Origin of the sequence: Candidatus Walczuchella monophlebidarum (genome assembly GCF_000709555.1) — a bacterium.
Lineage (GTDB): Bacteria > Bacteroidota > Bacteroidia > Flavobacteriales > Blattabacteriaceae > Walczuchella > Walczuchella monophlebidarum.
Window position 1 is genome coordinate 172,895 of sequence record NZ_CP006873.1, and the last position, 57,671, is coordinate 230,565.

Sequence of the window (57,671 nt, forward strand, 5' to 3'; positions counted from 1 at the left end):
CGCCTTATTTATTTTATTTCGATTATGGAAATTATAAAATATTCGGGTCTTCTCCTGAATCTCAAATAGTTATTAGTAATAATACAGCTTCTATTTATCCAATAGCTGGAACTATGCATCGTTCTGGAGATTATACAACTGACAAAAATGCAGCTGAAATCTTAGCAAAAAGTCCGAAGGAAAATTCAGAACATGTTATGTTAGTAGATTTAGCTCGTAATGATCTCAGCAAGACTTCTGAAGAAGTAAAAGTGAATCGTTATAAAGAAATACAATACTTTTCGCATGTTATGCATCTGATTTCACAAGTTTCAGGAAAATTAAAATCTGGAATTTCTTCTATCAAAGTCTTTGGAGAAAGTTTTCCTTCCGGAACTTTATCTGGTGCTCCAAAGTATAAAGCTATGGAACTAATAGACCATTTTGAAAATCAATCACGTGGGATCTATGGAGGAGCAATAGGTTTTTTTGGTCTTAACGGTGAAGTGAATACAGCTATTATTATTCGTTCCTTTCTAAGTAAAAATAATATGCTATTTCTGCAAGCAGGAGCAGGAATTATAGCAGATTCTAAAGAAGAAAATGAACTCCAAGAAGTAAATAATAAACTTGAAGCACTAAAACAAGCTATTTTATGTGCGGAAAATATTTAATAAATGGGTATAATAAAAATATTAGTCCTTGATAATTACGATTCTTTTACCTACAATTTAGTGTCTTTGATTAAAGAAATTACAAATAGTCCTGTCTCCGTTTTTAGAAATGATTCTATTCCCTTAGAAGAAGTTGATAATTACGATAAAATACTCTTGTCGCCAGGACCAGGAATTCCAGAGGAATCTAATATTCTCAACCCTTTGATCCAGAATTATGCCCCGACAAAAAGTTTATTCGGAATTTGTTTAGGTCTGCAAGCTATCGCAGAGGTTTTTGGAGGAGAATTACTTAACACAAAAAAAGTATATCATGGAATTACCAGTAAGGTCAAAATAATTGATTCTACGGAACAAATTTTCAAAGGCTTGCCTGATATTATTGAAGTAGGCCGTTATCATTCATGGATTGTTTCGGCCCAACAATTTCCTAAAGAATTAAAAATTACGGCAAGAGGACCCAAATGGGAAATCATGGCTATACGTCATAAAAAGTATGATGTAGTAGGTGTTCAATTTCATCCTGAATCTATATTAACTCCTTATGGAAAAAAAATAGTGTATAACTGGTTACATGTCTAATGTAAAAATTCCGGATATACTAAACTATCTTTTTGAAGAGAAAATTCTTAATCAGCAAGAGGCAAAATCTCTCATGATTAATATAGCAAATAATAAATTCACTCCTGCTCAAATATCAGCATTAGTAAGTATTTATAACATGAGAACTCCTAAATTGGAGGAAATAAAAGGCTTTTATGAAGCATTGCTTGACTTTCATCTTCATCTAAATTTTAATACAGTTGATGCAATAGATCTTTCTGGAACCGGAGGAGATGGGAAAAATACTTTTAACATTTCCACTTTAGCTGCTTTTATAGTGGCTGGTTCCGGTGGAAAAGTCATAAAACATAGTAATTATAGCGCAACGTCTATTACTGGATCTTCCAATTTGCTAGAATCATTGGGATACAAGTTTACTAATGAAGAAGGACGCTTACAAAAAGAATTGGAAAAATCTGGAATATGTTTCTTACATGCTCCACTATTCCATCCAGTTATGAAAAACGTCTACTGGGTAAGAAGAGAAATAGGGATAATGACTTTCTTCAATATTCTAGGACCTTTGTTAAACCCTAGTGAACCACACTATCAACTATTGGGAGCAAATAATCTAGAAATCGCAAGATTATACTATTATTTTTTTAAAAATGAAAAAAAAAATTATGCGATTATTCATAGTCTAGATGGGTATGATGAGATTTCATTGACTAGTCCATTTAAATGTTACGATTCAAAAGGTGAATCTATTTATACTCCACAAGAATTAGGTCGATTAAAACTTCTTCCTAAAACTATTACAGGAGGTCAAAATCCAGAAGAAAATAAACGTATATTCGTTAGGATCCTTTCTGGAGAAGGAAGTAAAAGCCAAAATGAAGTAGTATTGACAAATGCGGCATTCTCTTTATGTTTACTGAATAACAAAGATTTTAAAAGTAATTATCTGATAGCAAAAGAAAGTTTAGAAAGTCAAAAGGCTAAAAAAGTGTTAGAAACATTATTAAACATTTAATGAACATTTTAGAACAAATTATTACTATAAAACATAAGGAAGTTTCCAGAAATAGGCATCTTGTTACTATAAAAACCCTGGAAAAAAGTCCTTATTTAGAAAGAAATTGTCATTATTTATCTAATAATTTAAAAAAAAAACATCCCAATATTATTGCAGAGTTCAAGCGGAAATCTCCTTATAAGGGGATTATTAATAATCGGGTTTCTGTAAAAGAAGTAGTGAAAGCTTACGAAAATGCGGTAGCTTCTGGAATATCTATATTAACAGATTCTTTTTTTTTTCTGGTAAAAATGAAGATATTACAGAGGCTAGAGAAATCGTTTCTTTACCTCTCTTGTGTAAAGATTTTATAATTGACGAATATCAAATTATTGCTGCGAAATCGCTTGGAACAGATATCATTTTACTAATTGCTGAGGTACTCTCCAAAGAGAAAATACAGTCTTTGACCCATGTCGCTAAAATACTAGGTTTAGAAGTACTTCTGGAAATGCATTCTGAAAACGAATTATACAAAATTAATGAATATATCGATATTATAGGAATCAATAATAGAAATCTTAGCACTTTTTTTGTCGATATACAACGTTCTGTCGAATTATTTAAAATAATACCTAATAATTTTATAACAATCTCAGAAAGTGGTCTATCTGATCCTATTAAAGTGAGTTTTTTAACCCAAATGGGCTTTGCCGGCTTCCTTATTGGTGAAATATTTATGCGTTCTTCTCATCCTGGAAAACAAATGGAAGAGTATATTAAACAAGTTAACCTAAAGACATAACAGATCATGTTTAAAATTAAAGTTTGTGGGTTGAAAGATCCTAGTAATATAATGGAAATTTTTATTCTGAAACCTGATTTTCTAGGATTTATTTTTTACCCTTTCTCTCCTCGATTTATAAAAAAATATTTTCCAATTCCCAATTTCTGCGAAGTAAAAAAAATCGGGGTCTTTGTCAATTCAGATGAAAAATACGTTTTACAAAAAATTGAAAATTATAGATTAGATTTAATTCAACTTCATGGAAATGAAGATGTGAAATTTTGTTATAGTTTATACAGTTTAGACAAAAAAAATATTAAAATTATTAAAGCGTTTAATGTAGATCAAAATTTTTCTTTTGACCAAATTAAAAAATATAGGAATTGTGTTGATTATTTTCTTTTTGATACAAAAACCTCAAAATATGGAGGCAGTGGTAAAAAATTTTTCTGGAAGAAACTTGATGAATATTATTTTGATATTCCCTTTTTTCTAAGTGGAGGTATTACTATAAATGATACTGATGAAATTCTGAAACTTTCACATCCGAAATTATTTTGTCTAGATATTAATAGTCATTTTGAAATTACTCCTGGGTTCAAAAATAGGAATTTAATTAGTAATTTTATAACAAAAATACGTTGATGAATTCTTATTTAGATGATAAGAATGGATTTTATGGCGATTTTGGAGGTACATTTATTCCCGAAATTTTATGGATTAATTTCAAAGAATTAAAAGACTCTTATGAAAGTATAATTTTGGACCCTAGTTTTAACAAAAAATTTGAATCATTGCTTAATAACTATGTAGGACGTCCTACTCCTTTATTTTATTGTAATGAACTTTCTAAAAAATATAAAACTAATATTTATTTAAAACGTGAAGATCTTAATCATACTGGATCACATAAAATTAATAACACAATCGGACAAGCTTTATTTGCAAAACAACTTGGTAAAAAAAAAATTATTGCTGAAACCGGGGCCGGACAACACGGAATTGCTACAGCTACTGTTTGTTCTCTTCTTTCTTTAGAATGTATTATTTTTATGGGTGAAACTGATATTTTACGACAAGCAATTAATGTATCTAAAATGAAAATGTTAGGAGCTAAAATTATTCCTGCTACTACTGGAAATAAAACTCTTAAAGATGCGATTAATGAAGCTTTACGTTATTGGATAAATCATCCTGAATGTTATTATTTAATAGGATCAGTAGTAGGACCACATCCATATCCAAAAATCGTCGCTTATTTTCAATCTATTATAAGTAAAGAAATTAAAAAACAATTACAAGAAAAGAAAGGAATAACACAACCTAATTATATTATTACTTGTATCGGAGGAGGTAGTAATTCAATAGGTGCTTTTTATCATTTTTTAGAGAATGCATCAGTAAAATTAATTGCTGTGGAATCAGCAGGATTAGGAATATATACTAATAAAACAGCAGCTACTACTATTCAAGGATCAAAAGGGGTTATCCATGGAAGTCTTACTTTTGTTATGCAAGATAAATATGGCCAAATTATAGATCCTTATTCAATATCTGCTGGAATGGATTATCCAGGAATAGGTCCCATGCACGCTAATTTATTTCATACACAACGTGTAAAATTTTTTAATGTTACTGATAATGATGTGTTACAAGCAGCTTATGAAATAAGCCAAATTGAAGGAATAATACCAGCGTTAGAAAGTGCTCATGCTTTAGCTATTTTGCCTAAAATTTCTTTTAAAAAAGAAGATATAGTAGTAATTAATCTTTCAGGGAGAGGAGATAAAGATCTAAAAAATTATATTAGACATTTAAATCAATTTTTAAAATAATGAATAATAATGAATATTATAGATCATCTCTTTAAGAAAGGAAAAAACAAATTAAGTATTTATTTTACAGCTGGTTATCCCAAATTAAATAGTACTAAAAAAATTATTCAAATTTTACAACAATCTAAAGTCAATCTGATTGAAATTGGGTTGCCTTATTCAGATCCTATGGCAGATGGTTTAATCATTCAAAAAAGTAATAAAAAAGCTCTTAAAAATGGAATGAATCCTGATCAATTATTTTCTCAACTCCAATTAATACAAAATGAAATTCAAGTTCCATTAATCTTAATGGGGTATTATAATCAATTTTTGAAATTTGGAGAAGAATCTTTTTTAAATTGTTGTAAAAAATCAGGAATATCAGGTCTGATTTTTCCGGATTTACCTCTAGAAATTTATAAAGAAAAATATCAAAAGTTATTTGAGAAATATGAATTATATTTTATTTGTTTAGTAACGTCACAAACTCCAGATAACCGAATTCTTTTGCTTAGTAATATTAGCAAAGGATTTTTATATGTAGTTTCTTCAATATCTACTACAGGTCAAAACAAAGACTTTGAAACAGATCCCCTGATTTTTTTAAATAGGATTAATAATTTGAATTTATCTATTCCTACCCTAGTTGGTTTCGGTATCGCCAACAAGAATTCATTTAATTTGGCTTGTCAATATGCTAACGGAGGGATTATAGGAAGCGCATTTATACAATCTCTAGATGAGAATGACCTCGAAGGAAGTATTCATCGTTTCATAGCATCTATTTTGTATTAAAAATTTCCCCACCTAGAGTTTTTAGCCTAATTTAAACCTGACCTAATCCCATAAACAATGCGTATAAAAAAGTAATTATAGCCATGTTTTTAATCTCTTTATCGAAATTTGTCCTCGAAAATACTTTCTTTATGTTAAAGAAAATTGGAAATAATAAAATTAAAAAGGCCCATCTATAAAATTGGGTCTGCTTATTTAGCATTACAAAAAAACTTCCTAATACAAAAGGAGTTAAAACTAGGAAAATATGATATAGTTTGGCTATCTGAAGTCCTATTTTCACTACAAAAGTATATTTACCATTTTGTCTATCTCCATTTATGTCTCTCATATTATTAAGATTAAGTACTGATGTACTTAAAAGACCTATGGATATAGCCAATAAAAATATATCCCATTCAACCCGATGAGTATATAAAAAATAGCTTCCTAGAACAGAGGTTAGTCCAAAGAATAAAAATACAGATACATCCCCCATTCCCTTGTAACCATAAGCATTTTTTCCAACTGTGTATTTAATAGATGCATATAAACAAGTAAATATCCCTATGATAAAAAATATAGGAGCAATTCCTTTATAATTTTTAAACGAAATCCAAATTAATATTGTAGAAGAAATCAGATAGACGATTGTTATAAATCCGATAGCTTTTTTCATGCATTCTCTTGAAATATAGCCAGACGATATCACCCGGGGTGGACCCATCCGAAAAAAACTATCAGTTCCTTTCACAGCATCTCCGTAATCATTAGAAAAATTAGCTAAAATCTGTAGAAGCAAAGAAGTTATACAAGACATAAAAAATATCCCGACATCATAATGATCTCTGGAGTACGCTATAAGAGCAGACAGTAAAATTCCTGATAAAGCAATAGGTAAAGTATGTACACGAGCAGCATCAACCCAAAATTTAATATACAATGTGGAGAATATTTTTTATAGAGAACATTCGTGCTGTTTTTAATTTTGAATTTTGAATTTTTAATTTTGAATTTTTAATTTTGAATCCAAGGAAAGACAATTCATTTTCTGAATTCTTCCTAACGTTTTTCAAGAAAAGCTTTCTTCCCTTCTTGAGATTCCTCTGTTAAATAATACATTAACGTTGCGTCGCCAGCTAGCTGCATTATACCGTGTTGACCGTCTAGTTCTGCATTTAGACAACGTTTAATCATTCTCAAAGCCATGGGACTGTGCTGTTGAATAATTTTACACCATTCCATAGTAGCCTCTTCAAGATCTTCTTGAGGGACTACTTTATTAACTAGTCCCATATCTAGAGCTTCCTTTGCACTGTATTGCTGGCATAGAAACCAAATTTCTCTTGATTTTTTTTGTCCTACATGACGAGCTAAATAAGAGGATCCAAATCCTCCATCAAAAGAACCGATTTTTGGACCAGTTTGTCCAAAACGGGCATTTTCTGAGGCAATAGTAAGATCACAAACTACATGAAGTACATGTCCCCCTCCTATTGCATAACCGTTAACCATAGCTATAACAGGTTTAGGGAGTTCTCGGATTTTCTTATGTAGATCTAAGACATTAAGACGGGGTACTCCGTCTTCTCCAATGTATCCTCCAATCCCCTTTACTCTTTGATCTCCCCCACTACAAAAAGCTTTTTTCCCTGCACCTGTCAGAATGACTACGTCAATAGTCGAACACTCACGAACTATATCCATAGATTGAATCATTTCATCAATAGTTTCTGGACGAAAAGCATTATGAACTTCTGTCCGATTTATAGTAATTTTAGCAACTCCTTTGCACACTTCAAAGGTTATGTCTTTATACTTGCAAAGAGACTTCCAAACTATGGTTGACATGGATAACAAAATTTAACCCTTGGTTCTTCATGCTTACTTTTTCTTCTAATAACTTATCCAGTTCTTTTATAGATAGACGTTCTTGTTTCATAGTATCTCTGTATCGTACTGTCAAAGTGTTCGTCCTCAAACTTTCATAGTCTATTGTGAAACAGAATGGGGTTCCAATAGCATCTTGACGACGATAACGTTTCCCTATAGATTCTTTATCTTCATAAACTAGAGAATATTTCCATTTCAATTCATCAAAAATTTTTTAAGCTAATTCTGGTAACCCATCTTTTTTTTTGTTTGTTTTGTTGTTTTTTTTTAGCAAGGGTAATATAGCTGCCTTGATAGGAGAAATTGGTTCTGGTAATTTTAACACGAAACGGGAAGTTCCATCTTACAAAATTTCTTTGTGAAGAGAAGAAGAAAATATTACAAGAAACAACCGATCAAGACCTAATGAAGTTTCTATTACATACGGAATGTAACTTTTATTTTTTTCTGCATCAAATCAAAATCAGTACGTGAATGAATACCTTCAATTTCTCTAAATCCAAAAGGAAAACGAAATTCTATATCAGCATAATGTGCTAATTTAGTATGCTTACTCACACGATAGTTCTCCGATGATAATCCTAGCCATCGGATTTCCTTCCAATATTCATACCATTTTATTTCCTCGCCTACTCAAGTTCTCGCGCATTCTAAAAATAAATTGTCTAGCTATAATTTCATTACGAAAAACTTTCGTGTACTTTTTTGCACAGTCATAAAATTTACAAAAACCCCCTGAGCTGTTTCAGGCCGTAAATAAAGTGTAGTAGATTCTTTTGGTGGTTTGAAACATCAAGTTAAATTTCCGTACATCTGTCCAATTTTTTTAGATCATATAAATTATTTGCTTCCATCGCATGGACTATACGTTCTGATATTTTCTTTTTTAAAATTTGTTGCAATTTTTCACAATAATCTTCTAGGAGAACATCTACACGATAACGATATCCACTATCTTTATTTTCAATTAAAAGATCATTAAAAGACTCCACATGTCCTGAAGATTTCCAAGTGATGCCTCCGAATGGAGATTTACCACCAATAATCTTTCAGATTGTTCTTAAGAGCTACTCCATATGGCCCGTAATCGTATATGGCACTTAATCCATCATAAATATGACTTGAAGGAAAAATAAAACCATAAGATTTTGCGTGAGAAACGACAAGTTTTAGGAGACTGACTTTTATTTTTCTATGTTACCCTCCCTTAATATCATATTTCCTGAGATATTCTTCAATAGTATTATTGTTAATAGCTTTCTTATTTTTTCGAACGCTGCTTTAATATCTCCTGGAATTTTTTTTTATTATATTTAGTAGATAATTCAGCATATCCATTAGGGATCAGATAGTTTCTAGCGAACCCAGGCTTTACAACTATTTCTTCATATTTCAACCCAAGATTATCTATATCTTTTTTTAGGATAATTCGCATCTTTATTAAGGTTTATTTCAAATCGTCAGTTATAAAAGGTAGAATCGCTAAATGTCTTGCTCTTTTTATCGCCTTACTGACTTTCCCCTGATACTTAACAGAAGTCCCTGTTATCCTACGTGGTAAAATTTTCCCCTGAGGATTGAGAAATTTTAATAAAAAGTTAGGATTTTTGTAATCTACATGTTTTAGACCGTATCTCTTAAAAAGGCAATATTTCTTACGAGGTTTTTCATAGATTTCTATCGGAGATAGATAACGTATTTCTCCTTCTTTTCCTTGCTTAGCTTGTTTTTCTAGGTTGTCCATTATTGTTTTTTTTATAATATTCAAATGAATGTTGATTCAGCCTTATGATCAGAAAACGGAGCACGCGTTCGTCTCTATTAAAGAAGAGTTCAAGTTCTGATATTATGTTTTTCGATGGTATTTCTCCATCGAGAGAAAATAAAAATAGTTCGTAGTATCCTGTTTTTTTTTTCTTTATCGGATAAGCCAATTTTTTTAGTCCCCAGGATTCGTGTTTCTCTATTACAACCTTATTTTTTTGAAGTAAACTATTAACGTTTTCTATTGTTTCTTCTACCTTCTTTTTTGATAGAACTGGAGTTAATATAAAAACAGTCTCATAATATTTTGACATGAACTATATGTTTAGATCTTTATAATGAATTTGAGGTATTAATACATTCCTTTAAAGCAATAATTAGGGCGTCTATATCCTTCTTTGTATTAGTTCTTCCTAAAGAAATACGTAACGTAGTTTTATTTTTAATATTTTCTTGTTCCGAAATCGTGTGTATAACATGAGACGAGAGTCCAATACCTGATAAACAAGAACTACCTTGTGCTACAGCAATCCCTTTCAGATCTAGACAAAAATGTAACACATCATCTTGGATAGGCAAAGAAATACTTAATATAGTATAAATACTTTGTTGAAGATTATCAGAAAGACCATTGAATTGAACCTCTGGGATAGCCTTTTTCAGCTCAAAAATAGCATATTTTTTCAGATCTTCTATAACCGAGTGTTCTTTATCAAGATATTGCATAGAACATTCTAGAGCTTTAGCCATGGCTACAATCCCATATAAGTTTTCTGTCCCTGCACGTATACCAAGTTCTTGAACTCCTCCATGTATAAAACCTTTTTGTAAGGAACCCTTTCGTATAAAAGCAAAACCTACTCCCAAAGGGCCATAAAATTTATGAGCTCCAGCTGAGGCAAAATCTACTCCAATTTGTTGCATATTTAATTTATAATGACCAATAGTTTGAACTGTATCAGAGTGAAACCAAGCCTTATATTTTTTACATATAGCAGAGACTTTTTTCAATGGTAGAATATTTCCTATTTCATTGTTAGCATGCATTAAGCTTACTAACGTAGTAAAAGAAAAATTTTGTAATCGATTTTCTAGATCCTCAAGATCAACTCTTCCATGAGATTTAAGTTTAACAAATTCTAATATTATCCCCTGATTTTTAAATAATTGAGAAGAGGTCTCCAGAACCGATTTATGTTCAATAGGTGAAGTAATAATCCGTTTAACTTTAAGTTGTTGAATAACAGTTGTTAAAATAAGATTATTCACTTCAGTACCTCCAGAAGTAAAAATAATTTCCGCAGATCGTACATTTAAAAGTTTTGCAATAGTTCTTCTTGAATTTTCTATAGCAAAACGTGCTGATCTTCCCAATTTATGAGAAGAAGAAGGATTCCCAAAAAAAACTTGTAAAGTCTTAGTCATAGTTTTGATAACTTCTGGTCGCATGGGAGTCGTAGCAGCATTATCCAAGTATATATTCAACTATTCAACAATAAATTTCCTATATATGTAAAAATTTTTCTCTATAGATGATTAAAAAAATTGAACAAATCCATTGGGATCTAAAGAAGTTTATTGCTAATGGTCAAGAAGATATAGAAACTTTTAAAGTAAAATATTTGGGTAAAAAAGGAAAGATTACAGAGCTATTTAAAGAGTTCAAAACATTACCATCTAGAGAAAAGAAATATGTAGGGGCAGAACTGAACCGGTTAAAAAACGAGTGTTCCGAAATTATTTTCCAAAATAAATATAAACTCTCAAAAAATGAAGAATCTCTAGAGGATTTAACTAAATCTGGAAAACCCTATATATTTGGAGCACGTCATCCGATTTCTCTAGTAAAAAATAAGATCATAAACATCTTCAATCAAATAGGGTTTACCTCTTATGAAAGTCCAGAAATTGAAGATGATTGGCATAATTTTACTGCTTTAAATATTCCGTATTATCATCCTGCAAGAAATATGCAAGATACATTCTTTATAGAGAAAGATCCTGATATATTACTCCGGACACACACTTCTTCTGTCCAAATTCGTTATATGGAAAAACATAGTCCTCCTATTCGGATTTTATCTTCTGGAAGAGTGTATCGAAATGAAGCGATTTCTCCTAGATCTCACCAGATGTTTCATCAAATAGAAGGTTTGTATGTAGATACAAAAGTTTCTTTTTCCGATTTAAAGCAAATGATTCAATATTTCACTAATTCTCTTTTTGGAAGCTCTAGAATTAGATTACGTCCTTCGTATTTTCCTTTTACCGTGCCTAGTGCTGAAGTAGATGTTTATTGTGAGTTAAAAACTAAAACAGGTTGGTTAGAAATTATGGGTTGCGGAATGGTAAATACCCAAGTGTTCAGAAATGTCGATATTGATCCTGATAAATTTTCAGGATTTGCTTTTGGTATGGGGATTGAACGAATTGCTTTGTTTCTCTATAAAATTGGAGATCTTCGACTTTTTTTTGAAAATGATATTAGATTTTTGAGGCAATTTGAGAGTATTCATTAAAATCGAATAATATTTTTATGGTGATAACCCCTTTCTCAAACTCCATATATGGATTTCACCCATTGATAGAAGCTATCAAATCAGGAAAAATTATATCTAAAATTTTTTTACAAAAAGGATTACTAGGTAACAATTACTATACCTTATATGAATTGATTAAAAAACATAGGATACCCTTCCAAAATGTTTCACTAGAAACACTTAATCGTCTTACAAAGAAAAATCATCAAGGAGTTTTTGCTTTTATTTCTTCTATAGATTTTCATTGTATTGAAAATTTACTGCCTAAAGTTTCTGAATTAGGAAATATTCCGTTATTCCTTGTATTGGATGGCATTACAGATGTCCGAAATTTTGGTGCTATTATTCGGACATCCGAATGTTTTGGTGTCAACGCAATAATTATCCCCTCAAAAGGATCAGCACCAGTAAATTCTGACACTATCAAGACTTCTTCAGGAGCTATTTTTAAAATCCCTATTTGTAAAGAAAATAACCTTCTAAGGTCGTTAATATTTTTGAAAAAATCTGGGTTACACATTATAGCAGCCACAGAAAAAGCCGATACTATTTTTTATGAGGCTAATCTCTCTGTCCCTTTGGCTATTATTTTAGGAAATGAAGAAAAAGGAATTTCCAAATCTTGTTTGTCTATCTCTGATGAGAGATTAAAATTACCAATGTTGGGAACAATTTCTTCATTGAATGTTTCTGTGGTTTGCGGAGTTCTTCTATACGAAATATTGCGTCAACGTGTTGCAAAATTATAACGAAAAATAGGAGCACGCATTTATATATACTTGGACAAATGTAGAAAATTTAGTTAATTTTATAACCGTACATTTTTAACATCAAAACAAATCATACTTCTGAAAGAAATTACTTTTCGTGAGGGAATTGCTGCAGCGAAGAAATGAGAAAAGATCCTAGCATCTATTTAATGGTAGAGCTTGATGAATTCGGGATTTTCTGGTATCTGCTATGCAGACCGATGAGTGGAGGACAATGGAGTATTCCTATTGTATAGGGCCTTACGCAGGTCAATTAGGAGCTACACATTCACAACTGGTATTGTCCTGGATTGAAAGTAGTCATTCCTTCTAATCCTTACGATGCTAAAGGACTATTAAAATCAGCGGTCCTCCAGTGATTTTTATGGAATCTGAACAAATGTACGGGGATAAAATGATGATTCCAGAAGAGGAATATGTCATACCCATAGGGGTAACGGATATTAAAAGAATAGGAAAAGATCTAACGTTAGTTTCGTTCGGGAAAATTCTGAAAGTAGCTTTGTCATCTGCCTCGCTTCTTTCAAAAGAAGGTATTGATATAGAAGTTATTGATTTACGAACTATACGCCCATTAGATTATGAACCAATTGTAAAATCGGTAAAAAAAACTAACAGACTAGTGATTCTTGAAGAATCCTGTCCTTTTGCATCTATTGCCTCTGAAATTGCTTCAAAAAACAATATTTGATTATTTAGATGCTCCTATTATAAAGATCAATGTTCCAGCGCACCTAATCTGATAAATAAATGGGATCCGAATTCAGATAAAGTAATTGAAGTGATAAAAAATCTTTTATCCTGCAGAAGCTAAAGATGTGTATGATCTCATGAGATGGAACCCTCCAATTTATTTCTTCACAAGTGTTTTTAACATTAGTTCTACAACTACTTTCCCTCTATAGTAAAGCTTATTATTGTTCCAATAAGCACGATGATTTAAGTGTGTTTTTCCTGTCGTAGAACAATAAGTAAGCTGAGGTAACATCGCTTTGCAATGAGTTCTCCTTTTATTCCTCCTGGATTTAGATTGTCTTCTTTTAGGATTAGGCATACTTGTTTTTTTTTAAATTTTGGACATTGAAAGGAATACAACAACATACTTCATGTACTCCAGCGTAAGGTTAAACCAACTTGAAGACAGGAAGGTACGTAATGTTTATTTTTTTTTATCATTTAATATTTTGAATAATTTATTTATCATCCCATTGACAAATATTCGACTTTTTTCAGTTGAATACATTTTTGTAATTTCTATATATTCGTTCATTGTTACTCGTGGTGGGATACTTGGGAAATGGAGAAATTCGCAGATAGACATTTGCAAAATAATCAAATCTAAAATGGCTATTCTTTCAAGGTTCCAATTTTTAGAAGTTTGACGAATCAATGTATTGAATTCATTTTTGTATCTAAAAGTTTTATGAAAAAGCTTATGTACAAAATATTTGTTCTCTCTATAGAGATTGTAGAGATGAAAGTTATTAGGTGTGCTTGGGTTTATAAATTTTAACGTCTTATATACCATTATATTAGCTGGATATAAATCATCAACCCATGTGATGTAGTCTTCTTCTAAACATTCATAAAGTTTATCATGATTAGCGAAATTTTCTTCATAATAATGCAAAATAAAATTTTGATCTTCTTCAAACGAACTTTTGACAGTTGAACAATAATCGTGATAAAGTGGAAGTGTATATAATTCTTTAAAAAGAATCAATAAATAATCGTCATAATTATTCCAACTCAGTTGCTTATTATCATTAATATATTGGCATAGTTTCTTATTCTTTGAAAGAATGATTAACAGCTTATTATAAGCTAATTTATCTCCTGGGAATCTTTTTTTTTCAGATCTAAATTTTTCATGTAATCCTAGAAGAAGACTAAGTAAATATATGTATAGATCAAAAATTTTTTCTATACTATGAAACATATTGTATTCGACGATTTTAGTATCTTCATTTGATATGTGTTGGGCGTACAAAAATTGCATTACTTTAGTTCTAAAATTATTTCTTCCCAACATTGATTAATAATTATTTGACGTCATCTGATAACCGTTAACTGGTCAAGATAGGATTGGAGAATGTTTATTTGTGAGCTATGACGAAGTTTTCTACATGCCTTATCTTTTATCTGTCTCACTCTCTCTCTAGTAAGGTCATGTTCTTTTCCTATTTCCTCTAGAGTCCTAGGAGGGTGACCATCTAGCCCGAAACATTTTTTAGTAATCTCGCGTTCACGTGGCGTGAGATCATTCATTAAACTTACAATATCAATTCGTAAAGATTCTTGAATAAGATGTTCATCCGGAAACGGGGATTCATTGGAATGAATTATATCATATAAATTATAGTCTTCCCCTTCGGATAAAGGGGCATCCATAGAAACAGATCTGACAGAATTTTTTATAGATTCTTTTACATCGTCTTCATGGATATCAAGTACTTCTCCAATTTCTCTAGTTGAGGGTAAACGTTCATACTTTTGTTCTAACTGTGCTAAAGTTTTATTAATCTTGCTGATTAATGCACATTTATTCATAGGCAAACGCACCAGACGTGAACATTCAGCAATAGCTTGCATAATAGATTGACGACACCACCATACAGCATAAGAGATGAATTTAAATCCTTTCGTAGGGTCGAATCTCTTAGCAGCCTTTATAAGGCCCAAATTTCCCTCATTGATAAGATCTCCTAAACTTAGTCCTTGATTTTGATACTGTTTACTTACAGATACCACAAATCGTAAATTTGCCTTCACAAGTTTATTAAGAGCTACTTCATCTCCTTTTTGAATACGCAGTGCTAATTTTACCTCTTCTTCAGGAGTAAGTAAAGATTCTTTTCCTATTTCATGTAAATACTTATCAAGAGAAGGCATTTCCCGATTAGTTACTTGCTTAGTAATTTTAAGTTGTCTCATAATATTATCGTGTCAGTATACTATTTTATTTTCTACCTTTAGGTAAAAGAACTTTTCTAGAAATTCTAATTTTTCCATTACTATCATCAATTCCCATGAGTTTTACCTGTATTTGATCTCCTATTTTTAGAACATCTTCGACTTTATCCAATCGCTCCCAATTAATCTCCGATATGTTAAGGAGATATTCTTTACCAGGAATTATCTCTACAAAAGCCCCGAATTTTTTAATTGATTTAACCTTAGCATCGTATATACCCTTTCTTTTTGGAACAAAAGAAATCGCTTTAATTCTTTGTACCGCTTTAGAAATTTTGTCTTGATGCTTTCCAACAATTTCTACAAATCCAATTTTTCCTTTTTCTTCTATAGAAATTACAGTATTAGTTTCGTCCTGAATTTCTTGAATAATTTTTCCCCCTGTACCAATAACTGATCCTATAAACTCTTTAGGAATTTCTAAAACAGATATCTTAGGAGCATGGGGTTTTATAGATTTTCTGGGGAGAGATAATGTTTTTAGCATTTCATTTAAAATATATATACGTCCTTCATAGGCTTGTTTTAGAGCTTTTTCAAGAATTTTGAAAGAAATCCCTTCTTCTATTTTAATATCCATTTGACAAGCAGTAATTCCTTTTGCCGTACCAGCTACTTTAAGATCCATATCCCCAATATGATCCTCTTCACCTAAAATATCGTAAAGTATTACTTCTTTACCATGCTCTATTATTAATCCAATAGAAATCCCTGAAACAGGTAGTTTAATAGGTATTCCGGCGTCCATAAGAGCAAGGGTTCCTGCACAAATAGTCGCCATAGAAGAGGATCCATTAGATTCAAAAATCTCAGATACCATACGAATAGTGTAAGGATTTCCTGAAGGAATAACATTTTTTAGGGCCCTTTGCGCCAAATTTCCATGTCCTATTTCACGACGTGATATTCCTCGTATAGTTCGTACATCTCCAGTAGAAAAAGGAGGAAAATTATAATGGATGTAAAATTTTTCTTTTTCAAGGGCATTATCTATACGGTTGGCATCACCCGATGATCCAAGTGTTACGGTAGTTAACGATTGAGTCTCTCCGCGAGAGAATATCGCAGAACCATGCACGCTAGGAAGATAGTCTACCCAGCATTGTATAGGTCTAATTTCTTTTGAAGAACGTCCATCTATGCGATGATTTTCAGATAGTACCAACGTCCGTATAACTTTTCTCTTTATTTCTTCGTAATAATAATGTGCTAAACTTTCCTTTTCTTTCCACATTTTTTCTGTAAAGTGCAACTTTACTTCATTGAATATTTTCCTGTATTTTTCAATAAGTTGTTTCTTATCATAAGAATATTTTGAAGCTTTATATGTTTTATCATAAGTTATCTTATGAATTTTCTCATCAAGTTCTTTATCCTGTACTTCATAAAATCTTTTAGTCCTAAATTTTTCTAGTTTATAGGCTAGACGTATCTGTGCATTTACCTGATCTTTTATAACTTCCTGTGCAAAAGCAATCGCGGATAATATTTCTTTTTCTGATATTTCTTTCATCTCCCCTTCTATCATAATAAGGGCTTCTTTAGAAGCTCCAACAATCAGATCGATCTCATATTTTAAAATTTCTTCTATATTGGGATGAATAATGAATTTTTTATTCCAACGGACAATGCTGACCTCGGAAATAGGTCCGTTAAAGGGTATATCCGAAACCGCTAATGCTGAAGAAGCTGCTAATCCTGCTAATCCATCTGGGAAGACTGAGTTATCATAAGAAAGCAGTGAAATCATAATCTGGATTTCAGCATGTAATTTTTTGGGAAAAAAAGGTCTTAATACACGATCTACAATCCTAGTGATTAAAATTTCTCTATACGTCGTACGCCCTTCTCTCTTGAAAAAGACCCCAGGAATTTTACCGGTCGCATAATATTTTTCTTTATAGTCTACAGTAAGAAGTAAAAAACCTGGATTTTTCTTTATAGTTTCTTTGGAAGCTACAACAGTAGCCAAAATCATAGTATTTCCCATTTTTACAACAACGGAACCATCAGACTGTTTAGCTAGAAACACCGTTTCTATATGAATCCTCCTACCGTCTGTTATAGATATTTTTTCTGAAATAATACTTGATTTTTTCATCTAAAATTTTTTGTCTCAGTATTATTTTCTGAGGTTCAATTCTTTTATTATTATACGATATCGATTAATATCAAAATTTTTTATGTACTTAAGTAGTTTTCTGCGTTTTCCTACTAGATTAATGAGAGATTTTTGAGTATGAAAATCTTTTCTATGTTTTTTAAGATGTTCAGTCATATGCTTTATTCTCTGAGTAAGAAGAGCAATTTGACCTTCTGAAGAACCCGTATTAGTAACTAATGTACCGAATTTTTCGAAAATTTCTTTTTTTTTTTCAGTGGTTAAATACATAATTATATATAGACTAATAAATGAAAATTTTTGTAATGCGATGGAGCAGTTTTTTTCTTTTCCTTAAATTTATTTGATATAGATTATGAAAAAAACATTTTATTATGAAAAAAGGAATTCATCCCAAAAACTATAGATTGGTAGCTTTTAAAGATATGAGTAGTGAGGAAATATTCCTATGCCGTTCTACAGCTGAAACTAAAGATCAAATAGAAATAGATAATGTAAAATATCCACTAATAAAAATAGAAATATCTAGTAGTTCACATCCTTTTTATATTGGTAAAATGAGATTTGTAGATTCCGCTGGTAGAGTGGATAAATTTCTAACAAAATACAAGAATTACGGAAAAATCTAAATATTATCCCAATCACAAATTGCTGTCGGAGTGATATTGATATTATCGAATATTCCTTTAATGTATTTGATTTTAGCAGTCATAGCAATCATAGCCGCGTTATCAGTAGTATATTCTAATGGTAGGAGATGCAATTTCCAATTTTTTTCATTTGAAGCTTGTAAAAATTTTCTCCGTAATCCCGAATTAGCTGAAACACCTCCTGATAAGGCAATTCTAAAAATCCCTGTTTTATAAATAGCCTGGGAGACTTTATCGAATAATATATTGACTAAAGTGGACTGTACTGATGCACAAATATCGTGTATATTATTTCTAATAAAATTTGAATCATATTGTAACTTTTTTCGAATGAAGTATAAAAATTGCGTTTTAAATCCACTAAAGCTAAAATCTAGATTTTTTATTTGTGGTTTTGAAAAAAGGAATTTTTGATATTTCCCTTTCTGTGCATAACGATCTATCCAGATCCCTCCAGGGTATCCGAGACCAAGAATTTTAGCTGCCTTATCAAAGGCTTCTCCCACGGAATCATCAATGGTTTTCCCAAGTAAAGTCATTTTAAAATAATCGTCTACTTGTACTATTTGTGTATGTCCTCCGCTGACAGTAAGGCATAAAAATGGAAATTTAGGAGTGGAATTAAGTTCATTTCTTATAAAGTGAGCTAGAATGTGTGCTTGTATATGATGTACGCTGATAATTGGAATATCCCATGCTATAGCCAAAGACTTAGCAAATGAACTTCCTACTAGTAAGGATCCTATAAGACCTGGTCCACGGGTAAAAGCTATAGCATCAATTTTATTTATGTTCGATAACATAATAGCTTGATGAATTAATGGTACAATCTCTTTTTGGTGAGATCTAGAAGCAAGTTCAGGAACTACTCCTCCATAATAGTTATGTACTTGTTGAATTCCAATAATATTGGAAAGTACTACATCACCTTTCATAATAGACACCGCTGTGTCATCACAAGAAGATTCTATAGCAAGTATAACAGGATATTTTTTCAGGGATAACACTATGAAAGATTATTTAAAAGTAAAACATTTAATATGTATCAATTCTTGCTTCCTTTTTAGATATTTTTATTTTAACTTTCGTTACAGAGATCTGACGGTTATTTTAATCCCGATAACAACTATTCGCACTCTCCTTAGCAGGAGTCACAAAGAAATACGTAGGGAGGGTTGCCAGAGTGGTTAATGGAGCAATTTGCTAAATTGCCGGCGAGAAATCGTCGCGTGGGTTCAAATCCCACACTCTCCGCGAAAAACGGAGTGTGGCGTAGTCTGGTATCGCGCCTGGTTTGGGACCAGGAGGTCGCAGGTTCAAATCCTGTCACTCCGACGAATATTTAATTATTAATCATTTTAAAGGTCACGTAGTCACGTAGCTCAGATGGATAGAGCAACTGCCTTCTAAGCAGTTGGTCGCAGGTTCGAGACCTGCCGTGATTACTACATATTTTATTCGTGTCCATGACTGGATTCGAACCAGCACATTCTTTCGAATACTACCCCCTTAAAGTAGCGTGTCTACCCATTCCACCACATGGACTTAATAGGTTTTATAGCGATAAAGTCAGTATCAAGGTTGTAATGACACCCCAAATATCTGAAACGCTCCGAATAGCAAAAATACCAATTTGTCTTTGGTCCTATACTTGAAGCCCTCAATCCTTTTATTATCTTAGTAAAACAATACTGTGTATATGAATATTGCTTTGATAGGATACGGTAAGATGGGAAAAGCTGTAGAAAAAATAGCAAGAAATCGGAACCATAAAATTGTCTTAATCAGCACGTGTACTCCTGATCTTACAAACCTTAAAGAGGTAAATATAGCTATAGAATTTAGTATACCAGAAGCAGCTTTTAAAAATGTAAAAATTTGTTTAGAAAACAATATTCCTGTAGTGTGTGGCACGACTGGTTGGTTAGATAAACTTTCAGAAATAAAATCCTTGTGTCAAGAAAAAAACGGAACTTTTTTATATTCTTCTAATTTTAGTATAGGAGTTAATTTATTTTTTGAGATTAATCGTATATTTGCACATATAATAGCGCCTTATAAGGAATATGAAGTCTCTATAGAAGAAAAACATCATACAGAAAAAAAAGACACTCCTAGTGGAACTGCGATTACTTTGGCTAAAGCAATATTAAATGAAGGAAACCAATTAGTGATTACTTCTCAACGGATAGAGCATGTAATCGGGATACATACAATACGTTATCATTCCACTATAGACGATATTAGTTTACAGCATAGAGCTAATAATCGTGAAGGTTTTGCTCTTGGAGCTGTTGTAGCTGCTGAATGGGTATCAAAAAAAAAAGGGATTTTTTCTATGAAAGATGTTTTAGGAATAGGAGAATAATATATAATAAATAACAATAACTATGATCTGTATTCTCATTTTGATTCTTTTGCAAGTAGGTCATTTTTTAGGAACTTGTAAACTTTATCAAAAAGCTGGACGAAATATCTGGGAAGCAGCTATCCCAATTTATAGCTTTTGGGTAATGTTAAAAATTACTCAGAGACCAAAATGGTGGATCATCTTATTTTTTGTGCCCATAATTGGTGGAATGATGTATCCAATTATGTTGGTAGATTTCGTTTGTTGTTTCGATAAAAACAAAATTAAAACTATTTTTTTAGTTTTAATAACTTTTGGCTTTTATATATTTTATATAAATTATTTTTCTAAAAAAAAATTCATCATATTAGAAAAACGTACGGAAACAGTACTTTCATCATTTTTGTTTGCAATAGTATTTTCTTCTTTTGTGCATACTTATCTTATTCAGCCTTTTATCATCCCGACTTCGTCTATGGAACGAACTTTAATGATAGGGGACTGTATTTTTGTAAGTAAACTTCATTATGGTTTACGAATTCCTATTACCCCTATCGGATTCCCCTTTATACATAATACAATTCCCGTAATGGGAATCCCATCATATATAAATAACCTACGACTTCCTTATATTAGGTTCCCAGCCATCACTCCTATTAGAAAAGGAGACCTTGTAGTATTTAATTTTCCAAACGATGATACACACGCAACAGATAGAAAAGATCATTATATTAAACGTTGCGTGGCTATTTCTGGAGAGACATTGGAAATTCAAGCTCGTAAACTGAAAGTGAATGGTGAAAAAGAAATATTGCCAAAAAATTCTGAAAAAGAATATGCTTATATCGTGCAAACCAAAGATCAGCCTTTCAATGAGAATTTTTTAAAAGATCAGTTTGAAATTACAGATATCCAACTTATAGAAAATAGGAATAATGAAAAATTCCTATATCAAATAATGCTAACTGATACTTATTCCAAAATATGCCGAAAAATTGACAACGTTAACTCAGTCAAAAAATATTTATACCCAAGAAGACTAAAAGAATTAGATATTTTTCCTCAAAATTCTGGATGGAATTCTGATTTTTATGGTCCTCTATATGTCCCTAAAAAAGGAGATGTGATACACCTTACAAAAAAAAATATCGAGATATATCGAGATATCATCACAAATTATGAAGGGCATAAATTAAAAGAGACTAAAAACAGATTTGTTATTGATGGAAAAATAGTAACTCACTACAATATAGAGAAGAATTATTATTTTATGATGGGAGATAATCGTAATAATTCATTTGATTCACGATATTGGGGTTTTGTCCCCGAAGACCATATAATAGGTAAACCTATTTTAACTTGGTTGAGTCTCTCACTAAATATTTTTAAATGGAAAATTAGATGGGACCGTATTAAGACTCTTTAGAAGTTTCTTTCTACTAGTAATTCTCGTTCTATATTTTCTATATAGTCTAATGTATCCTCAATACGAAAATTTAGTTCGGGAATTTTTCTAATTTGATTTCGAATACGTTGTCCTAAAAGGTGTTTATAATATAGGTGTTTATCTATTATTTCTTGTAAAATTTTTCTGTTTTCCTTTTTTTGGGAAAAAATACTTAAATAGATCTTAGCTGAACTCAGATCGGAACTAAGATGTACTCTTATTACACTAATCAACAATCCATTATTTCCGGTTTCATAACGAAATATACTTGCTAACTCTTTTTGAATGAGTCCTGTAATTTTTTTATTTCGGATGCTTCCCATATATTTCAACTTTTTCGTCTGTCCCCTGTTTGCAAAACAATAAAATTTTTTGTAAAATTATGTAGTGGGTCCCATAGCTCAGTTGGTTAGAGCACCTGACTCATAATTAGGTGGTCGCTGGTTCGATCCCAGCTGGGACCACCAGACCGGACCACCAGACCGGACCACCAGACCGGACCACCAGACCCCTATATAGTTATATTTCCATTGAACACGTAACCGGTTAGCCATCATATCCTTTCTGGATGATAAGCAGTTACGCAGGGAAACCATCTTAGCGTTGTCCAGCCTATGATTCACGTGCCTCTATCACCTGGACAACTTGATATTGTCTACTATTTTTTATCATGAATAATCCGTAATCTTTTCTTTAATAAGCACACTCCTGATTAATATCATCGAAATAATATCCTGGAACTGTATTCCAAGTCCTAAAATCTAAATAAATGACACTAAACTATCATACACCAATACTTATCAATCAAATTTTAGATTCCCTTATTATCGATCCAAAAGGGACTTATATAGATGCCACATTTGGTGGAGGAGGACATAGCAGAGCTTTGTTAAACCGACTTGAAAAACAAGGAAAAATACTAGCTTTCGACCAAGATGAAGAAGCTATTCAAAATAACATTGTTCAAGATCATAGGCTCGAGCTTTTTCATCAAAATTTTCGACATCTTGAAAAGATTTTACGTTTCAAGGGGATTTCTAAAGTGTCTGGAATTTTAGCTGATTTAGGGGTGTCTTCTCATCAGTTAGATACCGCAGAACGAGGATTTTCTATCCGTTTTGATCATGATATAGATATGCGAATGAATAAAAAAGCTAAACAATCTGCTCAAACTATCATCAATACTTATTCCGAAGAAAAATTAGACCGTATTTTTTCAGAATTTGGAGAATTGAAAAACTCTAGAAAATTGGCTAAAGCAATTGTTGTTAAAACCCGGGAAAAGCCTATAGAAACTACTTTTGAATTGATCAAAAGTATTGAAAATGAATTTGATTATAAAAAAATAAAGTTTTTAGCACGAGTATTCCAAGCATTAAGAATGGAAGTCAACGGAGAAATAAAGGCGTTAAAACAATTGTTAATTAGTATCCGAAGTATACTTAAAAAAGGTGGGCACGTAGCTATTATATCTTATCATTCATTAGAAGATAGATTAGTGAAACAATTCTTTAAGAACGGAAGGTTTGATAAAACCCCTGAAGAAGACTTTTATGGCAAAAAATTACTACCTTTTCTGGTATTATCAAATAAACCTATTTTTCCTGATGACGAAGAAATTCGTAAAAATCCACGTGCGAAAAGTGCTCGTCTAAGAGTTGCAGAAAAAATCTAGTAAAAAAAAATACGGAACTTCATTACTTTTTGGTGGATGTAGCTCAGTTGGTTAGAGCATTAGATTGTGGTTCTAAGGGTCGCGGGTTCGATACCCGTCGTCCACCCTACATCATGTTTTTAACGTTAATTTATGATACGGCGAGAGCAAAAGCTTCCTTCAGATTTTCTTCATCTCCAAAAGGTACTCCTACAACAGTAGCCACAAGAGCATGATTTAGTAGATACATAGCTAAGTCATCAGAATTATAAATTCTTACCCCAGAAAAAGTTTTTAGGAAGGGAATATTAGATATTTCTTCCTCTCCCTCCGTTTTTTAAACGTCTTAACTAATTTTTTGTGCTTGCCCCACCGTCCGTTTTCTGGAAATTCTGCAATGCTAGTGTAAGTATCTAAATAATTAATATGTTCATATATTTCATCAGGGCGAAAACCTCAGAAAGAGACTTTAATTCTATACGAGAATATATACTTCCTGAACATGGTGATCGGGGTAAAATCAGTTTGTAAAGTTGTGTCTAGCCTCACATAAACTAGCCATTTCATAATAGCTAACCAGCGATTGTTTTCCTCCAGTAGATATTACTATCTTAGATGGCTTTTTTCGCTGCTACAGGAGGAGAAAAATTAGGTACGCTCAATCTATTGGAAATCCTTTCCGTCATTTAAATATATATGCATATTTTAGAGAAATATTTTACAGAACTTACCGCTCATCAGTATGAGCAGTTTTTTGAAATGAAAACTATTTACGAATATTGGAATGCGCGAATGAATTTGATTTCTAGAAAAACAATAGATGATTTTTATCAACAGCATGTGCTTCATTCCCTTGTAATAGCTAAAATCTCTCCATTTTTACCCGGAGCTAGGATCATGGATGCTGGTACAGGTGGAGGATTTCCAGGAATACCCTTGGCAGTTTTATTTCCTAAAAGCCAATTTTTATTAGTAGATTCTATTGGAAAAAAAATTAGAACAGTTACAGAAATTTCTAAAGAATTAAATCTTCATAATGTATACACTGAATGTACACGTATAGAACAGGGGAAAGAGAATTTTGATTTTATCATTTCTCGTTCTGTTACAAGATTAAGTAAATTAGTTCTTTGGACTTCAGGAAAATTTTTTAAAACTTCACATCATGCTTTAAAAAATGGTCTTTTGTGCTTGAAAGGTGGAGATATAAGTAGTGAGATTCAAAATTTGCCACAAGCTAGAGAATATGCTATAAGCAATTATTTTGATGAGTTCTTCTTCAAAAAGAAAAAAATCATTCACCTACCTTTTAGGTTATGACGAATAAACAATATAATATATTTATCTTTATAACGTCTTTTACTTATGAAACATAATATAAACGATAATAATTACACTGCTGATAATATTCAGTCGTTAGAGGATATTGATCATGTCCGTCTAAGACCTTCTATGTATATAGGAAATATAGGACTAAGAGGTATTCAGAATCTGATTAATGAGGTTATAGACAATTCTGTAGATGAGGCTATGGTAGGATATTGCGATAAAATTTGGGTAACAATACATGATGATAATTCCATAAGTGTCCTTGATAATGGTAGAGGGATTCCGATAGATCTTCATAAAAAAGAAGGAAAATCGGCACTAGAGGTGGTCATGACAAAGATAGGGGCAGGAGGGAAATTTCATCAGGATTCATATAAAGTATCTGGAGGTTTGCACGGTGTTGGAATTTCTTGCGTTAATGCCCTTTCTAGCTATTTAATTGCTTTCGTGTATAAAGAAGGAAAAATTTATTATCAAAAATATATCCGTGGAAAAGCTTTGGAAGAAGTAAAAATCATCGGAAAATCTAACCACCGTGGGACTAAAGTCCAATTTCATCCTGATGAAAATATATTCCAAATCATCGAATATGACTCTAATATTTTGGCTAATCGCTTGAGAGAGCTATCGTTCCTTAATAGAGGACTTTCAATTTTTTTAATTGATGAAAGGACTATTTCTGATAGTGGATTTCCAAAAAAAGAAACTTTTTTTTCGGAAATTGGGCTAAAAGAATTCATCCTATTTATAGAAGCAAATAAAGAGCCTTTAATACAAGAAGTAATATATATAGAAGGAGAACTGGAAAATCTTACAGTTAAGGTAGCCATGCGTTATAATATCTCATTTAATGAAGATATTCGTTCTTATGCAAACAATATTAATACCAAAGAAGGAGGTACGCACTTGTCTGGATTTCGAAGGGCTCTTACTCGTACGCTCAAAAAATACGTAGATGAATTAAACTTTCTTTCCAAAGAAAGAATAGAGATTACTGGTGATGATTTACGAGAAGGATTAACGGCGGTAATTTCAGTCAAAGTTCTGGATCCACAGTTCGAAGGGCAAACAAAAACTAAACTAGGAAATCACGAAGTAAGCGGGGTCGTAGATAGAATTGTTGGAGAAATGCTCTCTGATTATTTAGAAAGACATCCCATTGAAGCTAGAAAAATTCTTGAAAAAGCGTTATTATCAGCAAGGTCACGACAAGCCTCAAAACGTGCCCGTGAGCTTATACATAGAAAAAAACCAATTATTATAAATGAATTATCTGGAAAATTAGCAGACTGTTCATCAAATGATCCTGCCTCTTGTGAGATTTATATAGTAGAAGGTGATTCAGCAGGGGGAACAGCTAAACAAGGACGAGATAGAGAATTTCAAGCTATATTACCCTTGCGTGGTAAAATTTTGAATGTAGAGAAGTCTGTTCAGTATAGAGTGTTCGGAAATGAAGAAATAAGAAACATATTTACGGCTTTGGGGGTCTCTATAGAGAATGAGGAAAAGCTACCATCGTTAAACATTGACAATCTTCGCTATCATAAGATTATTATTATGACTGATGCTGATATTGATGGAAGTCACATCTCTACCCTAATATTAACTTTCTTTTTTCGATATATGAAAAGTCTTATAGAAAATGGATATATTTATATTGCTACCCCACCTCTTTTTTTAATAAAAAAGGGGAACAAACACGCCTATGCCTGGAACGAGAAAGAGCGTGAAAAAATTATAGAAGATTTAGGTGGTATGAAAGGAGTAAATATACAACGTTACAAAGGATTAGGTGAAATGAATGCTGACCAATTATGGGATACTACAATGAATCCCAAGAAACGGATTCTGAGAAAAGTAACTATAGAGAATTATATTGAGGCTGATAGGATTTTTTCTATACTTATGGGAGATGATGTTTCTTCTCGCAGGAATTTTATAGAAAAAAATGCTGTGTATGCACATATCGATTACTAATTTCTAAATGTTCTCTAAGGAAGCTTCTTTTTTTGAAGAAGGAAAGATTTTACTTGTAGATAAACCTTTGGGATGGACCTCATTTGAGGTGGTGAAAAGAATTCGTTGGAAGATCTGCAGATTTGTCAATATTAAAAAAATAAAAGTAGGACATGCTGGAACTCTCGATACCAAAGCGACTGGACAGGAAAAGCTACTAAGGAAACAGAAAAATTACAAAAATACTCTAAAATTTACAGTGGTACCATAAAACTTGGGGCTACTACTCCTTGTTACGATTCTGAAATGTCAGAAGATAAAATATTCCCCTTTGATCATATACAAACACAACAAATTTATGAAACCGCTAAAAAATTTACTGGAAAAATAATGCAACCAATTTTTTCAGCCCTTCAACAAGAAGGAAAACGTCTTTATAAAATGGCAAGAAAAGGAATTCAGATCGAAACAACGTTAAGAGAAGTCGAAATTTTTCAACTAGAAATACTTTCTATAAATATTCCCTATATAAATTTTAGGGTCCATTGTGGAAAAGGGACGTATATAAGATCATTAGTTCACAATTTTGGAGAGCGGAGCCTATCTCATATCACTTAGACGCGAAAATGGGTATACAATAACCGACGTGGATACTAACAACCTATTGGCTACATCTCTTTTGGATAATCTAGTAACGTTCTTTTAAATTGACGATGAATTTGTTTCCTATAGGAAGAAATATATTTTTCTCTTCTAATAACAAAGTATTTTTGGAAATCTATTTCTTGAATATCTGTAAGGAGACCTATAAATCCTCTGTTAACTTCATGGGTATCTCTTTAATAGAAGAAGGGATGCAAACCAATAAATTCGTTAAGTTTTCACTATTCTTCAACAAATTGGACCCTTATATGGTGGTTCCTTTCTCTTTTCTATGAAGAAAGGCACTCGCAATCCCTCTATTTCTATAAATAGGATTTCTATATTAGAATAATCAGATGTTTTTCCTGAACTTAATTATCCAATCTCCTTTTAGACCATGCCTACGCAGTCCCAAAAAAACACATTTCATACATGTTTTATTTTAAATTTCACTATTTTTTTTGAAAGCCATTTTTGAAATCTATGTTCAGCCTCAGTATTATCAAAAACCCCTTTACGAACACCATCAATAAGATGTTTCTTATACAGAACTCCAGAATTAGATAATATAGAACGAACCGTATTTGTAGGCTGAGCTCCTTTCTGTAACCATGAGATCGATCTCTCAATACTAAGTTCAATAGTAGAGGGATCCGTTAAAGGATTATAAATCCCTAATTTTTCTATAAATTTCCCATCTCGAGGAGAACGAGAATCGGCTACTACTATATGATAAACAGGATTATATTTCCTTCCGTATCGTTGAAGACGAATTTTTGTGGCCATAAAATATCTCTTTATATTAATTTAAATTTTCATCATATATTTTAGATAATAGGGACCCGTGGTGTAATGGTAGCACAGCAGATTTTGGTTCTGTTAGTCGGGGTTCGATACCCTGCGGGTCTACAATTCCTCTGTTTCTAATACCCATTCAGTCAGAATGGTAAATCATCAAATTCTTCCTTTGGATCTGATCTAGTTTCATTAATTTTTTCTATTTTCCAGCCCTGTATAGAGTTGAAATACTTTGCAATTCCTTCAGGATTTATCCATTCTCGACCACGGAGGTTAATGGATATCTTTACTTTATCGTTAGGGTAAATAGAATTAAGTAACTCTGTTTTCCCTTGAATAAATTCTATCAATAGATGTTGAGGATATTGTTCTTCAGTGGTAAGCACTAACTCTCTTTTTCGAAATCCCTTAGACAAAATTTGAGTCTTTGATATTTTTTTGACTTTTCCTGAGATTTCCATATTTCCTGATATTTCCATAAATGAGATTTTAGATTTACTAATATATACTATAAATTTTATAGAGTATCTAATTTCAACCTGGCAGCTTCGCTAAGCATAGAAGGGTTCCATGGAGGGTCAAAGGTTAAATCAATTTCTACATTTCTGACTCCACCAAGATCCTGAATTTTTCTTTTTACCTCTACAAGGAGATAATTAGCTACAGGACAGTTAGGAGAAGTAAGTGTCATAATAATTTTTACATCTACCTTATCGATTATTTTAATATCATATATTAAACCTAGTTCATAAATATCTATAGGAATTTCATAATCATAGATAGATTGCAATACTGCAATAATACGTTCTTTAGAAATATTGTTTTGTTCTTCTGACACATCCGAATTATTTATCCAATAAATAAACATTTATAGGAAGGGACTCAGTAAATTACGAGACTATATTTTTCATAAATTCTGGAATCGCTTCTACAGTAACCTCATAACGCACTTGCTTTATTTGTTAGGACCCGTGATACTCTCGTAAATAGACGACTTTGAGGTCTTAAATCGCTTAGCTTAGCTTAGCCTGGGACACCTATAACAGACTGTGTTGAAGAAGATACTTTTCGTTTGATAACGTATTAGATCTTTCTCACTACAGGGCTCTGATTTCGCTCATAAGTTCTAGAGAAGGAACTAAATAGCGTATAAGTGATGATCTTTTAGAAAAAGAGTACCCATATTTTTTTATATAAGTGGGATTTGTCGTACCTGAACGAAGCATATCTCCAAAGATATTTTTTATTCCAACCTTATTTCCTTGAGAAATTAAACCTCTAAGAGAGATACCACAACAGTACAGTCATCCCGTTATTCAACCTAAACGGTCTCTTCAGATTGCGCAATTACAGCTACAGACATCCTAGAGCTTTTTACGGTAGACTATTTTTTAGTTGATATCCCCGGTTCGCATTGTCTAATCATTCTCGTAAGCTGTATTGAGAACCAATAAAAAAGTAGTTCGTTTATTTTTTCTTGGGAAAGAATTCTCCACGACCAATATTCTTCGAGATTCATTCTACGTGGTCCAGGATGGAACCCGTGATGAACCCGTAACAATCTTTATGTAAGATAACATGTAATCCGTTATCAATGGTGTCATAGGTGTATATGAGATCGTATATATTATATCCTTTGAGAGTTGGTGTATTCTTAGAGAATTTTCCTTTAGATGAAATAGATGAAATCTTCAAAAAAGAAAATCCGTTTATTCCTTAGCATCGGTCTCTTTTTTTCTATCGTGTTTCAACCGATTAGAGCACAAAATTACATAAACGGAAATGTTGAAAAAGGCGCTAGTCTTTTTAAGACTAATTGTACTTCTTGTCATTCTCCCGATCTTACTAAAAAACTTATAGGCCCAGCGCTTTATGGCGTCACTAACAAGAGAAATAGTGAATGGCTTCATAAATGGATCAAGAATAATAAAGATTTAATAAAAAGAGGAGATAAAGACGCTATTTCGATCTATAAAGAATATGGGAAGATAGACATGAACCCTTTTCCTCAGCTTTCTGACAAAGATATTGATGATATACTTTCTTTTATAAAGAATACTCCTTCGCATCATAAAGAAAAACTTTCTGTAGAAAAAACTTCTGAAATACAACCTCGTGAAACCTTGATTAGGCTAGTTATACTAGGGTTTTCTGTATTATCAGTGATTTTACTTTTACTTCTTCTTAGAATATACACGCTTGTTCGCATAATAGATGAAGAGTCCCATGATAGAAAGAAAAAAATACCGATCGGTATACTAGAAAAATATCGTTTTATTGGGTATATTTTGATAGGTGTATTCTTTTTATCTTCTATCTTCGTAATCTGGGATTTTCTAATGAATATTGACGTGAATAAGGGATATCAGCCCAATCAACCTATTTATTTCTCTCATAAAATTCATTCAAATATTAATCAAATAGATTGCCAATATTGTCATTCGAGCGCAAAATATGGAAAAGTATCTGGAATTCCTTCTGCGAATATATGTATGAATTGCCATGTTAGTATCACGGAATATAACGGAGATTATATTGAAAATGGGAAAGATAAAATTTTTTATACCAAAGAAATACAAAAAATTTATAAAGCTATAGGATGGGATCCTAATACTAGGACCTATTCTAATGAAACTCACCCTATAAAATGGATACGGATTCATAATATGCCTGATTTTGTCTATTTTGATCATTCTCAGCATGTGGTAGCTGGAGAGGAAACTATTAAAAAATCTCAGAATGTAGATGTGGTATGTAAAGCCTGTCATGGAGAAGTTCAAGATATGGATAAGGTAAAAATGGTTAACGACTTTACTATGGGGTGGTGCATTAATTGTCATCGGACTACAGAAGTAAACATGGACAATAAATATTATGTCGAATATTTCAATAAATTACATGAAAAGTTGAAAAAACAATATAATGGGAAAAACCCTGTAAAAGTGACAGTAGATTCTGTCGGAGGAATAGAATGTGGGAAATGTCACTATTAAAGTACTTCAGAAATAAAAAGAACTAGAAATGGGAAACACTACACGTCGAGAATTTCTAAAATGGATGGGATTTGGAATAGCTTCTGCTACCTTAGCTAGTTGCAAAGGTCCTGTTATACGATCTATTCCATATTTGGTGAAACCTGAATCTATTACACCAGGAATCCCAGTATACTATGCTTCAACTATGTTTGATGGCTTCGATCTAGCTAGTGTTTTAGTCAAAACACGAGAGGGAAGGCCTATAAAAATCGAGCCAAATACTGAATCTCTTCATTTTCAGAACGTCTCATCTCGTGTACAGGCTTCTTTACTTCTATTATATGAGAACGAACGGTTAAAAGGACCTTCAATTAAAAGACAGTCTGTATCCTGGAATGATGTAGATAAATATGTTATTTCACAACTAAAACAAATTAGAAAAAAAGGCAAGAAAATTGTTTTACTTTCTTCTTCTTTTCCCAGTCCATCTACGAAAAAGTTATTCCAGACTTTTGAAAAAGTATATACAACAGCAAGTTGGATTACTTATGACGCATATTCTTATTCTTCCGCTTTAGATGCTACCAAAGAAATACTAGGGATCCGGGCTTTGCCACACTACGATCTATCTCAGATAGAATTAATTGTTTCCTTTGATGCAGATTTTTTAGGTGATTGGAGTCCAGAGAGCTTAGCAAAATCTTATGCTAAGCAAAAAAAAACCGGTGCTAACATGTTACGGCATATCCAAGTCGAAAGTAATATGAGCCTAACTGGTGCTAATTCTGATAGAAGAATTCCTCTTAAACCTTCTCAAGTACATCATCTGTTATATGAAGTATATAAGGCAATGCATGGTGATTCTAACCATTATCTAGCACAAAAAATTTATAAAGAAATTAAAATTAAAGGTTCGAAAGCAGTAGTTTTTGCTTACGGCAGTAAAGAGGCTTATGCATTAGCTCTTTTAATCAATAAAAAAATTAGGAGCCATGCTCTAGAGAAAAACCTTTTCTTACTTGCGAAAGAAAGTAATGATTTATCTTTTAAAAAATTTATTATAGATCTTGAAAAAGGAGACATTGGAGCAATTTTAATAAATAATGCTAATCCTTTATATACTTATCCAAAAATAAAAGAATTAAAAAATGGATTTAAAAACGTAGAACTTACCGTCTCATTTTCTCCCAAAGAGGATGAAACTTCCGATCTAATGAAGGTATGGGCACCTACTAACCATTGGTTGGAAAGCTGGGGCGATACTGAACCTATTACTGGGATGTATACTCTCATGCAGCCTGTTATACAACCGTTATTTAATACACGTCAATTCCAAGATTCTTTACTCATATGGAGTAATACAAAAATAGATCATATCAGCAAGAAAAATTCTATGACATATCATAGCAGTAATCTTCCCTATTATGATTTCTTAAAAAATTTTTTCAAAAAAAATATTTTACCTATATCTAGTGTTTCATCATTTAATGAAGCTCTTTTTAAGGGATGCGTAAGTCTTTATAAAGAGATAAAACTCGTTAGAAATCAAAATCCTACTAAAAAATATCTTCAAACTTTTGATCACTCAAAAAAAGAAGGTTTTGAACTAAAACTATATACTACAACGGCCTTAGGAGATGGAACTCAGTCAAATAATCCTTGGTTACAGGAGCTGCCTGATCCCATTACCCGTACTACTTGGGAAAATTATATCACACTTTCATCGTTTGACGCTAAAAAACTGGGTATTCGTAATTGGCACATAGGAAATGGAGCAATGGATGGAGATTGTGTTTATCTAACCATGGGAAATATAACATTTAAAAACGTTCCTGTTTATATCCAACCTGGACAAGCGTTGGGTTCCATAGGTTTAGCTCTGGGATACGGTCATAATAAAGGAAAAGTATCCTGTCAATCAGTAGGAATAAATGCTTACTACCTGTATGAGAATTTTAATATTCTACAAAAAGGAATTCAATTGAAAAAATCTTCAAGAATACATAAATTTTCTTGTACGCAGTTACAACACACTATGGGAGGAAGAAATTCCATTGCTAGAGAAACCGATCTTGAAACTTTTTTGACACAAAAAAAAGAAATATGGAATAAAGAAGAGAAAATAAAAACTTATAAGGTAGATATTCCATTAGATAAAATCACACTTTGGAAAGAAAAAGATCGATCTCAAGGTCATCATTTCCAGTTGGCTATAGACTTAAATGCTTGCATAGGATGTGGATCTTGTATCATTGCATGTCATGCCGAAAACAATGTCCCTGTGGTAGGTAAAGAGGAGATACGAAAGTTTCGTGATATGCATTGGTTACGTATAGATCGTTATTATTCTACTGAAGAAAGTTTCGAAAGTATGGCCAAAAAGGGACTTTCACAAAAAAATTTGTTTTATGAGCCAGAAATGTACAAGCATCTTTTAGAACCTGAATACAATCCTAAGGTTATTTTTCAACCTGTTATGTGTCAGCATTGTAACAATGCACCTTGCGAAACAGTTTGTCCGGTAGCAGCGACTTCACATGGAAGACAAGGACAAAACATGATGGCTTACAATCGGTGCGTTGGAACGCGTTATTGCGCTAACAATTGTCCTTACAAAGTTCGTAGGTTCAACTGGTTCAACTATGCTGAAAATGATCAATTTGATTTCTATATGAATAATGATATAGGCAGAATGGTGCTTAATCCAGATGTAGTAGTCCGAAGTCGAGGAGTAATGGAAAAATGTTCTCTTTGTATTCAGATGACACAGGCTACCATAGCTAAAGCAAAAAAAGAAGGAAGAAAGATAAAGGATGGTGAATTCCATACATCGTGTACAAAAGCTTGTCCTACTGGAGCTTTAAGTTTTGGTGATATTAATGACCCAAAAAGTCAAATAGTTCGAAAACTAGAGGATGATAGAAGCTATAAACTGCTTGATTTCATTGGGACTAGGCCCAATGTCTTTTATCAGGTCAAAGTAAGACATTCTAAATGAAGTATGGATTCCGAATCACCTCTTAGACCCCCCTTGATTTTAAGGGAAAAAACGTATCATAATATTACTGAAGATGTTGCCCGTGCTATAGAAAGTAAATCTGGAAAACTTTGGTGTATAGCATTTGGAATATCATGTATGGCAGTCATTTGGGGTATAGGATGTATTGCCTATACCATAGGTACTGGAATAGGTGTCTGGGGGTTAAATAGGACAATTAATTGGGGTTGGGATATTACAAATTTTGTATGGTGGGTGGGTATTGGACACGCTGGAACGCTGATTTCTGCGGTCTTATTACTTTTTCGCCAAAAATGGCGACTTTCTATCAACCGATCAGCAGAAGCTATGACTATTTTTGCTGTAGTTCAAGCAGGGTTATTCCCCATTATTCATATGGGGCGTCCTTGGGATGCTTTTTGGGTGATTCCAATACCTAACCAATTTGGTCCACTTTGGCCTAATTTTAATTCTCCTTTGCTTTGGGATGTATTCGCTATAAGTACTTATTTTTCAGTATCTACTGTCTTTTGGTTTCTGGGACTTATTCCTGATTTTGCAATGATTCGAGATAGGGCTAATCAACCTCTTAAGAAAAAAATTTACAGGATCCTTAGTTTTGGATGGGGAGGAAAAGCTAAGCATTGGCAACGTTTTGAAGAATTATCTTTGGTGTTAGCCGGATTATGTACCCCATTAGTATTTTCAGTACATACTATCGTATCGTTTGATTTTGCTACTTCAGTTATTAAAGGATGGCATAGTACGATATTCCCTCCTTATTTTGTAGCTGGAGCTATATTTTCTGGGTTTGCTATGGTGCAAACCTTGCTGGGTATTGCTAGAAAGGTGCTGCATTTAGAAGATTATATCACGAAAAAACATATAGAATATATGAATATAGTGATTCTTATCACTGGAGGAATGGTAGCTATAGCTTATATGACAGAATTTATATTAGCTTGGTATTCAGGAAGTTCTTTTGAAGACTTTACTTATTTATCACCTGGAGCAGCAACCGGACCTTTTTGGTGGGCGTTTTGGGCATTGATAGGGTGCAATGTTTTGATCCCACAAGTACTCTGGTTCAGAGCTGTCCGAAGAAGTTTTTTCTGGTCGTATGTAATTTCGATATTTATTAATATAGGAATGTGGTTTGAGCGTTTTGATATTATTGTTTTGAACCTAAGCCACGATTATCTTCCTTCTACCTGGACAGGATTTCTCCCTTCTTTTGTAGATCTTGGAATTTTTATCGGAACTAATGGTTTTTTCTTTATGTTATATTTATTATACGCACGAACATTTCCTGTAATTGCACAAGCAGAGTTAAAAACGATTCTAAAATCAGAGAATAAAAAATATCAAAATGCGAAGTGAAAGCACTAAAATTATATATGGAATATATGATGATGATGATCTTCTGATAAAGAGTATCAATATTTTGAATAAAAAAGGGATCTCAATTCATGAAGTATATACTCCTTTTCCAGTACATGGTGTTGATAAAGCTATTGGTCTAAAGAAAACACGTATATCTTATCTAGCTTTTTTTTATGGGTGTTTTGGAACTGCTTTCGCTTGCCTACTTTCTTGGTATACCATGATTCATGATTGGCCTCAGGATATCGGTGGGAAACCTAATTATTCCTTGTATGTCAATTTGCCATCTTTTGTCCCTATTTTATTTGAAATCACTATATTTTGTGCAGCACATTTTATGTGTCTTACTTATTTAATTCGGTGTGGACTTTTTCCTTGTGCAGAACCAAAAAATCCAGATCCCCGGACTACTGATGATAAGTTTCTTATAGAGATTCATACTAAAACTGACGTAAATGAATTGGTAAAACAATTTCAAGAAAACGGTGCTATAGAGATTAGTGTAAAAGACAAGCCATAATGAGAAAGAGATTTAAACTATATAAATACACTTTAACTCTCCTTTTATTTTTTAATTTAAGATTTCTCTTCAATAGTGATCCCTCCGCACCTAATAGAGTATATATGCCTGACATGTATTATTCTAAAGCTTATGAAGCTTACTCCGATACGATCCATCAGTCCATATTTAAAAATGGCACTACTTCCTTGAGTACAGTCGCAGGGACTGTACCTAGGACTGATGGGAATATGTTTCCCTATCCCTTTCCAAATTCTAAGAAAGGTTATCATGATTCAAAAAAAATCAAAGTATCTCCTCTAAACCAAAGGAAAGAAAATCTTGCAAGAGGAGAAAAAATGTACCAGATTAACTGTTCTATATGCCATGGGAATACGGGAGATGGACAAGGTGAACTTGTTAAAAAGGAAAAAATTCTTGGTGTACCTAATTATAAAAATCTGGAAATTACTGTAGGAAGTGTATATCACGTAATTATGTACGGAAAAAATAATATGGGTTCTTACGCTTCTCAACTTACACCGTTGGACCGATGGAAAGTAGCTGAATACGTCATTAAGTTAAAACAACAATAATAAGACTAGAGTTATGTATCAATGCAAAATATTGAAACAGATTTTTTTTATTATAATGATATTGGGCTTAATTTCTATGTTTTTTGGATTTTATAAGAGTCTTTTTATGGATGAAGATAAAGTTTATTCGGTTATAAAAACGCATACAGAAAGATTTGATATTATTCTACCTATAGTAGAGAAGGGAAAGGGATATCAAGTAAAAAACATCAATTACTTTGTGCAACTAGCACGAACGAGACCTTGGTCTGCATTGTATATGTCAGCCTTTTATTTTACAAGCATCTCTTTGGGAGCTCTATTCTTTTTAAGTATTCAACATGCTGTCCAAGCTGGATGGCCCATTGTAGTAAGTAGAGTCATGGAAGGAGTTTCTTCATTCTTACCCTTTGGGGGAGTAATTATACTACTTCTTTTAATACTAAATTGTATAGGAGTTATACATATGATACCCTGGATGGATTCTTCTTTCTCAGATCCAAATTCTCCAAATTACGATGAGTTCATTCATAATAAACTACCTTTTTTAAACATTTATTTTTACCTAATAAGAAGTATTCTATATGTAGTGGGCTGGACATTTTTTATGTGTTGTCTTAAATTTATTTCCAAGAAATTAGATTATACACGTAGTGTAAAAGAACATAAGACATTACGTTATGTCTCAGTGGTTTTTATCTTATTTTTTTCCATTAGTTCTATGGTAATGGGTTGGGATTGGATTATGTCTTTAGATCCGTCCTGGTTCAGCACACTTTTTGGATGGTATGTTTTGGGATCTTATTTAGTATCTGGAATTACTGTAATTTCACTAGTAGCGATATTTCTAAATAGTCAAGGTTATCTTCCTTTTTTTAATCATAATCATTTACACGATTTAGCTAAATATATTTTTGCTACTAGTCTTCTATGGACTTATTTATGGTTTTCACAATTTTTACTCTATTGGTATGGTAATATCCCTGAAGAAGTCACATATTTTCTGCATCGTTCAAATCAATATCATTTTATTAACTTTATCATGCTAATTCCCAATTTTTTGTTCCCTCTTTTTGGACTTATCAGTAGTAGATCTAAAAGGAATAAAAAAATCATCGTTATATTAGGATGCATCCTACTGATAGGACATATTATAGACATATATAATATGATTATGCCAGGTAGCGTCGGTGGTTTTTATGGGTTTGGGATGTCTGAAATCGGTAGTCTACTTTTTGTAGGTGGAGGTTTTTTATTGGTTCTATTACGTGAATTTGGGAAAATGAATTTATCCCCACAGGGTAATTTCCTATTCTATGAAAGTGTATTCTATGAATATTCCTTATAATAAATTGACAGGTAAACATTTAAAAGCCATCGCATATTGTTTGATATGTTTAAACATAGCTTCCATACCGTTAGCTCGGATAGGAGATAGGAAAGAACTAAGTCCAATTTTTAAAATAAATTCTGGTTCAGAATAAATAATATGGTCTAAGAAACGTCCAGAATAGATACGTAGCATTAATGCTATAATACCCCGTGGAATAATAGCATCACTGTAGGCTTGAAAACAAATTTTATTTTTTTTTACATAGGCATGTAACCATACTCTAGAATGACATCCTAGAATCAATTTATCTTCACTACGTAAATAAGATGGAATTGGTTGAAGTTTTTTACCTAATTCTATTAGATAGAGATATTTATCTTCCCAATTGTCAAAAATTGAAAATTCCTCTATGACCTCTTGCATGCTTTTTTTAAAATAGGCTGTCGGGGATGTAGCTCAAGTTGGCTAGAGCGCTACAATGGCATTGTAGAGGTTGTGGGTTCAATTCCCATCGTCTCCACGAGACTCCAACCAGAGACGTCATCAAATATTCTGTAGAACGGGATACACCATAACTACTACCTACGGTGGTGAGTAATCATCTGATCAGGTAGTTAAAGAAAACGGTAATATGAGAATGCTGGGTTCTATTACTTTTAAGCAGACACGTTTTCCATAAAAAATATTTCCCTAATGCGTATAGCACGCTCTATTGCCTTACGGTGAGTACGAGCGACTAAAAAATACGGGCTACTAAAAAATATAATACCCGGACCGTTGGATAACGATTCGGGTTTTTAATAAAAATATGTTTTCTTTTTAATTACATCACCCCACTTCCAGTAACCGGTTGTGCTGGTTCATCTTTTTTTATTTCAGTTACTACACACTCCGTGGTCAGTAGCATCCCTGCTACTGAAGCAGCATTTTCCAAAGCTACACGAGTTACCTTAGTAGGATCAATTATCCCAGCAGAAATCATCTTTTTATATTCACTTTCTTTAGCATCATATCCAAAGTCTCCTTTACCTTCAGAAACTTTTGATACAATGACCGATCCTTCTCCACCAGCATTAGCTACGATCTGACGAAGAGGTTCTTCAAGAGATCTTTTAACAATATTAATCCCAGTGTTTTGATCAGAATTATCCCCATTAATATGCTTAAGAGCGTTTATACTACGTACCAAAGCAACACCTCCACCCGCTACAATACCTTCTTCAACAGCAGCACGAGTTGCATGCAAAGCGTCATCTACACGATCTTTTTTCTCTTTCATTTCTACCTCAGAAACAGCACCAACATAAAGAACGGCTACCCCACCAGCCAATTTGGCTAAACGTTCCTGAAGTTTTTCCTTATCATAGTCAGAAGTGGTGTTCTCGATTTGAGATTTTATTTGTTGAACACGTCCCTCGATAGCCTTTTTATCTCCAGCACCATTTACAATGGTGGTATTATCTTTATCAATACTTACTTTCTCAGCTCTACCAAGCATCTTAATATTAGGATCTTCTAACTTAGTCCCAGTTTCTTCAGAAATTACTATACCACCTGTCAAAATAGCGATGTCTTCCAACATAGCTTTTCTTCGGTCTCCAAATCCTGGAGATTTTACAGCAGCAACTTTTAAAGCACCTCGGATTTTATTAACTACTAAAGTAGCTAAAGCTTCTCCATCTACTTCCTCAGAAATTATTAATAGCGGTTTCCCAGATTGGGCTACAGGTTCTAATATTGGAAGCAAATCTTTCATCACAGAAATCTTCTTATCACATAAGAGAATATAAGGATTGTCTAGTTCAGTTGTCATTTTTTCACTATTGGTAACGAAATAAGGTGACTGATATCCACGATCGAACTGCATACCCTCTACTACATCCACATAAGTTTCAGTCCCTTTAGCTTCTTCTACTGTAATTACTCCTTCTTTACCTACTTTTTCGAAAGCTGAAGCTATAAGCTGACCAGTTACTTTATCATTATTCGCTGATATGGAAGCGACTTGTTCGATTTTTTTACTACCTACCTCAACTTTATGAGACTGTTTTTTTAAGTCAAAAACAGCGGATTCGACTGCTCTATCAATTCCTCTTTTCAAATCCATGGGATTTGCCCCTGCAGCTACATTTTTTAGTCCCTCACGAACAATCGCCTGAGCTAGTACAGTAGCTGTGGTAGTACCATCCCCAGCCACATCATTAGTTTTTGAAGCTACCTCTTTAACCATTTGAGCCCCAAGATTTTCTATAGCATCTTCCAATTCTATTTCCTTGGCTACTGAAACCCCGTCTTTAGTTACATATGGTGATCCAAAAGATTTTTGTAATACCACATTGCGTCCCTTAGGCCCTAAGGTCACACGGACAGCATTTGTCAGGGCATCAACCCCTCTTTTTAATTTGTCCCTTGCTTCTATATCAAATTTAATGTCTTTTGCCATCCGATTAAATAATTGCTAAGATGTCAGATTCCCGCATAATTAGGTAATCTTCTCCTTCATGTTTTATTTCTGTGCCTGAATATTTCCCATACAATATTTTATCTCCAATTTTCACTGTCAGGGGTTCATTTTTTTTACCAAATCCCACGGCCACAACGGTACCTTGCTGAGGTTTTTCTTTAGCTGTGTCAGGGATAATAATACCTGAAGCAGTCTTAGTTTCTGCTTCATCAGATTTAACCAACACTCTATCTCCTAAAGGTTTTATATTTAGATTTTTCATCGTTAGGTTATTTGATCGAAAAAACATAAAATTATGTAAATTTTTTATCACAGACAACTTTCAACGGTTAAAAAAACAGTTAAATGTCAGTATTAAAATAAATAATCCTATTGATAGGATCCAAGTAGTTTTTTCTAAAAAATCATTCGGTCGGCGGATCCCGAATATTTGTGTGCTCTTGGGGGTTAAAATTTGAGAACTTTTAGGATTTTGAATCAGAATTATGATCAACAGTAAAAAAGATATAATGCTAATAAGTATAGTTAAAAATATATACACGTCGTTAGTTTCACTAAATTTCTATGCTGAATTGTTTTATTTTTCTATAGAGTGTTCGTTCAGATATCCCCAATTCCTTGGCCACCGTTTTTCTTTTACCCCTATTTCTCTTTAAAGCTTTGCGAATCAACTCTATTTCTTTTTCCTGCAAGGATAGAGATTTAGAAGCAGTCCGCGGTTCTTTGGATTCATCAATTTCTTCATAATTAGTTTCTAATGAATATTTTTTCCCTGCTGCAGATATTATTTCCTCTTGTGGATGATCCTGTTTAACACGATGAGCATATTCTGTAGGGCTTCGCATAAGTTTCCATGTGAGAGACTTTAAATCGGTTAAATCCTTACGCATATCATAAAGCACTTTGTAAAGTAAGTCTCTCTCATTACTCATTTGTCCCGACTCCTGAGAAAGCGTATGTTCAGGAAGATATTCTTTTATGCGTTCAATAGAAACCTCTCTATCAGACTCTAGAATAGATAGTTGTTCTACAACATTACGCAATTGACGAACATTTCCTGGCCACGGATAATTTTTTACATAACCCATAGCATCACTACTTAACTTTATGGTAGGCATTCGGTATTTTTCTGCAAAATACTGTGAAAATTTTTTAAATAATAAACTAATATCTCCTCTACGAGCTCGTAAGGAAGGCACATTAATTTGAACAGTATTGAGTCTATAATAGAGATCTTCTCGGAATCTTCCTTTAGATATCGCCTCAGAAATATTAACATTAGTTGCAGCAATGATCCGTACATTTGTTCTCTGTATTATAGAAGATCCTACCTTTAAAAATTCTCCGGATTCTAAAACTCGTAATAGCCGGACTTGCGTGGTAAGAGGTAATTCACCTACTTCATCGAGAAATATGGTACCCTTATCGACTACTTCAAAATATCCTTTACGTACACAAGTAGCGCCGGTAAATGACCCCTTTTCATGACCGAAAAGTTCGCTCTCTATAGTTCCTTCAGGAAGAGCCCCACAATTTACAGCTATATAAGAATGATGCTTTCGCAAGGAAAGTTGATGAATGATCTTCGGAAGAAATTCCTTTCCTACACCACTTTCACCCATTACTAGGACAGAAATATCCGTGGGAGACACCTGAATTGCCTTTGCTAATGAGCGATTTAGCCCTGGGTCATTTCCGATTATTTTGAACCGTTGTTTTATGCTCTGTATGTTTTCCATAGTGTTTTTTAGCTATTGAAAGTCGTCTTTCCTATCAGGGTCGAAGAAGTACAATCTACAATATTTACAGTCACAAACTCTCCTATTTTATAGTACTCTTTTGGAAAGACTACTACAGCGTTCTGGGAATTTCTACCAGACCAATGCAAAGTACTTTTTTTTGATTCTCCTTCTATCAATACTTCCTGAATTTTTCCTAAATGCTTTTTTTTACCTTCATAAGAATGTTTCTGTTGCAAATCTATAATCTCTTGTAAACGTTTTTTCTTTGTAGAGTCAGGAACATCATCAACCAATCTTTTTGAAGCCGGGGTCCCAGGACGTACAGAATAAGCAAACATATATCCGAAATCAAAGTGCACGTATTCCATAAGGCTCATAGTTTGATGATGATCACTTTCTGTTTCTCCGCAAAAACCTGCAATAATATCATGAGATATAGCACAATCTGGGATCAGACATCGTATTTTATCAATAAGTTCTATATATTGCTCGCGTGTATATCGACGATTCATGCGTTTTAATACACGTGTACTTCCAGACTGTACAGGGAGGTGAATGTGTTTACATATGTTTGAATAACGGACGATAACTTTTAAAACTTTTTCTGACATATCAGAGGGATTAGAAGTAGAAAAACGAATACGCATTTTAGGCAAGGCACAAGCTACTAACTCAAGCAAATCCGCAAAGTCTAATGAGGTTTTACGTTGAATTTCTGAAGCTTTATAAAAATCCTTTTTCAGACCACCTCCATACCACAAATAGGAATCAACGTTCTGTCCAAGAAGAATAACTTCTTTATATCCTTTCTTCCAAAGATTATTACATTCATTCACAATAGTATGCGGATCTCGACTTCGTTCTCTACCACGAGTGAAAGGAACTACGCAAAACGTACACATATTATCACAACCTCGAGTAATAGTGACAAAGGCTGTTACCCCGTTTCCTATAAAACGAACCGGATTTATATCAGCGTAAGTATCAGATTTCGAGAAAGCTACATTAAGAGCCTTTCTTCCATCTTTAACCTGACGAATCAGAGAAGGAATATCACGATAGCCATCAGGACCTACCACTAAATCAACTATTTGTTCTTCCTCAAGTAATCGAAACTTTAGTAGTTCTGCCATACACCCTAAAACACCTATCACTATATAAGGTCTGATTTTTTTTATCGATTGAAACTGTGCCAAACGCATCCTAATAGTGTTCTCTGCTTTCTCTCGGATTGAACAAGTATTAATCAATATAACATCAGCTTGTCCTGGATCCGAAGTCTTACTGAAACCTTCATCGAATAATATAGAAGTAACTATCTCACTATCATATAAATTCATTTGACAACCATAACTCTCTAAATAGAATTTCCGATTTTCCTCAATGTGTAGAGGAGAGATCAAACTAGATTCTACCTTCATATCTTTCTTGTGTTTGCAGTTTTTTTTTGAGAACTTTTCGAATACGCAAAGCTCTTACTGCTATTAATGTTATAATACTATCAACGCAGCATTAAACGTTTGTCCTCTTAAGGAAATAACTATATGCTAACTATAATTCTAGCGCATTCTCAATTTTACTCTCCATCAAAATTTCTATAGGATTTTCTAAAATTTCTTTAACAGACACTAGAAATCCCACAGATTCTCTTCCGTCTATGATTCTATGGTCATATGACAGTGCTACGTACATTATGGGACGAATCTTCACCTCTCCATTTATGGCCACAGGACGCTCAACTATATTATGCATGCCTAAAATAGCGCTTTGCGGAGGATTAATAATGGGAGTCGAAAGCATCGAACCAAATACTCCTCCATTAGTAATGGTAAAAGTCCCACCACTCATTTCATCTACGGAAATTTTTCCGGATCGGACACGTGATGCTAAACGTTTTATCTCTTGTTCTATTCCTCTGAAGGAAAGTATCTCTGCATTTCTTAAAACTGGAACCATTAAACCTTTAGGTCCAGATATAGCAATACTGATATCACAAAAATCATAATGTATTTTCTCTTCTCCATCAATCATAGTATTTATATCAGGATATAAATTTAGAGCTTTTACACAAGATTTTACAAAAAAAGACATAAAACCTAATCCGACACCATGTTGTTCTTTAAATTGTTCTTTATATCGATTTCTCAAACTGAATATCTCGCTCATGTCTATTTCGTTAAAAGTAGTAAGCATAGCAGTTTCGTTTTTTACGTTGACTAGACGTTCCGAAATTTTCTTTCTAAGTGCAGAAAGACGTTCTCTTTGAAATGAACGAGGAGCCCCACCCATCGACGGAATAGCTTTAAGAGCATCTTTTTTGGTAATCCGACCTTCTTTACCAGAACCTAAAATTTGGGAATAAGAAATATTTTTCTCTGCTAAAATCTTCCTTGCTGCTGGAGAAGGTATTTTTTTAAGTTCATCTGTTGTAATAGGTTTTTCTTCTATTTTTTTTATCCGTGCAGACGCATTTTTGTTCAGATCTATCAAGCATACTATATGACCAACTTGTAAGGTTTCTCCTTCCTTTGCTTTTAGAGTTATAATGCCACTTTTTTCAGCTGTAAGTTCTAAGGTAGCTTTATCAGAAGAAATTTCTGCAATAACTTGATCTTTTCTTACATAATCCCCATTTTTTACGAGCCAGGAAGAGATTTCGACTTCTGTAATCGATTCACCCGGGGAGGGAATTTTCATTTCCAATATCATAAGTTCATGATCTAAAAACTTTTTCTATAATTTCCTTCTGTGTTTTTATAAAATTACTATAAGAACCACTGGCTGGAGAAGCACTTTCATCACGAGATATAATCTCAAAAGGGATGCTTTTTAGTGTATAAGATATGTAAGGCCAAGGTCCCATGTTTTTAGGTTCTTCTTGAACCCACATCCATCGTTTACATTTTGGGTATTTTTCCAAAATTCTTTTTAATAATTCTTTTTGGATAGGATATAACTGCTCTAACCGTATTAGTGCAATATGCATAGATCTAGTGATTTCTTTTTCCTTAAGGATTTCATAATATATTTTTCCTGAACAAATAACTATTTGTGTTATTCGTTTAGGATCATCAGTGTCGTCGTCTATGATTGGATAGAATCTATCTGTAGCCAGATTTGCTAATGTAGCAACACATTTAGGATGTCTTAAGAGACTTTTAGGGGTGAAAATAACTAAGGGTTTTCTAAAAGGAAATTTCATATGTCTTCGTAAAGCGTGATAAAAATTGGCCGGATTAGTACAGTTTAGTATAAACATATTATATCGGCCGCACAATTGAAGATATCGTTCAATACGTGCAGAAGAGTGCTCTGATCCTTGTCCCTCATAGCCATGAGGTAATAACAGTACTAATCCGTTTTGTATTTTCCATTTATCTTCTGCAGCAGATAAATACTGATCTATAATAATTTGAGCTCCATTGCTAAAATCTCCAAATTGTGCTTCCCAAAGAGTTAGGGTATTAGGAGAAGCCATAGCATAACCATAATCAAATCCCATTACTCCGTATTCAGAAAGTGGGGAGTTATATATTTGTATAAGACCTTGTCCTACTCTAAGATGGTTTAGTGTAATATACTTATTTTCAAAATTTTCGGATTTAATTACTGCATGACGATGGGAAAAAGTCCCCCTCTCAACGTCTTCTCCAGAAAGACGGATATCGAAATTTTCATATAATAAAGTCCCATAAGCTAAAAGTTCTGCCATACCCCAATCAATGATATTACCATTTTTTATCATTTCTTTTCTTTGGGCTAAAATTTTTTCTATTTTTTTATAGAAATGATAAGTTTTTGGTAAACTGCTTATTATTAAGCCTATTTCTGTTAGTAGTTCTATAGGAAAACTTGTATCCATCTCTTTGAATACCTGAGAAGATTGGTCTGGTGAAAAAATATTCCATTCTGAAGGCAAAAAATAATTTAATTGATTTCGCTTCCTATTTTTAGCTCTTTCATAGCTATTTTCTAGCTTTTTACTCAAATCTTGTTCAATAACTTGAATGTATGCATTATCTATGATGTTTTCTTTTTGTAATTTTTTTTTGTAAATATCTCTAGCGTTAATCTGATTCGCAATAGCCTTATAAAGTGAAGGTTGTGTAAACCTGGGGTCATCTCCTTCATGGTGTCCATATTTCCTATATCCCAAAATATCAATAAAAACATCTCTTTGATAATGCATTCTAAAATCGACAGCAAAATGTATAGCGTGAATAACGGATTCTACATCATCAGCATTGACGTGTAATACTGGGGAAAGGGTAACTTTTCCTATATCAGTACAATAGATACTAGAACGACCATCTATATAATCAGTGGTAAATCCCATTTGATTATTGACTACTATATGTATCGTTCCTCCTGTTTTATAACCTTCTAGTTGAGACATTTGCACAATTTCATAAATAAGACCTTGTCCAGAAATAGCAGCATCGCCATGTATAAGAATGGGTAACAGATGGTTATAATTTTTCTTATAGTAATGATCTATCTTCGCTCTTGCGAGACCTTCTACCACAGTATCTACAGTTTCAAGATGCGAAGGATTCGGTGCTAGACTTATTTTTATAGATTTCCCATGACGGTTATTTCGTTTTATCGTAGCTCCTAAATGATATTTGACGTCTCCAGAAAAAACTTTTTCATCATATTCTTTTCCATCGAATTCGCTAAATATTTCTTCTAAGCTTTTTTTTAAAATATTAGCTAATACATTTAATCTACCTCTATGAGCCATCCCTATAACAAATTCCTCGGCTTCATAACAAATCGAGGCATATTCTATAAGCTCATCAACAGCAGGTAACAAAGATTCATTCCCTTCAATAGAAAATCTTTTCTGACCTACAAATTTAGTGTGTAAAAAGTTTTCAAATACTACTGCTTCAGTGAGTTTATTCAGTAAGTTTTTTTTTTCTTCAACCGAAAGAGACGGTTTATTCTCATTTTTATTAAGCCATTGCTGAATCCAGTAAATATTTTCTGGATTTCGCAAATGTATATATTCTATTCCTATAGATTCGCAATATACAGTCTTCAGATGAGTCAATATATTAGCCAGCGTACAAGGTTCCTTTCCGACAAGTTTTCCAGCTTCAAAAACCGTTTCAAGATCTTCTATCCCAAGTCCAAATTGTTCAATATCTAAATTCGGAGAATATTCACGCCTACTCCTAATTGGATTAGTTTTCGTAAAAAGATGCCCACGACTCCGATAGGCTTGGATCAAATTTAAGACCTGGAATTCCTTCAGAATTTTTTGAGAATCCTTGTTATCATTTCTATTGTAGGTTGCCAAGGCAAAATCAAAACCTTGAAAAAAAGCTCGCCAACTTGGCTCAATCTGGTCTGGAGTATGAAGATATCTATGATAGAGCTCTTCAATGAGTTTTGGATGAACGGTATTCAGAAAAGAATAACGATCCATGAGAAATAAGTATAACTCTTCTGAGAAGAGAGAATGATTATTAAAATGTAACATTTTTAGTTAAAAATAAAACTCTCCACTAACTTTATCGCTTCATTTAACCCAGTAGAATTGTTACCCTTTGCCATAGCAAAAAACTTCTTACCTCCCCCTTTCCCTTTGATATATGGGGATAATTTTTGAAGAATTTTACAAGCATTTACCCCATGTTCTACAAGATCATCAGAGACAGCTATGCAAAGCAGCACGTTATTTTTTTCAGAACGACCAACAACTGTTATTAGTTCTCTATGTTCCCTACGTAATTCTAATGCTATGGTTTTCATAGCAGTAGGTTCTAGATTTGTTTTTTCATAGATCAACATAAATCTATCATGTTTTTTAGCTTTTGTTAACCATTCTTTTTTTAATCTCTGTATTTCTCGTGACGTTACAATATTTATTTTTGTTCGTAACTTTTTTATTTCCTGTTGCAATTGTTGTATCGTTTTAATCGGATCGGAGGGATTATGTATTTGATAAATAATTTTATTATAATCATCATATATCTTGTTTTGATATCCAATGGCAGTTTTTTCGGTAATTGCTTCTATACGTCGAATACCTGATCCTACAGAAGATTCTGATACAATTTTGAATAATCCTATTTCTCCAGTTTTCTTTACATGTGTTCCAAAACACAATTCTAACGAGGGGCCAAAACCAATACTTCGCACTTTATTTCCGTATTTTTCCCCAAATATTGCTACAGATCCTTCTGAAATTGCTGTTTCAAATGGAATGTTTCTACGTTCTCGTAAAGGATAATCTTTAAATATTATATCCTGTACCAACATCTCAATCGACTGCAATTGTTCAATACGTATTTTTTTAGTATGAGAAAAGTCAAAACGCAATCTATCAGGCCCTACATACGATCCTTTCTGAGAAACATGATACCCTAGGACTTTTTTTAGAGCATAATGTAATAAATGAGTAGCACTATGGTTTTTTTCAATTTTCTTTCTACGATTTTTATCTACTGAAGCTTTGAAAGGTTTTTGGATATTATCAGGAAGTTTTTCTATCGTATGAAGAAAAAGACCATTCTCTTTATAAGTATTTATGATTCGTATTGTATCAAATTCATTTTCCAAATAACCACTGTCTCCTACCTGGCCACCTTCTTCCGGTAAAAAAGGTGTTTTATTTAAAACAATTTGATAATAGGGACCTTTAATCGTTTGCACACGACGATATTGTTGTATATAAACATGAGCATATAAAATTTCATGACCGATAAATTTGTTTTCTTCTTCTACGAAAGAACTATTGAGAATAGTCCAATCATCATGCTGAATATTCCCATATTTCCGAGCACGTTCTTTTTGAAGAGACATTTCTTTTTTAAAGCCTATTTCATCTATTTTTAACAAATTGTCTGCAGCAAATAAACGTGAAATATATATAGGTAAACCGTAAGTATCATATAACTCAAATATTTTATCTCCACTAATCTGGTTTTGTCTTTTTTGTTTAGTTTCTTCAATAAGATTTCCCATTCTGTTTATGCCATGAGTTATGGTATTAAAAAAAGTGCTTTCTTCTGCTTGGACTTGTTCCTCTATCCACTTTTGTTGACGAACAAGTTCAGGAAATATATCTCCCATTTCTTGTACAAGAACTTTCACAAGTTTATACAAAAAAGCTTGATTCTGATGTAAAAATTGATATCCATAACTTATGGATCTTCTCAAAAGACGACGAATTACATATCCTGGACCAATATTAGAGGGATTTTGTCCGTCAGCAATAGCAAAAGAAATAGCTCTTATGTGATCTACTATCACACGAATAGCTATATCTATTTGAGAATTTTTCCCATAATTAACATTGCTAACCGATTCTATTTTTTTAATTAGAGATCGAAAAAGATCAGTGTCAAAATTTGAAGATTTGTTTTGCAATACTCTGCAGAGTCTCTCAATACCTAGACCAGTATCTATATGACGATTCTCTAATTTTTCAAGACTTCCATCCGATTTCCTAAGAAATTCTATAAATACAAGATTCCATAGTTCTATGACATCCGGATGATTTTTATTAACAAGATCCTTACCGGAAACAGACTTTTTTTCTTTTGAACTACGTAAATCTATATGAATTTCTGAACAAGGTCCACAAGGACCGATAGATCCCATTTCCCAGAAATTTTCTATTTTACCAAAAGAGATAATGCGATTTTTGTCAATAAATCTTGACCAAAGAAATCTAGACTCCTCATCAGGAGAAATATCATTTTTATCATCACCAGAAAATATTGTAACATATAAATTTTCACTAGGGATTTTGTAGACCTCAGTAAGAAGTTCCCAAGACCATTCTATAGTCTCTTTTTTATAATAATCTCCAAAAGACCAATTTCCAAGCATTTCGAACATAGTATGATGATGAGTATCATGACCGACATCTTCTAAGTCATTATGTTTTCCTACTACTCGTAAGCATTTTTGCGTATTAGCTATTCTAGAATAATGAGGGATTCTTTGCGAGAGAAAATAATCTTTGAAAGGATTCATTCCCGCGTTTGTGAACATAAGGCTGGGATCATTTTTTATAACAATGGGAGATGAAGGAAAGATTTTATGATTTTTTTTTTGGAAAAAATTTAAAAAACTCTGTCGGATTTTACGAGAGGTAAACATCACATAAGTTTTATATAGGATTGCGGAGAGAAAGGGATTCGAACCCTTGACACTGTATTCAGTGAACATACTTTCCAGGAATGTGCCTTAGACCACTCGGCCATCTCTCCAAGAATTTTCCAATATGCTGATCCCTAAGGCTTTTCTAACACGTTGTAATGTGATCGTAGCTATTTGTGAAGCACGTTCAGCTCCCAGAGAAAGAATTTTATTTAAAAGTACTTTTTTTTGTATAAATTCATTGAATTTTTCTCGTTCGTGTTTAAACCTATGTAATAAAAGTTCATAAAGAGCTTGTTTAGCATTCCTATAACCATAACCTCCTGATAGATAATTTTTTTCCATTTCAATAATTTGGTATTCAGAAGCAAAAAATTTGTAAAAAGTATAAATTAAATCTGTTTCTGGATTTTTAGACTCCTCTAAGGAAAGATTATTGGTTCGAATATTCATGATTTGCTGGTATAGTTCTTTTTCTTTAGCAAAAAGATTTATAATATTTCCTTTAGATTTGCTCATTTTGTTTCCGTCAATACCTGGTATATACATCATATTTTTATTAATCATAGGTTCTGGGACAACAAAGACTTCTCCTATTTTACTATTAAAACGCTTGGCTATATCACGCGTAATCTCCATATGTTGGAGTTGATCTTTCCCCACTAGTATTTTTTCAGCATCGTAGAGCAATATGTCCGCTGCCATAAGCATAGGATAGGTAAATAAGCCAGTGTTAATCTCTTTAATATAATTTTTTTTTTCCTTAAATGAATGTGCTAATTTAAGTCTATGATAAGGGTAAAAACAACTTAAATACCAAGATAATTCAGTTGTCTGAGGTACATCGGATTGACGATAAAAAATCGCTCTATCAGCATCAAGCCCGCAAGCAAGCCAAGTAGCCAAAACTTGATAGGTATATTCTTTTAATAACTCAGCATTTTTAACAACAGTTAACGAATGTAAATCTGCAATAAATAAAAAGGAAGTATAATCAGAGCTATTTGCCAATTGAATAGCTGGAAAAATAACACTCAATAGATTGCCTAAATGAGGAATACCAGTGCTTTGGATCCCCGTTAATATTCTGGACATTTTTAATATTTTAACGCTTCTTCCCAGAATTTCTTTAGGAATTCTGACGTTCTTTATTAGAGTGAAGTATTAACTCACTTTTAATTTTAGAAGCATTTTCTGTGGCTTTATGCATAGCCATCATCCGTGATCAAGCATTGCTTTAAAAATAGCTATTTTTAGGAATTAAATAGTCTAAAAGAGCTTCTTTTGAAGGCTCCATAAAGTAATTAACCTTTTCATCATTACTAGACTTTATAGAGATAGGTAATAGTTTTCGGTTTTAAAACCGACTCCAGAATTTTTATATTCACAATATATACTATATGAATAGAACCTTTAAGAAATTCTTCTATTAAAGAATCACAGAATATTTCTACCTGATGGTCATAAATCGTATAAAATAGATTAAAATTATGTTATAGTAATTTTTTTTCCTCTGAAAAGGAATAGAGATTTTATGAGTAATATCTTTAACGATTGCATCATTGAAACTTCCACAAAGTCCCCTATTAGAACTGATAACAATGATTAATTTTGTATTTACAAAAACCTCTTCTAAATAAATAGAATTAAAATCTGTATTTGAAAAAGTAGACGTCTTCTATTCCTTAAGAATAAGGATAGAATTGTAATATGGCATCTTTAGCATCTTTAGCATCTTTAGCATCTTTAGCATCTTTAGCATCTTTAGCATCTTTAGCATCTTTAGTTTTTTTAAGTTTAGCTGCAGTAATCTTCATCATAGAAGAAACTGATTGAATCCGAAAAAGGATTTATTTTAAACTAGGCACGTCCTTTAATATATTTCTCTTCATGAGAGACTCTTTCAAGCACTTTAGTAAATTTTGTTACATTATTTGAGGATATTTGTTATTTAAATAAATATTCTTCCTCAAATTCGTGAACCTTATTAAGAGAGTCAACAGATTTCTGGGACCGAGATATAGTATAGCTATTTTATAAGGATTATTTATCCGTTGTTTTAGAATTTCCACGTTATGTTTACCTTTATTTCTAATATCCATAGTAACAGGATCAAGATTAGAAACAAACTTTTAAAAGGCTTCCTTCCTTCCTTCCTTCCAGATCACGGAATTGAGCCTGATCAATTTTAAGAGTTCCAGCTTGCTACTACACGGGATCCAGAAATCCCTTCATTAATTGCTGCCCCCAGAATTAAACAAATCAATTTATAAAAATATTTGGCCTAATAGAGATAATATTAGTTGGAATATAAGCGTCTACCTCTTGGGTATCGCTGTCCCCCCTTGAGACATCGTTAAGATTACGGGCTACTTCATCATGCAGAACGTTACAATAAGCGTAGACAGGATTAGCTTCTCGTCCTGGAGTCTTAAAAGCAAAGAAATTTCACGGTAAGATCATCGGCCTCACGAAAATATTCTACTACGACCGTCTACATTTTTAATGTGTTGCCACTGGCAACATAAAGACAAAAAACTGGTGATCATAACATTCCTTCTGATTAAGAATCGTGGTTTGACCTGTCTGTCGTTGGCCCACGTCTAATAGGAATCATAGCATCAATAGCTATAAGACCTGTTTGTAGAGAGGCTTACGATAGATTAGGAGGTAAGCTAGGTAAGCTATATGTACGCTACGTTGTATCCTTCTAGGATAACCAGGGTGAGTACAATACCTTTAAGACCAGTATGAAATTCTACTAATTGTCTACTCCATCACCTATTTTAAGTCCCACACCAAATTCTTTTTTCAAGATGGCTAAGATTTTAGATCTATCATCTAATTGTAAGAGATTCTAGTAGCTTATAAGCTCTTTACTAAGACTCATATCCGCTCAGAGCACCAATAATAGTAGGATCTACTTTCTTCAAGAGAAAGTCTTTTGTATTTCCATAACTTCATCCAATATTTAAAGGTATAGCCGTGATGATAGTGGCTTCTCCCCTAAAAAATTCATGAGTAATAGATTTTAATAAAGAAATTGTCGTCTTGTTTTTGAAGAATCAAGAATATTTCTCTTTTTTTGTTTTGTTTTGTTTTTTTTTTTTAAACGGTAAAGAAGGCATTTTAAGAAAGGAATAAAAATACCGATTTTTTTTTTTGCTTCTTCACGGATTTTATCACTCATTATCCGAGCTTCTTTTAATAAAAGATCTCGTTCAATACGACTTTCTTTAATCCAATTATCTTTTTCAAGATGAAAAAGACGAATTTCTGAACGTACTTTTTGAGCAGCTTCTAGAGAATTATGCAAATGAGTATCACGTTGTTTAATCAGATTTAATATGGGTTTCCACGCAAATTTTGTAAGAATGAAAAAGAGATGCCAAAAAATAAAACCTATGGAAGGCGTTACTAAATCCACGATATAATTAAATAAATTCTCGGTAACCCTATTTTAATATACCTAAAAGGGCAGTACGAAAAGTGATGCAGGAGCACTTTGGTGTCTGCGACCTGTCTGTCTAAGATTAGCGTCCATAGAAATTAAGATGTTTCATTATCTTTTATACCAATAAGGCAACGAAGTCTTATAAAGATTCCTACAAGTTCTATTGGGATTCGGAAAAAACGAACGGAGGCATATGGAAAATATGTTTCCAATAAGATCTTTTGGAGGTTATAATTAGAAAGGTAATCAACGATAAAACTAAGGTGGTATTCCCAGTTACTTTCGTAGCATCCCAATCAGATTGTAGGAGATAAAAAAATACTGTAGGAAAATACAACTTATACATAGGGTTCCCTATGTTTTGAATAGCTAATTCATCTCTGAGGAACAAAATTAGTGGTTCTCCTGTAAAGAAATAGGACAAAGAATAAAAACAGAACATAAAGTAGCCACAACATTTTTCGTAATGGAGAGATTCAACGGTTGCTCATTTAGGTGGACCCATCAGCGTCTTGCACAAGACGATAATATTTTCCATCAGACAACCTTTCTTCCATATTTAAACCGAAAGAAAGACACAAAATTATAGGTAAAGGAATACTTAGACTTTTCTCTACCCCAAAAGTGCCATTCAGATGAATCTCGGTTCAAGAATTCTTTCTGGATAAGAAACTACAAAACTATGAAGCACAAAAAAGAGAGAAAAAATAAAAATACTACTTTTCACTAATTTGAATCGATCTAAATTCTAGAAATTTGGGTTTAAACAAGTAGAACCATCCTCATTATCAATCAATGAATATCCAAGATGAAAGAGCTCATTCCGTATCCTATCTGATATATCCCATTTTTTTTCTTTTCGGACTAATTTTCGTATCTCCAATAGGAGATCTATCAACTTGTGATTAACGGTTAAGTCTGAAGGAATATTAACTCCTAAGACCTCTGTAAGAAAATTTCTCATATTTCTATGTAATAATTGGATATCATAAATATCTAAGAATTCTTTTCCTTTGACAAAAGATTCAATTAAATTACCTGCTTCAAAGAGATGGGAAATTAATTTTGGACTATTAAAATCATCATTCATAGCATCATAACACCTCTGGATCCAATCCTTCACATCAAAAGTAGAAAGACCCCGATTTTTTTCTGCTATTAACCTTTTTAAGGTGGTAAAATATTTCATCAGACGATGAAATCCCTTCTCCGCAGAGAGAAGAGACTGGATTGAAAAATCAAATACACTACGATAATGAGATTGAAGCATAAAAAATCGAATAAGATTCGCAGAGAAAGATTTTTCTCCTGTGAAAAGTTCTGAAGGAAGAATTAGATGTCCGCTTGACTTACTCATTTTTTTATCTTTTATAGTCAGGAGATTAACATGAATCCAGTATCGAACTGGATTTTTCTCGGAAATGCCCAGAGCTTGGGCTAATTCACATTCATGATGTGGAAACTTTAAATCTATTCCACCACCATGTATATCAAAAACATTCCCTAAATATTTTGTGCTCATAGCGGTACATTCTAAGTGCCATCCCGGGAAACCTTTACCCCAAGGAGAATTCCAACTCATAAGATGCTTAGGCGATGCTTTTTTCCATAGGGCGAAATCTAGAGTATATCGTTTTTCATTTTGCGCTTTTAAATTACGTGTATTGGCTATGAGATCTTCTATATTTCTATGGCTCAAAATCCCGTAATCATAACGTTGGATATAGGATTTTAAATCAAAATAAACAGATCCATTTACTTCATAAGCTAGTCCTTTGTCAATAAGTTTGACAATCAGTTCTATTTGTTCAAGAATATGACCTGTAGCAATAGGCTCTATATTAGGAGGTAATGTATTTAATACAGAAAGAATATGATGAAAATCAAGGGTATATTTTTGCGTAATTTCCATAGGTTCTAGACGTTCTAAACGAGCTCTTTTAGAAATTTTATCTTCACCTTCATCTTCAAGATGTCCCACATCAGTGATATTACGCACGTAACGTACTTTATACCCCAGATATTTAAAATAACGAACTATCAAGTCAAAAAAAATAAATGTACGACAATTTCCTAAATGGATTTCTCTATAAACAGTGGGGCCGCAAGTATATATTCCAACATGTCCTTGAATAATAGGGACAAAAGTTTCTTTTTTTCCACTAAGAGTGTTGTATATTTTTATTTTTTGCTTCATTTTCATCTATACTAAGTTTGAGTTACATCATCGATAATTTTTGAAAAAATGCATTTATACAATTTTTAACAGATTACAAAAATTAATATAATTAAACACATGTCATCATTGATCTCAAGAAAAGAAAATTATTCAAAATGGTATAATGAAATAGTTATAAAATCTGAACTCGCTGAAAATTCGGGTATCCGTGGTTGTATGATCATCAAACCATACGGTTTCGCTATATGGGAAAAAATGCAATCAGTTCTAGACAAAATGTTAAAACAGACAGGACATGAAAACGCTTATTTTCCAACATTGATTCCAAAATCCTACCTATCAAAAGAAACGAATCATATGGAAGGATTTGCTAAGGAATGCGCTGTCGTAACACATTGTAGGTTAAAGAATACACCTGATGGGAAAGAAATAATGTTAGATCCTAAATCAAGACTTGAAGAGGAACTCATAGTGCGTCCTACCTCTGAAACTATTATCTGGGACAGCTACAGAAGATGGATACAATCTTATCGAGACTTACCTATCTTACTAAATCAATGGGCTAACGTAGTTCGTTGGGAAATGCGAACCCGATTATTTTTACGAACTTCAGAGTTTCTTTGGCAAGAAGGTCATACTGCCCATGCTAGCCGAGAAGAAGCTATTGAAGAAGCAAAAAAAATGCTTAGAGTTTATACTAATTTTTCGGAAAATTTTATGGCGGTACCAGTGATTCAAGGCACGAAAAGTGAGACTGAACGTTTTTCCGGAGCGGAAGAAACTTATTGTATTGAAGCAATGATGCAAGATGGAAAAGCTCTTCAAATAGGGACTTCTCATTTTCTAGGACAAAATTTTTCCAAAGCTTTTGATGTGAAATTTTCTAAACAATTTGGGGGTAAAGAGTACGTTTGGGCTACTTCTTGTGGGGTATCCACTCGTTTAATAGGAGCATTAATCATGACTCATTCTGATGATTATGGATTGGTTTTACCTCCCAAACTCGCCCCTATACAAGTTATTATCATTCCTATTTATAGGAATCACGAACAGCTTAGAATCATTGAAAAATCTGTTACAATAATTAAAAAATATCTTGAAAATCATGGAATACGCACAAAATATGACTATCAAAATCATAAAACTCCTGGTTGGAAATTCAACGAATATGAAATGAAGGGAGTTCCTTTACGGATTTCCATGGGAATAAGGGAAATTGAAAAAAATCAAGTGGAGTTATTTAGACGAGATACCATGGAAAAACAACTATGTTCACAAAACGAATTTTTGAGATTAGCTCCAAAACTTCTAGAGGATATTCAAAATAAATTATATAATCGTGCTTTAAAAAAAAGAAATGCATTGATGTTTCATGTAAATAATTATGAAGATTTTAAAAAAATACTAGATAACAAGGGAGGATTTATTTCCGCGTATTGGGATGGTACAATTGAAACTGAAAAAAAAATTA

At 32.8% G+C, this 57,671-nt stretch carries 52 protein-coding genes, 9 tRNA genes and 4 pseudogenes (2 of these 65 running past the window's edge); 32 read left to right on the forward strand and 33 right to left on the reverse strand.

The genetic code is table 11. The annotated features are described in order from the left end of the window. The 7 genes and pseudogenes from FNIIJ_RS00865 to trpA all read left to right on the forward strand — a co-directional run. Positions 1-653 carry the 3' portion of an anthranilate synthase component I family protein gene (locus FNIIJ_RS00865; protein ID WP_038436167.1) on the forward strand. The gene continues 757 nt to the left of window position 1, outside the view, so 653 of the gene's 1,410 nt are visible here — the last part of the coding sequence; its start codon lies beyond the left edge, outside the window; it ends in the stop codon at positions 651-653. Positions 654-656: 3 nt separating this feature from the next. Beyond that, positions 657-1,235 (forward strand): anthranilate synthase component II, encoded by a 579-nt coding sequence (locus tag FNIIJ_RS00870; RefSeq protein ID WP_199397419.1) that lies wholly within the window; start codon positions 657-659, stop codon positions 1,233-1,235. Positions 1,236-1,242: 7 nt separating this feature from the next. Continuing rightward, positions 1,243-2,229, forward strand: coding sequence for an anthranilate phosphoribosyltransferase (trpD, locus tag FNIIJ_RS00875; protein WP_038436334.1), 987 nt, complete (start codon positions 1,243-1,245; stop codon positions 2,227-2,229). Next, positions 2,229-3,016: pseudogene (trpC, locus tag FNIIJ_RS00880) on the forward strand (indole-3-glycerol phosphate synthase TrpC). Before trpD ends, trpC begins: the two are co-directional and overlap by 1 nt. A gap of 6 nt (positions 3,017-3,022) precedes the next feature. After that, entirely contained in the window at positions 3,023-3,643 is a 621-nt protein-coding gene (locus FNIIJ_RS00885; RefSeq protein WP_038436169.1) for a phosphoribosylanthranilate isomerase, read from the forward strand. Next, positions 3,643-4,833 (forward strand): tryptophan synthase subunit beta, encoded by a 1,191-nt coding sequence (gene trpB, locus FNIIJ_RS00890; RefSeq protein WP_038436170.1) that lies wholly within the window; start codon positions 3,643-3,645, stop codon positions 4,831-4,833. Before FNIIJ_RS00885 ends, trpB begins: the two co-directional genes overlap by 1 nt. Positions 4,834-4,842: 9 nt before the next feature. After that, the gene (trpA, locus tag FNIIJ_RS00895) at positions 4,843-5,610 is read left to right on the forward strand and encodes a tryptophan synthase subunit alpha (RefSeq protein WP_038436171.1); all 768 of its coding nucleotides are present in this window, start codon (positions 4,843-4,845) and stop codon (positions 5,608-5,610) included. A 31-nt stretch (positions 5,611-5,641) separates the two neighbouring features. Here trpA and menA read toward each other — a convergent pair whose 3' ends face one another. From menA to FNIIJ_RS00930, 7 genes and pseudogenes are all read right to left on the reverse strand, one after another. After that, positions 5,642-6,532, reverse strand: a complete 891-nt coding sequence (gene menA / locus FNIIJ_RS00900; RefSeq protein ID WP_038436172.1) for a 1,4-dihydroxy-2-naphthoate octaprenyltransferase — start codon at positions 6,530-6,532, stop codon at positions 5,642-5,644. A 119-nt stretch (positions 6,533-6,651) separates the two neighbouring features. Next, positions 6,652-7,440 carry a 1,4-dihydroxy-2-naphthoyl-CoA synthase gene (menB, locus tag FNIIJ_RS00905; protein ID WP_038436173.1) on the reverse strand — a complete coding sequence of 263 codons (789 nt, stop codon included), beginning with the start codon at positions 7,438-7,440 and terminating at the stop codon, positions 6,652-6,654. Beyond that, positions 7,403-8,670, reverse strand: a pseudogene (locus FNIIJ_RS01635) (glycine--tRNA ligase). Before FNIIJ_RS01635 ends, menB begins: the two are co-directional and overlap by 38 nt. A gap of 73 nt (positions 8,671-8,743) precedes the next feature. Continuing rightward, positions 8,744-8,917: a bL9 family ribosomal protein gene (locus FNIIJ_RS01640; RefSeq protein ID WP_081823214.1), complete on the reverse strand. Its 174-nt coding sequence runs from the start codon at positions 8,915-8,917 to the stop codon at positions 8,744-8,746. 12 nt (positions 8,918-8,929) lie between these two features. Next, the gene (gene rpsR, locus FNIIJ_RS00920) at positions 8,930-9,226 is read right to left on the reverse strand and encodes a 30S ribosomal protein S18 (RefSeq protein ID WP_038436175.1); all 297 of its coding nucleotides are present in this window, start codon (positions 9,224-9,226) and stop codon (positions 8,930-8,932) included. Beyond that, complete coding sequence (gene rpsF, locus FNIIJ_RS00925; RefSeq protein WP_038436177.1) at positions 9,201-9,560, reverse strand: 30S ribosomal protein S6; 360 nt, start codon at positions 9,558-9,560, stop codon at positions 9,201-9,203. The genes rpsR and rpsF overlap by 26 nt, the downstream gene beginning before the upstream one ends. Before the next feature lie 19 nt (positions 9,561-9,579). After that, positions 9,580-10,731: a cysteine desulfurase family protein gene (locus FNIIJ_RS00930; protein WP_038436180.1), complete on the reverse strand. Its 1,152-nt coding sequence runs from the start codon at positions 10,729-10,731 to the stop codon at positions 9,580-9,582. A 47-nt stretch (positions 10,732-10,778) separates the two neighbouring features. Between FNIIJ_RS00930 and FNIIJ_RS00935 the strand changes: the two genes are divergently transcribed. From FNIIJ_RS00935 to FNIIJ_RS01645, 3 genes and pseudogenes are all read left to right on the forward strand, one after another. Continuing rightward, positions 10,779-11,765 carry a phenylalanine--tRNA ligase subunit alpha gene (locus FNIIJ_RS00935; RefSeq protein ID WP_038436181.1) on the forward strand — a complete coding sequence of 329 codons (987 nt, stop codon included), beginning with the start codon at positions 10,779-10,781 and terminating at the stop codon, positions 11,763-11,765. A 17-nt stretch (positions 11,766-11,782) separates the two neighbouring features. Beyond that, complete coding sequence (gene rlmB / locus FNIIJ_RS00940) at positions 11,783-12,535, forward strand: 23S rRNA (guanosine(2251)-2'-O)-methyltransferase RlmB (protein ID WP_038436182.1); 753 nt, start codon at positions 11,783-11,785, stop codon at positions 12,533-12,535. Between the two features lie 215 nt (positions 12,536-12,750). Beyond that, positions 12,751-13,370, forward strand: a pseudogene (locus FNIIJ_RS01645) (alpha-ketoacid dehydrogenase subunit beta); the annotation flags it as partial. 36 nt (positions 13,371-13,406) lie between these two features. Here the strand turns inward: FNIIJ_RS01645 and rpmF are convergent. From rpmF to rpsO, 5 genes are all read right to left on the reverse strand, one after another. Beyond that, the gene (rpmF, locus tag FNIIJ_RS00950; RefSeq protein WP_038436184.1) at positions 13,407-13,610 is read right to left on the reverse strand and encodes a 50S ribosomal protein L32; all 204 of its coding nucleotides are present in this window, start codon (positions 13,608-13,610) and stop codon (positions 13,407-13,409) included. Positions 13,611-13,715: 105 nt separating this feature from the next. Then, entirely contained in the window at positions 13,716-14,588 is an 873-nt protein-coding gene (locus FNIIJ_RS00955; RefSeq protein WP_038436186.1) for a transcription antitermination protein NusB, read from the reverse strand. A 20-nt stretch (positions 14,589-14,608) separates the two neighbouring features. Beyond that, positions 14,609-15,490 (reverse strand): sigma-70 family RNA polymerase sigma factor, encoded by an 882-nt coding sequence (locus FNIIJ_RS00960; RefSeq protein WP_038436188.1) that lies wholly within the window; start codon positions 15,488-15,490, stop codon positions 14,609-14,611. A gap of 25 nt (positions 15,491-15,515) precedes the next feature. Next, on the reverse strand, positions 15,516-17,630 hold the full coding sequence (pnp, locus tag FNIIJ_RS00965) for a polyribonucleotide nucleotidyltransferase (protein ID WP_038436190.1): 2,115 nt from the start codon (positions 17,628-17,630) through the stop codon (positions 15,516-15,518). A gap of 21 nt (positions 17,631-17,651) precedes the next feature. Beyond that, the gene (rpsO, locus tag FNIIJ_RS00970; protein ID WP_038436191.1) at positions 17,652-17,921 is read right to left on the reverse strand and encodes a 30S ribosomal protein S15; all 270 of its coding nucleotides are present in this window, start codon (positions 17,919-17,921) and stop codon (positions 17,652-17,654) included. A 104-nt stretch (positions 17,922-18,025) separates the two neighbouring features. On the opposite strand from rpsO, the gene FNIIJ_RS00975 reads away from it, so the two are divergent. After that, a complete protein-coding gene (locus FNIIJ_RS00975; protein ID WP_038436192.1) occupies positions 18,026-18,280 on the forward strand; it encodes a type B 50S ribosomal protein L31 in 255 nt (84 codons plus the stop codon). Here FNIIJ_RS00975 and tsaD read toward each other — a convergent pair. Then, complete coding sequence (gene tsaD, locus FNIIJ_RS00980) at positions 18,277-19,299, reverse strand: tRNA (adenosine(37)-N6)-threonylcarbamoyltransferase complex transferase subunit TsaD (protein ID WP_038436336.1); 1,023 nt, start codon at positions 19,297-19,299, stop codon at positions 18,277-18,279. The two genes, FNIIJ_RS00975 and tsaD, sit on opposite strands and share 4 nt — an antisense overlap. A gap of 171 nt (positions 19,300-19,470) precedes the next feature. On the opposite strand from tsaD, the gene FNIIJ_RS00985 reads away from it, so the two are divergent. From FNIIJ_RS00985 to FNIIJ_RS00995, 3 genes are all read left to right on the forward strand, one after another. Continuing rightward, positions 19,471-19,555 (forward strand) — tRNA-Ser (locus FNIIJ_RS00985). A gap of 7 nt (positions 19,556-19,562) precedes the next feature. Then, positions 19,563-19,636, forward strand: a tRNA-Pro gene (locus FNIIJ_RS00990). Between the two features lie 36 nt (positions 19,637-19,672). Continuing rightward, a tRNA-Arg gene (locus FNIIJ_RS00995) sits at positions 19,673-19,746 on the forward strand. Positions 19,747-19,762: 16 nt separating this feature from the next. Here FNIIJ_RS00995 and FNIIJ_RS01745 read toward each other — a convergent pair. Next, positions 19,763-19,846, reverse strand: a tRNA-Leu gene (locus FNIIJ_RS01745). A 154-nt stretch (positions 19,847-20,000) separates the two neighbouring features. Here FNIIJ_RS01745 and FNIIJ_RS01000 point away from each other — a divergent pair. Continuing rightward, a complete protein-coding gene (locus FNIIJ_RS01000) occupies positions 20,001-20,669 on the forward strand; it encodes a 4-hydroxy-tetrahydrodipicolinate reductase (RefSeq protein WP_038436194.1) in 669 nt (222 codons plus the stop codon). A 22-nt stretch (positions 20,670-20,691) separates the two neighbouring features. Then, complete coding sequence (gene lepB / locus FNIIJ_RS01005) at positions 20,692-22,077, forward strand: signal peptidase I (protein ID WP_038436195.1); 1,386 nt, start codon at positions 20,692-20,694, stop codon at positions 22,075-22,077. On the opposite strand, the gene FNIIJ_RS01010 is transcribed toward lepB, so the two are convergent. After that, complete coding sequence (locus FNIIJ_RS01010) at positions 22,074-22,421, reverse strand: ribosome-binding factor A (protein WP_038436197.1); 348 nt, start codon at positions 22,419-22,421, stop codon at positions 22,074-22,076. The genes lepB and FNIIJ_RS01010 overlap by 4 nt on opposite strands. Before the next feature lie 67 nt (positions 22,422-22,488). Between FNIIJ_RS01010 and FNIIJ_RS01015 the strand changes: the two genes are divergently transcribed. From FNIIJ_RS01015 to FNIIJ_RS01825, 7 genes are all read left to right on the forward strand, one after another. Beyond that, a tRNA-Ile gene (locus FNIIJ_RS01015) sits at positions 22,489-22,565 on the forward strand. Between the two features lie 302 nt (positions 22,566-22,867). Beyond that, positions 22,868-23,773 carry a 16S rRNA (cytosine(1402)-N(4))-methyltransferase RsmH gene (gene rsmH, locus FNIIJ_RS01020; RefSeq protein ID WP_038436199.1) on the forward strand — a complete coding sequence of 302 codons (906 nt, stop codon included), beginning with the start codon at positions 22,868-22,870 and terminating at the stop codon, positions 23,771-23,773. Positions 23,774-23,805: 32 nt separating this feature from the next. Next, positions 23,806-23,879, forward strand: a tRNA-His gene (locus FNIIJ_RS01025). 569 nt (positions 23,880-24,448) lie between these two features. After that, complete coding sequence (rsmG, locus tag FNIIJ_RS01030) at positions 24,449-25,072, forward strand: 16S rRNA (guanine(527)-N(7))-methyltransferase RsmG (protein WP_038436200.1); 624 nt, start codon at positions 24,449-24,451, stop codon at positions 25,070-25,072. 45 nt (positions 25,073-25,117) lie between these two features. Next, on the forward strand, positions 25,118-27,061 hold the full coding sequence (gyrB, locus tag FNIIJ_RS01035; protein WP_233485133.1) for a DNA topoisomerase (ATP-hydrolyzing) subunit B: 1,944 nt from the start codon (positions 25,118-25,120) through the stop codon (positions 27,059-27,061). Positions 27,062-27,068: 7 nt separating this feature from the next. Beyond that, positions 27,069-27,311 (forward strand): hypothetical protein, encoded by a 243-nt coding sequence (locus FNIIJ_RS01820; RefSeq protein WP_233485134.1) that lies wholly within the window; start codon positions 27,069-27,071, stop codon positions 27,309-27,311. After that, positions 27,293-27,658, forward strand: a complete 366-nt coding sequence (locus FNIIJ_RS01825; protein WP_233485145.1) for a pseudouridine synthase family protein — start codon at positions 27,293-27,295, stop codon at positions 27,656-27,658. Before FNIIJ_RS01820 ends, FNIIJ_RS01825 begins: the two co-directional genes overlap by 19 nt. 450 nt (positions 27,659-28,108) lie before the next feature. Here the strand turns inward: FNIIJ_RS01825 and rpsP are convergent, their stop codons facing one another. Next, positions 28,109-28,468 carry a 30S ribosomal protein S16 gene (rpsP, locus tag FNIIJ_RS01045; RefSeq protein ID WP_038436202.1) on the reverse strand — a complete coding sequence of 120 codons (360 nt, stop codon included), beginning with the start codon at positions 28,466-28,468 and terminating at the stop codon, positions 28,109-28,111. Positions 28,469-28,520: 52 nt separating this feature from the next. Here rpsP and FNIIJ_RS01050 point away from each other — a divergent pair. Beyond that, positions 28,521-28,591: transfer RNA gene (locus FNIIJ_RS01050), tRNA-Gln, on the forward strand. 29 nt (positions 28,592-28,620) lie between these two features. Here FNIIJ_RS01050 and FNIIJ_RS01055 read toward each other — a convergent pair. Both FNIIJ_RS01055 and FNIIJ_RS01060 read right to left on the reverse strand, forming a co-directional pair. Next, positions 28,621-28,941, reverse strand: coding sequence for a DUF3127 domain-containing protein (locus FNIIJ_RS01055; protein ID WP_038436339.1), 321 nt, complete (start codon positions 28,939-28,941; stop codon positions 28,621-28,623). 56 nt (positions 28,942-28,997) lie between these two features. Continuing rightward, positions 28,998-29,318: a metal-sulfur cluster assembly factor gene (locus FNIIJ_RS01060; protein WP_038436341.1), complete on the reverse strand. Its 321-nt coding sequence runs from the start codon at positions 29,316-29,318 to the stop codon at positions 28,998-29,000. A gap of 844 nt (positions 29,319-30,162) precedes the next feature. Here FNIIJ_RS01060 and FNIIJ_RS01065 point away from each other — a divergent pair. Genes FNIIJ_RS01065 through FNIIJ_RS01090 form a run of 6 tightly spaced genes read left to right on the forward strand, consistent with a single transcriptional unit; the run spans position 30,163 to position 38,258 of the window. Next, entirely contained in the window at positions 30,163-31,473 is a 1,311-nt protein-coding gene (locus FNIIJ_RS01065) for a c-type cytochrome (protein WP_038436204.1), read from the forward strand. Between the two features lie 28 nt (positions 31,474-31,501). Next, entirely contained in the window at positions 31,502-34,453 is a 2,952-nt protein-coding gene (locus tag FNIIJ_RS01070) for a 4Fe-4S dicluster domain-containing protein (protein WP_038436205.1), read from the forward strand. A 3-nt stretch (positions 34,454-34,456) separates the two neighbouring features. Continuing rightward, entirely contained in the window at positions 34,457-35,833 is a 1,377-nt protein-coding gene (gene nrfD / locus FNIIJ_RS01075; protein WP_038436207.1) for an NrfD/PsrC family molybdoenzyme membrane anchor subunit, read from the forward strand. After that, positions 35,823-36,356: a DUF3341 domain-containing protein gene (locus tag FNIIJ_RS01080; RefSeq protein WP_038436209.1), complete on the forward strand. Its 534-nt coding sequence runs from the start codon at positions 35,823-35,825 to the stop codon at positions 36,354-36,356. The genes nrfD and FNIIJ_RS01080 overlap by 11 nt, the downstream gene beginning before the upstream one ends. After that, on the forward strand, positions 36,356-36,931 hold the full coding sequence (locus FNIIJ_RS01085; protein ID WP_038436211.1) for a c-type cytochrome: 576 nt from the start codon (positions 36,356-36,358) through the stop codon (positions 36,929-36,931). The genes FNIIJ_RS01080 and FNIIJ_RS01085 overlap by 1 nt, the downstream gene beginning before the upstream one ends. A gap of 55 nt (positions 36,932-36,986) precedes the next feature. Beyond that, complete coding sequence (locus tag FNIIJ_RS01090) at positions 36,987-38,258, forward strand: hypothetical protein (RefSeq protein WP_233485135.1); 1,272 nt, start codon at positions 36,987-36,989, stop codon at positions 38,256-38,258. Here FNIIJ_RS01090 and FNIIJ_RS01095 read toward each other — a convergent pair. Beyond that, complete coding sequence (locus tag FNIIJ_RS01095) at positions 38,253-38,666, reverse strand: SufE family protein (RefSeq protein ID WP_038436214.1); 414 nt, start codon at positions 38,664-38,666, stop codon at positions 38,253-38,255. The two genes, FNIIJ_RS01090 and FNIIJ_RS01095, sit on opposite strands and share 6 nt — an antisense overlap. A 22-nt stretch (positions 38,667-38,688) precedes the next feature. Here FNIIJ_RS01095 and FNIIJ_RS01100 point away from each other — a divergent pair. Beyond that, positions 38,689-38,763, forward strand: a tRNA-Ala gene (locus FNIIJ_RS01100). Between the two features lie 303 nt (positions 38,764-39,066). Here FNIIJ_RS01100 and groL read toward each other — a convergent pair. From groL to cysS, 14 genes and pseudogenes are all read right to left on the reverse strand, one after another. Next, complete coding sequence (gene groL / locus FNIIJ_RS01105; RefSeq protein ID WP_038436216.1) at positions 39,067-40,686, reverse strand: chaperonin GroEL; 1,620 nt, start codon at positions 40,684-40,686, stop codon at positions 39,067-39,069. Between the two features lie 4 nt (positions 40,687-40,690). Beyond that, a complete protein-coding gene (locus tag FNIIJ_RS01110; RefSeq protein ID WP_038436342.1) occupies positions 40,691-40,969 on the reverse strand; it encodes a co-chaperone GroES in 279 nt (92 codons plus the stop codon). A gap of 60 nt (positions 40,970-41,029) precedes the next feature. Then, the gene (gene secG, locus FNIIJ_RS01650; RefSeq protein WP_076690910.1) at positions 41,030-41,248 is read right to left on the reverse strand and encodes a preprotein translocase subunit SecG; all 219 of its coding nucleotides are present in this window, start codon (positions 41,246-41,248) and stop codon (positions 41,030-41,032) included. 13 nt (positions 41,249-41,261) lie between these two features. Then, positions 41,262-42,446 carry a sigma-54 interaction domain-containing protein gene (locus FNIIJ_RS01115; RefSeq protein WP_038436218.1) on the reverse strand — a complete coding sequence of 395 codons (1,185 nt, stop codon included), beginning with the start codon at positions 42,444-42,446 and terminating at the stop codon, positions 41,262-41,264. Between the two features lie 8 nt (positions 42,447-42,454). Next, on the reverse strand, positions 42,455-43,870 hold the full coding sequence (miaB, locus tag FNIIJ_RS01120; protein WP_038436220.1) for a tRNA (N6-isopentenyl adenosine(37)-C2)-methylthiotransferase MiaB: 1,416 nt from the start codon (positions 43,868-43,870) through the stop codon (positions 42,455-42,457). Between the two features lie 130 nt (positions 43,871-44,000). Beyond that, the gene (gene odhB / locus FNIIJ_RS01125; RefSeq protein ID WP_038436221.1) at positions 44,001-45,158 is read right to left on the reverse strand and encodes a 2-oxoglutarate dehydrogenase complex dihydrolipoyllysine-residue succinyltransferase; all 1,158 of its coding nucleotides are present in this window, start codon (positions 45,156-45,158) and stop codon (positions 44,001-44,003) included. A 4-nt stretch (positions 45,159-45,162) separates the two neighbouring features. Beyond that, positions 45,163-47,937: a 2-oxoglutarate dehydrogenase E1 component gene (locus FNIIJ_RS01130; RefSeq protein WP_233485136.1), complete on the reverse strand. Its 2,775-nt coding sequence runs from the start codon at positions 47,935-47,937 to the stop codon at positions 45,163-45,165. Positions 47,938-47,939: 2 nt separating this feature from the next. Next, the gene (gene alaS / locus FNIIJ_RS01135) at positions 47,940-50,567 is read right to left on the reverse strand and encodes an alanine--tRNA ligase (protein ID WP_038436222.1); all 2,628 of its coding nucleotides are present in this window, start codon (positions 50,565-50,567) and stop codon (positions 47,940-47,942) included. Between the two features lie 23 nt (positions 50,568-50,590). Beyond that, positions 50,591-50,677: transfer RNA gene (locus FNIIJ_RS01140), tRNA-Ser, on the reverse strand. Beyond that, positions 50,655-51,662, reverse strand: coding sequence for a tryptophan--tRNA ligase (gene trpS / locus FNIIJ_RS01590; RefSeq protein WP_051673256.1), 1,008 nt, complete (start codon positions 51,660-51,662; stop codon positions 50,655-50,657). Before trpS ends, FNIIJ_RS01140 begins: the two co-directional genes overlap by 23 nt. Before the next feature lie 590 nt (positions 51,663-52,252). After that, positions 52,253-52,384 (reverse strand): hypothetical protein, encoded by a 132-nt coding sequence (locus FNIIJ_RS01835; protein WP_262481934.1) that lies wholly within the window; start codon positions 52,382-52,384, stop codon positions 52,253-52,255. A gap of 180 nt (positions 52,385-52,564) precedes the next feature. Continuing rightward, a pseudogene (locus FNIIJ_RS01920) lies at positions 52,565-52,892 on the reverse strand (F0F1 ATP synthase subunit alpha); the annotation flags it as partial. Positions 52,893-53,598: 706 nt separating this feature from the next. Beyond that, positions 53,599-53,994: a F0F1 ATP synthase subunit B family protein gene (locus FNIIJ_RS01145; protein ID WP_051673248.1), complete on the reverse strand. Its 396-nt coding sequence runs from the start codon at positions 53,992-53,994 to the stop codon at positions 53,599-53,601. A 775-nt stretch (positions 53,995-54,769) separates the two neighbouring features. Further along, entirely contained in the window at positions 54,770-56,224 is a 1,455-nt protein-coding gene (cysS, locus tag FNIIJ_RS01155) for a cysteine--tRNA ligase (RefSeq protein WP_038436225.1), read from the reverse strand. A gap of 93 nt (positions 56,225-56,317) precedes the next feature. On the opposite strand from cysS, the gene proS reads away from it, so the two are divergent. Beyond that, positions 56,318-57,671, forward strand: partial view of a proline--tRNA ligase gene (proS, locus tag FNIIJ_RS01160; protein WP_038436227.1) — the 5' portion only. It continues 119 nt past the right edge of the window; the window shows 1,354 of its 1,473 coding nt (coding positions 1-1,354); it begins with the start codon at positions 56,318-56,320; its stop codon lies beyond the right edge, outside the window.

Coding starts and splice junctions, on each gene's coding strand:
- FNIIJ_RS00870 (WP_199397419.1), top strand. CDS start 657: ATGGGTATAATAAAAATATTAGTCCTTGATAATTACGATTCTTTTACC.
- FNIIJ_RS00885 (WP_038436169.1), top strand. CDS start 3,023: ATGTTTAAAATTAAAGTTTGTGGGTTGAAAGATCCTAGTAATATAATG.
- trpB (WP_038436170.1), top strand. CDS start 3,643: ATGAATTCTTATTTAGATGATAAGAATGGATTTTATGGCGATTTTGGA.
- trpA (WP_038436171.1), top strand. CDS start 4,843: ATGAATATTATAGATCATCTCTTTAAGAAAGGAAAAAACAAATTAAGT.
- menB (WP_038436173.1), bottom strand. CDS start 7,440: ATGTCAACCATAGTTTGGAAGTCTCTTTGCAAGTATAAAGACATAACC.
- FNIIJ_RS01640 (WP_081823214.1), bottom strand. CDS start 8,917: ATGCGAATTATCCTAAAAAAAGATATAGATAATCTTGGGTTGAAATAT.
- rpsR (WP_038436175.1), bottom strand. CDS start 9,226: ATGGACAACCTAGAAAAACAAGCTAAGCAAGGAAAAGAAGGAGAAATA.
- rpsF (WP_038436177.1), bottom strand. CDS start 9,560: ATGTCAAAATATTATGAGACTGTTTTTATATTAACTCCAGTTCTATCA.
- FNIIJ_RS00935 (WP_038436181.1), top strand. CDS start 10,779: ATGATTAAAAAAATTGAACAAATCCATTGGGATCTAAAGAAGTTTATT.
- rlmB (WP_038436182.1), top strand. CDS start 11,783: ATGGTGATAACCCCTTTCTCAAACTCCATATATGGATTTCACCCATTG.
- rpmF (WP_038436184.1), bottom strand. CDS start 13,610: ATGCCTAATCCTAAAAGAAGACAATCTAAATCCAGGAGGAATAAAAGG.
- FNIIJ_RS00955 (WP_038436186.1), bottom strand. CDS start 14,588: ATGTTGGGAAGAAATAATTTTAGAACTAAAGTAATGCAATTTTTGTAC.
- FNIIJ_RS00960 (WP_038436188.1), bottom strand. CDS start 15,490: ATGAGACAACTTAAAATTACTAAGCAAGTAACTAATCGGGAAATGCCT.
- pnp (WP_038436190.1), bottom strand. CDS start 17,630: ATGAAAAAATCAAGTATTATTTCAGAAAAAATATCTATAACAGACGGT.
- rpsO (WP_038436191.1), bottom strand. CDS start 17,921: ATGTATTTAACCACTGAAAAAAAAAAAGAAATTTTCGAAAAATTCGGT.
- FNIIJ_RS00975 (WP_038436192.1), top strand. CDS start 18,026: ATGAAAAAAGGAATTCATCCCAAAAACTATAGATTGGTAGCTTTTAAA.
- FNIIJ_RS01000 (WP_038436194.1), top strand. CDS start 20,001: ATGAATATTGCTTTGATAGGATACGGTAAGATGGGAAAAGCTGTAGAA.
- lepB (WP_038436195.1), top strand. CDS start 20,692: ATGATCTGTATTCTCATTTTGATTCTTTTGCAAGTAGGTCATTTTTTA.
- FNIIJ_RS01010 (WP_038436197.1), bottom strand. CDS start 22,421: ATGGGAAGCATCCGAAATAAAAAAATTACAGGACTCATTCAAAAAGAG.
- rsmH (WP_038436199.1), top strand. CDS start 22,868: ATGACACTAAACTATCATACACCAATACTTATCAATCAAATTTTAGAT.
- rsmG (WP_038436200.1), top strand. CDS start 24,449: ATGCATATTTTAGAGAAATATTTTACAGAACTTACCGCTCATCAGTAT.
- gyrB (WP_233485133.1), top strand. CDS start 25,118: ATGAAACATAATATAAACGATAATAATTACACTGCTGATAATATTCAG.
- FNIIJ_RS01820 (WP_233485134.1), top strand. CDS start 27,069: ATGTTCTCTAAGGAAGCTTCTTTTTTTGAAGAAGGAAAGATTTTACTT.
- rpsP (WP_038436202.1), bottom strand. CDS start 28,468: ATGGCCACAAAAATTCGTCTTCAACGATACGGAAGGAAATATAATCCT.
- FNIIJ_RS01055 (WP_038436339.1), bottom strand. CDS start 28,941: ATGGAAATCTCAGGAAAAGTCAAAAAAATATCAAAGACTCAAATTTTG.
- FNIIJ_RS01065 (WP_038436204.1), top strand. CDS start 30,163: ATGAAATCTTCAAAAAAGAAAATCCGTTTATTCCTTAGCATCGGTCTC.
- FNIIJ_RS01070 (WP_038436205.1), top strand. CDS start 31,502: ATGGGAAACACTACACGTCGAGAATTTCTAAAATGGATGGGATTTGGA.
- nrfD (WP_038436207.1), top strand. CDS start 34,457: ATGGATTCCGAATCACCTCTTAGACCCCCCTTGATTTTAAGGGAAAAA.
- FNIIJ_RS01080 (WP_038436209.1), top strand. CDS start 35,823: ATGCGAAGTGAAAGCACTAAAATTATATATGGAATATATGATGATGAT.
- FNIIJ_RS01085 (WP_038436211.1), top strand. CDS start 36,356: ATGAGAAAGAGATTTAAACTATATAAATACACTTTAACTCTCCTTTTA.
- FNIIJ_RS01090 (WP_233485135.1), top strand. CDS start 36,987: ATGATATTGGGCTTAATTTCTATGTTTTTTGGATTTTATAAGAGTCTT.
- FNIIJ_RS01095 (WP_038436214.1), bottom strand. CDS start 38,666: ATGCAAGAGGTCATAGAGGAATTTTCAATTTTTGACAATTGGGAAGAT.
- groL (WP_038436216.1), bottom strand. CDS start 40,686: ATGGCAAAAGACATTAAATTTGATATAGAAGCAAGGGACAAATTAAAA.
- FNIIJ_RS01110 (WP_038436342.1), bottom strand. CDS start 40,969: ATGAAAAATCTAAATATAAAACCTTTAGGAGATAGAGTGTTGGTTAAA.
- FNIIJ_RS01115 (WP_038436218.1), bottom strand. CDS start 42,446: ATGGAAAACATACAGAGCATAAAACAACGGTTCAAAATAATCGGAAAT.
- miaB (WP_038436220.1), bottom strand. CDS start 43,870: ATGAAGGTAGAATCTAGTTTGATCTCTCCTCTACACATTGAGGAAAAT.
- odhB (WP_038436221.1), bottom strand. CDS start 45,158: ATGATATTGGAAATGAAAATTCCCTCCCCGGGTGAATCGATTACAGAA.
- FNIIJ_RS01130 (WP_233485136.1), bottom strand. CDS start 47,937: ATGTTACATTTTAATAATCATTCTCTCTTCTCAGAAGAGTTATACTTA.
- alaS (WP_038436222.1), bottom strand. CDS start 50,567: ATGTTTACCTCTCGTAAAATCCGACAGAGTTTTTTAAATTTTTTCCAA.
- trpS (WP_051673256.1), bottom strand. CDS start 51,662: ATGTCCAGAATATTAACGGGGATCCAAAGCACTGGTATTCCTCATTTA.
- FNIIJ_RS01835 (WP_262481934.1), bottom strand. CDS start 52,384: ATGAAGATTACTGCAGCTAAACTTAAAAAAACTAAAGATGCTAAAGAT.
- cysS (WP_038436225.1), bottom strand. CDS start 56,224: ATGAAAATGAAGCAAAAAATAAAAATATACAACACTCTTAGTGGAAAA.